Source organism: Candidatus Izimaplasma bacterium HR1 (genome assembly GCA_000755705.1).
GTDB lineage: Bacteria > Bacillota_I > Bacilli_A > Izemoplasmatales > Izemoplasmataceae > Xianfuyuplasma.
The window spans coordinates 519,044-576,714 of sequence record CP009415.1 but is presented as its reverse complement, the minus strand read 5'-3'; the positions used below and the strand labels follow the sequence as shown (position 1 = coordinate 576,714).

54 protein-coding genes and 3 tRNA genes (2 of these 57 running past the window's edge) are annotated in these 57,671 nt (G+C 30.7%); 13 read left to right on the top strand and 44 right to left on the bottom strand.

The features are described 5' to 3' along the window. The 4 genes from KQ51_RS02960 to KQ51_RS02945 form a co-directional block, all read right to left on the bottom strand. Window positions 1–1,890, bottom strand: the 5' portion of a protein-coding gene (locus KQ51_RS02960) for a type I restriction-modification system subunit M (RefSeq protein WP_038468713.1). The gene continues 675 nt to the left of window position 1, outside the view; only the first 1,890 of its 2,565 coding nucleotides appear in the window; the start codon lies at window positions 1,888–1,890; its stop codon lies off the left edge, out of view. A gap of 319 nt (window positions 1,891–2,209) precedes the next feature. Further along, entirely contained in the window at window positions 2,210–2,686 is a 477-nt protein-coding gene (rlmH, locus tag KQ51_RS02955; RefSeq protein ID WP_038468710.1) for a 23S rRNA (pseudouridine(1915)-N(3))-methyltransferase RlmH, read from the bottom strand. Beyond that, window positions 2,683–3,831, bottom strand: a complete 1,149-nt coding sequence (locus tag KQ51_RS02950; RefSeq protein ID WP_038468708.1) for a DNA glycosylase AlkZ-like family protein — start codon at window positions 3,829–3,831, stop codon at window positions 2,683–2,685. The genes rlmH and KQ51_RS02950 overlap by 4 nt, the downstream gene beginning before the upstream one ends. A gap of 134 nt (window positions 3,832–3,965) precedes the next feature. Next, window positions 3,966–5,132: a DUF4349 domain-containing protein gene (locus tag KQ51_RS02945; protein ID WP_038468706.1), complete on the bottom strand. Its 1,167-nt coding sequence runs from the start codon at window positions 5,130–5,132 to the stop codon at window positions 3,966–3,968. Between the two features lie 167 nt (window positions 5,133–5,299). Between KQ51_RS02945 and KQ51_RS02940 the strand changes: the two genes are divergently transcribed. Genes KQ51_RS02940 through KQ51_RS02930 form a run of 3 tightly spaced genes read left to right on the top strand, consistent with a single transcriptional unit; the run spans window position 5,300 to window position 8,154 of the window. Further along, window positions 5,300–5,965 (top strand): response regulator transcription factor, encoded by a 666-nt coding sequence (locus tag KQ51_RS02940; RefSeq protein WP_038468704.1) that lies wholly within the window; start codon window positions 5,300–5,302, stop codon window positions 5,963–5,965. Window positions 5,966–5,993: 28 nt separating this feature from the next. Further along, complete coding sequence (locus KQ51_RS02935) at window positions 5,994–7,406, top strand: sensor histidine kinase (RefSeq protein ID WP_038468702.1); 1,413 nt, start codon at window positions 5,994–5,996, stop codon at window positions 7,404–7,406. 58 nt (window positions 7,407–7,464) lie between these two features. Next, on the top strand, window positions 7,465–8,154 hold the full coding sequence (locus KQ51_RS02930) for a hypothetical protein (RefSeq protein ID WP_038468699.1): 690 nt from the start codon (window positions 7,465–7,467) through the stop codon (window positions 8,152–8,154). A 12-nt stretch (window positions 8,155–8,166) separates the two neighbouring features. On the opposite strand, the gene KQ51_RS02925 is transcribed toward KQ51_RS02930, so the two are convergent. Genes KQ51_RS02925 through KQ51_RS02915 form a run of 3 tightly spaced genes read right to left on the bottom strand, consistent with a single transcriptional unit; the run spans window position 8,167 to window position 10,493 of the window. Then, window positions 8,167–8,700, bottom strand: coding sequence for a GNAT family N-acetyltransferase (locus KQ51_RS02925; protein WP_038468695.1), 534 nt, complete (start codon window positions 8,698–8,700; stop codon window positions 8,167–8,169). 14 nt (window positions 8,701–8,714) lie between these two features. Further along, a complete protein-coding gene (locus KQ51_RS02920) occupies window positions 8,715–9,614 on the bottom strand; it encodes a tyrosine recombinase (protein ID WP_038468692.1) in 900 nt (299 codons plus the stop codon). Between the two features lie 9 nt (window positions 9,615–9,623). Then, on the bottom strand, window positions 9,624–10,493 hold the full coding sequence (locus KQ51_RS02915) for a damage-control phosphatase ARMT1 family protein (protein ID WP_038468690.1): 870 nt from the start codon (window positions 10,491–10,493) through the stop codon (window positions 9,624–9,626). A gap of 138 nt (window positions 10,494–10,631) precedes the next feature. Here KQ51_RS02915 and KQ51_RS02910 point away from each other — a divergent pair, with 138 nt between their 5' ends. After that, window positions 10,632–10,964: a hypothetical protein gene (locus KQ51_RS02910; RefSeq protein WP_038468686.1), complete on the top strand. Its 333-nt coding sequence runs from the start codon at window positions 10,632–10,634 to the stop codon at window positions 10,962–10,964. A 29-nt stretch (window positions 10,965–10,993) separates the two neighbouring features. Here KQ51_RS02910 and KQ51_RS02905 read toward each other — a convergent pair whose 3' ends face one another. The 4 genes from KQ51_RS02905 to KQ51_RS02890 are packed head-to-tail and all read right to left on the bottom strand — an operon-like array spanning window position 10,994 to window position 15,078. Beyond that, window positions 10,994–11,335: a hypothetical protein gene (locus tag KQ51_RS02905; protein ID WP_038468684.1), complete on the bottom strand. Its 342-nt coding sequence runs from the start codon at window positions 11,333–11,335 to the stop codon at window positions 10,994–10,996. A gap of 1 nt (window position 11,336) precedes the next feature. Next, window positions 11,337–12,638, bottom strand: coding sequence for a methylenetetrahydrofolate--tRNA-(uracil(54)-C(5))-methyltransferase (FADH(2)-oxidizing) TrmFO (gene trmFO, locus KQ51_RS02900; protein WP_038468681.1), 1,302 nt, complete (start codon window positions 12,636–12,638; stop codon window positions 11,337–11,339). A gap of 55 nt (window positions 12,639–12,693) precedes the next feature. After that, window positions 12,694–13,734 carry a thioredoxin family protein gene (locus tag KQ51_RS02895; RefSeq protein ID WP_158497943.1) on the bottom strand — a complete coding sequence of 347 codons (1,041 nt, stop codon included), beginning with the start codon at window positions 13,732–13,734 and terminating at the stop codon, window positions 12,694–12,696. Between the two features lie 60 nt (window positions 13,735–13,794). Next, window positions 13,795–15,078 carry an alpha-amylase family glycosyl hydrolase gene (locus KQ51_RS02890; protein ID WP_038468674.1) on the bottom strand — a complete coding sequence of 428 codons (1,284 nt, stop codon included), beginning with the start codon at window positions 15,076–15,078 and terminating at the stop codon, window positions 13,795–13,797. A 95-nt stretch (window positions 15,079–15,173) separates the two neighbouring features. Here KQ51_RS02890 and KQ51_RS02885 point away from each other — a divergent pair, with 95 nt between their 5' ends. Further along, window positions 15,174–16,151 (top strand): LacI family DNA-binding transcriptional regulator, encoded by a 978-nt coding sequence (locus KQ51_RS02885; protein WP_038468671.1) that lies wholly within the window; start codon window positions 15,174–15,176, stop codon window positions 16,149–16,151. A 368-nt stretch (window positions 16,152–16,519) separates the two neighbouring features. Here the strand turns inward: KQ51_RS02885 and KQ51_RS02880 are convergent, their stop codons facing one another. The 10 genes from KQ51_RS02880 to KQ51_RS02835 form a co-directional block, all read right to left on the bottom strand. Continuing rightward, on the bottom strand, window positions 16,520–17,152 hold the full coding sequence (locus tag KQ51_RS02880) for a TetR/AcrR family transcriptional regulator (RefSeq protein ID WP_038468668.1): 633 nt from the start codon (window positions 17,150–17,152) through the stop codon (window positions 16,520–16,522). A gap of 172 nt (window positions 17,153–17,324) precedes the next feature. Next, window positions 17,325–17,864 carry a DUF2812 domain-containing protein gene (locus KQ51_RS09360; protein ID WP_052609109.1) on the bottom strand — a complete coding sequence of 180 codons (540 nt, stop codon included), beginning with the start codon at window positions 17,862–17,864 and terminating at the stop codon, window positions 17,325–17,327. Next, complete coding sequence (locus KQ51_RS02870; RefSeq protein ID WP_038468665.1) at window positions 17,857–18,183, bottom strand: PadR family transcriptional regulator; 327 nt, start codon at window positions 18,181–18,183, stop codon at window positions 17,857–17,859. Before KQ51_RS02870 ends, KQ51_RS09360 begins: the two co-directional genes overlap by 8 nt. Window positions 18,184–18,280: 97 nt before the next feature. Continuing rightward, the gene (rlmD, locus tag KQ51_RS02865; RefSeq protein ID WP_052609106.1) at window positions 18,281–19,645 is read right to left on the bottom strand and encodes a 23S rRNA (uracil(1939)-C(5))-methyltransferase RlmD; all 1,365 of its coding nucleotides are present in this window, start codon (window positions 19,643–19,645) and stop codon (window positions 18,281–18,283) included. Window positions 19,646–19,692: 47 nt separating this feature from the next. Beyond that, entirely contained in the window at window positions 19,693–20,697 is a 1,005-nt protein-coding gene (locus tag KQ51_RS02860) for a hypothetical protein (RefSeq protein WP_038468659.1), read from the bottom strand. Window positions 20,698–20,743: 46 nt separating this feature from the next. Further along, window positions 20,744–22,102, bottom strand: a complete 1,359-nt coding sequence (rlmD, locus tag KQ51_RS02855) for a 23S rRNA (uracil(1939)-C(5))-methyltransferase RlmD (RefSeq protein WP_232958014.1) — start codon at window positions 22,100–22,102, stop codon at window positions 20,744–20,746. Between the two features lie 127 nt (window positions 22,103–22,229). Beyond that, window positions 22,230–22,598, bottom strand: coding sequence for an SHOCT-like domain-containing protein (locus tag KQ51_RS02850; RefSeq protein ID WP_038468653.1), 369 nt, complete (start codon window positions 22,596–22,598; stop codon window positions 22,230–22,232). A 135-nt stretch (window positions 22,599–22,733) separates the two neighbouring features. Then, window positions 22,734–23,090 (bottom strand): DUF2089 domain-containing protein, encoded by a 357-nt coding sequence (locus KQ51_RS02845; RefSeq protein ID WP_038468650.1) that lies wholly within the window; start codon window positions 23,088–23,090, stop codon window positions 22,734–22,736. A 10-nt stretch (window positions 23,091–23,100) separates the two neighbouring features. Next, window positions 23,101–23,469: a hypothetical protein gene (locus KQ51_RS02840; protein ID WP_038468648.1), complete on the bottom strand. Its 369-nt coding sequence runs from the start codon at window positions 23,467–23,469 to the stop codon at window positions 23,101–23,103. A gap of 289 nt (window positions 23,470–23,758) precedes the next feature. Then, window positions 23,759–24,994, bottom strand: coding sequence for a M48 family metallopeptidase (locus KQ51_RS02835; RefSeq protein WP_038468645.1), 1,236 nt, complete (start codon window positions 24,992–24,994; stop codon window positions 23,759–23,761). Window positions 24,995–25,147: 153 nt separating this feature from the next. Between KQ51_RS02835 and KQ51_RS09355 the strand changes: the two genes are divergently transcribed. From KQ51_RS09355 to KQ51_RS02810, 5 genes are read left to right on the top strand one after another with little or no spacing between them, the layout of a single operon-like run. Further along, window positions 25,148–25,759 (top strand): TetR/AcrR family transcriptional regulator, encoded by a 612-nt coding sequence (locus KQ51_RS09355; protein WP_052609103.1) that lies wholly within the window; start codon window positions 25,148–25,150, stop codon window positions 25,757–25,759. A gap of 9 nt (window positions 25,760–25,768) precedes the next feature. Then, window positions 25,769–26,626, top strand: a complete 858-nt coding sequence (locus KQ51_RS02825; protein WP_038468643.1) for an ABC transporter ATP-binding protein — start codon at window positions 25,769–25,771, stop codon at window positions 26,624–26,626. Then, window positions 26,619–27,356: an ABC transporter permease gene (locus KQ51_RS02820; protein WP_038468640.1), complete on the top strand. Its 738-nt coding sequence runs from the start codon at window positions 26,619–26,621 to the stop codon at window positions 27,354–27,356. Before KQ51_RS02825 ends, KQ51_RS02820 begins: the two co-directional genes overlap by 8 nt. Window positions 27,357–27,359: 3 nt before the next feature. Further along, window positions 27,360–28,079, top strand: a complete 720-nt coding sequence (locus KQ51_RS09350) for a hypothetical protein (RefSeq protein WP_052609101.1) — start codon at window positions 27,360–27,362, stop codon at window positions 28,077–28,079. Window positions 28,080–28,091: 12 nt separating this feature from the next. Further along, complete coding sequence (locus KQ51_RS02810) at window positions 28,092–28,283, top strand: hypothetical protein (protein ID WP_038468636.1); 192 nt, start codon at window positions 28,092–28,094, stop codon at window positions 28,281–28,283. 37 nt (window positions 28,284–28,320) lie between these two features. Here KQ51_RS02810 and uvrB read toward each other — a convergent pair whose 3' ends face one another. Next, window positions 28,321–30,282, bottom strand: a complete 1,962-nt coding sequence (gene uvrB / locus KQ51_RS02805) for an excinuclease ABC subunit UvrB (protein ID WP_038468633.1) — start codon at window positions 30,280–30,282, stop codon at window positions 28,321–28,323. A gap of 77 nt (window positions 30,283–30,359) precedes the next feature. On the opposite strand from uvrB, the gene KQ51_RS02800 reads away from it, so the two are divergent. Beyond that, the gene (locus KQ51_RS02800) at window positions 30,360–31,988 is read left to right on the top strand and encodes a B12-binding domain-containing radical SAM protein (protein ID WP_038468631.1); all 1,629 of its coding nucleotides are present in this window, start codon (window positions 30,360–30,362) and stop codon (window positions 31,986–31,988) included. Window positions 31,989–32,000: 12 nt separating this feature from the next. Here the strand turns inward: KQ51_RS02800 and KQ51_RS09345 are convergent, their stop codons facing one another. From KQ51_RS09345 to KQ51_RS02750, 10 genes are all read right to left on the bottom strand, one after another. Next, window positions 32,001–32,594: a TetR/AcrR family transcriptional regulator gene (locus KQ51_RS09345; RefSeq protein ID WP_052609100.1), complete on the bottom strand. Its 594-nt coding sequence runs from the start codon at window positions 32,592–32,594 to the stop codon at window positions 32,001–32,003. Then, window positions 32,595–35,954, bottom strand: coding sequence for an efflux RND transporter permease subunit (locus KQ51_RS02790; RefSeq protein ID WP_038468628.1), 3,360 nt, complete (start codon window positions 35,952–35,954; stop codon window positions 32,595–32,597). Window positions 35,955–36,067: 113 nt separating this feature from the next. Beyond that, window positions 36,068–37,711 (bottom strand): DUF4097 family beta strand repeat-containing protein, encoded by a 1,644-nt coding sequence (locus KQ51_RS09340; RefSeq protein ID WP_052609098.1) that lies wholly within the window; start codon window positions 37,709–37,711, stop codon window positions 36,068–36,070. Next, on the bottom strand, window positions 37,704–38,024 hold the full coding sequence (locus KQ51_RS02780) for a PadR family transcriptional regulator (RefSeq protein ID WP_038468626.1): 321 nt from the start codon (window positions 38,022–38,024) through the stop codon (window positions 37,704–37,706). Before KQ51_RS02780 ends, KQ51_RS09340 begins: the two co-directional genes overlap by 8 nt. Window positions 38,025–38,183: 159 nt before the next feature. Further along, window positions 38,184–39,617: a pyruvate kinase gene (pyk, locus tag KQ51_RS02775; RefSeq protein ID WP_038468624.1), complete on the bottom strand. Its 1,434-nt coding sequence runs from the start codon at window positions 39,615–39,617 to the stop codon at window positions 38,184–38,186. Window positions 39,618–39,628: 11 nt separating this feature from the next. Next, entirely contained in the window at window positions 39,629–40,585 is a 957-nt protein-coding gene (gene pfkA, locus KQ51_RS02770) for a 6-phosphofructokinase (RefSeq protein WP_038468622.1), read from the bottom strand. A 73-nt stretch (window positions 40,586–40,658) separates the two neighbouring features. Continuing rightward, a complete protein-coding gene (locus KQ51_RS02765; RefSeq protein ID WP_038471607.1) occupies window positions 40,659–43,682 on the bottom strand; it encodes a DNA polymerase III subunit alpha in 3,024 nt (1,007 codons plus the stop codon). A 54-nt stretch (window positions 43,683–43,736) separates the two neighbouring features. Next, window positions 43,737–45,011 (bottom strand): hypothetical protein, encoded by a 1,275-nt coding sequence (locus KQ51_RS02760; RefSeq protein ID WP_038468620.1) that lies wholly within the window; start codon window positions 45,009–45,011, stop codon window positions 43,737–43,739. Between the two features lie 57 nt (window positions 45,012–45,068). Continuing rightward, window positions 45,069–46,253: an acetate/propionate family kinase gene (locus KQ51_RS02755; RefSeq protein WP_038468617.1), complete on the bottom strand. Its 1,185-nt coding sequence runs from the start codon at window positions 46,251–46,253 to the stop codon at window positions 45,069–45,071. Then, a complete protein-coding gene (locus KQ51_RS02750) occupies window positions 46,250–47,185 on the bottom strand; it encodes a class I SAM-dependent methyltransferase (protein ID WP_038468614.1) in 936 nt (311 codons plus the stop codon). The genes KQ51_RS02755 and KQ51_RS02750 overlap by 4 nt, the downstream gene beginning before the upstream one ends. A 112-nt stretch (window positions 47,186–47,297) precedes the next feature. Between KQ51_RS02750 and yidD the strand changes: the two genes are divergently transcribed. Next, window positions 47,298–47,546 (top strand): membrane protein insertion efficiency factor YidD, encoded by a 249-nt coding sequence (gene yidD, locus KQ51_RS02745; protein WP_038468612.1) that lies wholly within the window; start codon window positions 47,298–47,300, stop codon window positions 47,544–47,546. A 91-nt stretch (window positions 47,547–47,637) separates the two neighbouring features. Here the strand turns inward: yidD and KQ51_RS02740 are convergent, their stop codons facing one another. The 9 genes from KQ51_RS02740 to KQ51_RS02700 all read right to left on the bottom strand — a co-directional run bounded on the left by KQ51_RS02740 (window position 47,638) and on the right by KQ51_RS02700 (window position 54,729). Beyond that, window positions 47,638–48,939, bottom strand: coding sequence for a cation:proton antiporter (locus KQ51_RS02740; protein WP_038468609.1), 1,302 nt, complete (start codon window positions 48,937–48,939; stop codon window positions 47,638–47,640). Between the two features lie 135 nt (window positions 48,940–49,074). After that, window positions 49,075–50,406, bottom strand: coding sequence for a cation:proton antiporter (locus tag KQ51_RS02735; RefSeq protein ID WP_038468606.1), 1,332 nt, complete (start codon window positions 50,404–50,406; stop codon window positions 49,075–49,077). Next, the gene (locus KQ51_RS02730) at window positions 50,403–51,710 is read right to left on the bottom strand and encodes a GGDEF domain-containing protein (RefSeq protein ID WP_038468603.1); all 1,308 of its coding nucleotides are present in this window, start codon (window positions 51,708–51,710) and stop codon (window positions 50,403–50,405) included. Before KQ51_RS02730 ends, KQ51_RS02735 begins: the two co-directional genes overlap by 4 nt. A gap of 123 nt (window positions 51,711–51,833) precedes the next feature. Continuing rightward, a tRNA-Leu gene (locus tag KQ51_RS02725) sits at window positions 51,834–51,916 on the bottom strand. A 5-nt stretch (window positions 51,917–51,921) separates the two neighbouring features. Beyond that, a tRNA-Gln gene (locus tag KQ51_RS02720) sits at window positions 51,922–51,996 on the bottom strand. A gap of 3 nt (window positions 51,997–51,999) precedes the next feature. Beyond that, a tRNA-His gene (locus KQ51_RS02715) sits at window positions 52,000–52,075 on the bottom strand. 122 nt (window positions 52,076–52,197) lie between these two features. Then, on the bottom strand, window positions 52,198–53,346 hold the full coding sequence (locus KQ51_RS02710; protein WP_038468600.1) for a glycosyltransferase: 1,149 nt from the start codon (window positions 53,344–53,346) through the stop codon (window positions 52,198–52,200). A 15-nt stretch (window positions 53,347–53,361) separates the two neighbouring features. Beyond that, window positions 53,362–54,120, bottom strand: a complete 759-nt coding sequence (locus KQ51_RS02705) for a TMEM164 family acyltransferase (protein WP_038468599.1) — start codon at window positions 54,118–54,120, stop codon at window positions 53,362–53,364. A 63-nt stretch (window positions 54,121–54,183) separates the two neighbouring features. Then, the gene (locus KQ51_RS02700; RefSeq protein WP_052609096.1) at window positions 54,184–54,729 is read right to left on the bottom strand and encodes a uridine kinase family protein; all 546 of its coding nucleotides are present in this window, start codon (window positions 54,727–54,729) and stop codon (window positions 54,184–54,186) included. An 87-nt stretch (window positions 54,730–54,816) separates the two neighbouring features. Here KQ51_RS02700 and KQ51_RS02695 point away from each other — a divergent pair, with 87 nt between their 5' ends. Continuing rightward, the gene (locus KQ51_RS02695) at window positions 54,817–55,959 is read left to right on the top strand and encodes a DUF362 domain-containing protein (protein ID WP_038468592.1); all 1,143 of its coding nucleotides are present in this window, start codon (window positions 54,817–54,819) and stop codon (window positions 55,957–55,959) included. 33 nt (window positions 55,960–55,992) lie between these two features. On the opposite strand, the gene KQ51_RS02690 is transcribed toward KQ51_RS02695, so the two are convergent. From KQ51_RS02690 to KQ51_RS02680, 3 genes are all read right to left on the bottom strand, one after another. Next, entirely contained in the window at window positions 55,993–56,481 is a 489-nt protein-coding gene (locus tag KQ51_RS02690; RefSeq protein ID WP_038468589.1) for a DegV family protein, read from the bottom strand. A gap of 97 nt (window positions 56,482–56,578) precedes the next feature. Next, window positions 56,579–57,424 (bottom strand): DegV family protein, encoded by an 846-nt coding sequence (locus KQ51_RS02685; RefSeq protein ID WP_038468586.1) that lies wholly within the window; start codon window positions 57,422–57,424, stop codon window positions 56,579–56,581. A gap of 105 nt (window positions 57,425–57,529) precedes the next feature. Next, a protein-coding gene (locus KQ51_RS02680; protein ID WP_038468583.1) for a DegV family protein crosses the window boundary here: on the bottom strand, window positions 57,530–57,671 show its end. It continues 707 nt past the right edge of the window; only the last 142 of its 849 coding nucleotides appear in the window; its start codon lies off the right edge, out of view; its stop codon occupies window positions 57,530–57,532.

Sequence of the window (57,671 nt, the reverse complement as noted above, 5' to 3'; positions counted from 1 at the left end):
CATATTAGGATCGACATGTTTAGCTGCTTGAAATCCTTCTGATTGAAGGATTTCAAGATCAATAGATGTTTTAATCCATTCATTATTTAAAGCTTGATAAGCTTTGTATTTGTCAACGAGTTCAAATGACTCTAGTTTAGAGAATATGATTTTACTTATTTCACTTTCTTCCTCTGAAATATTTAATTCCATCATATCTTCAATCAATCTTTGTTTAAGAAATGATTTAAAGTTCTTAAATTCAATTTTATAATTATTCAGATATATCTGGACGTCTTTATTTAGTTGTATTATGTTCTTGGTGTTGTCTGATTTTAATGATACATAAGCCTCATTAATATCTTCAAATAATTCTTCTTTTAAACTAGGGAATTCACCCCAATATTTGTCAAGATCTTTGAGCTCGGTTTTTGGTATTCCTCCAAACATAAGAGAGTATAAATCCCAAGATTCAGTTGGTTCTGATGAATCTACATATCTAGAAATATTCAAGTTATATTCATTCTGTCTAATTTCTTCTAAACCAACAACTCTTGAATATTTATCGATGCTCTCTTTATTAATAACTGTATCAACTATTTTTTTAATGTCAGATGCTTGTAATTCATTTTTACTTCCAACTTTTATAAAACCTTTTGAAGCATCAATGATTTGGACATCATTATTTTCTCTACTTTGTTTCAGAACGATAATTATAGTAGGGATTCCTGTTCCAAAAAAGATATTTGCAGGTAAACCGATAATAGTATCAATATGATTCTTTTCAATTAATTTCTTCCTGATTTCTCCTTCTTCTCCACCTCTAAACAAAACACCATGAGGGAGGACAATAGTCATAATTCCATTAGGTTTTACATGATATAAATCATGAAGTAAAAAGGCATAATCTGCCTTTGATTTAGGAGCTAATCCGAAATCTGCATATCTAGGATCTGAATCCTTATCTGTACTATCCCACTTTTGTGAATAGGGTGGATTTGACACTACTGCATCTACATATAAAGGATCATAAGTTCCAATAGGATCTGTATCATCAAAATAAGGCCAATCACTTTCAAGAGTATCAGCATTTCTAACAGCTATATTATCAGGTAAAACACCTCTCATAATTAAATTCATTCTAGTAAGGTTGTATGTGTTTTCCTTTAATTCCTGAGCATAGTATTTAATATTGTTTTTATCATTCATATGTTTTGATATAGAATGTCCTATATTAATTAATAAAGATCCTGATCCACTTGTTGGATCATAAATTTTAATCTCTTGTTTGTCCTTAAGATGCTCAGCCACAATATCCGACATAAGTAGTGATACTTCATGTGGAGTGTAAAATTCGCCAGCTTTTTTACCAGCATTTACAGCAAAATTGCTTATTAAGTACTCATAAATAAACCCAAGAACATCATAGTCTTGCTTTGCATCCATAGGAATTATTTTTAATAAGTGAATCAACTCTCTAATTGATTTAGTTTGCTCACCAGTAGTTCCACCGAGTTTACTTAACCCCGTTTGAAGTGTATTAAATATTCTATCAAAGACTCTTTTATGTGAGTTGCTAATCAATCTGTCAAAGGCATTTAATGCATCTCTAACATTACTTACATCAAAATCCGAACCCTTCTCTATCCATGTTGAGAATAAGTTCTTATATGAAATAAAGTACCCCACTCCATTTTGAATGAATCGGACAGTTTCAGGGTCTTCTTCGTTTAGTAATTTGATATCCTCATCTGTAAAATCCTTTTCTTTTAAAAACTTAAGTTGCTTATCTGACAAGAATTTGTAAAACATAAAACCAAGGATATAATCTTTATATTCTCCTGCTTCAATTTTTGAACGCATTTTGTTTGCTGATTCCCATATTTTTGATGCTAATTGCTGTTTGTTCATAATTTCACTCCTCGTATAGTTTCCTATTAAAATAAGTACTAATATAATTTTCTATCTATTAGCACTTGATTTTGTTACCCCTCATTCATTACTTGTTACTATATAAATGAATCAAATATTGATGCAATAAAACTGCTTTATACTTGTTAATTAATTCACTCTATAAACATTATAACAAATAGGTTCAATAAAATATATACTTTATCAAAACTAGCAATATTCCAAATTTGATAGGATAAGTATAAAATATCGTTCAAAAGTAAATAAAAAGCAGAGTCTTCAAATGGCTTTGATAGACTCTGTATGTCATTATTTGCAATCACTTATGGTACGGCTCGTTGTTGTTTATTCTAAATGAACGATATACTTGTTCTAATAGAATTAGTTTCATTAGTTGGTGAGGGAAAGTCATTGATGAAAATGATAGTAAGAAGTTAGACTTCTTTTTTATACTATCAGATAAACCTAGTGATCCACCTATAATGAACGTTATATGTGAATCGTGGTAAGTTTTTATGTCTTCTATTTTAGCCGCCAGTTTCTCACTAGATATTTGCTTTCCTTCAATAGCTAAGGAAATAATATACGAATCTTTTAGTTTCGCATTTATTCTTTCTGCTTCTTTGTCTTTAATGATATTCATGTCCTTTACTGATAAGTTTTCTGGTGCATGTTCATCTTTCACTTCAATAAGCTCTAGTTTTGTATATTTTGACAACCTTTTGGTATACTCTTTGATACCTTCTACAAGATACTTCTCTTTAAGTTTACCAACGGTAATTACTGTAATCTTCATATTGACACTTCCTTTGCGCCAAGATATTTAGAGAATCTATTCAGCGCTCTATTTATCTCTCTCTCTAATTTCTTTGTTTGTTTAATTCCTTCTTCATAAGAAATACTAATAATCTCAAGTGGATCATTGTTTCTATGTTTCGTAAATTCTATTCTACCAATAAAGTTAGAACCTTGTAAAATTGGTAATACATAGTACCCATATTTTCGTTTAATTTTTGGGGTATATACTTCCCAAGTATAATCAAAATTAAATAACTTTCTAAGTAGTTCTCGGTCCCAAGTTATTTGATCTAAAGGTGCTAAAAATGAAATATTATTAGTTAGTTCAATTTTACGGTTTTTAGCGCTTAAGGGTATGTAAAATACGTCTTTGATACCCTCAACGTGAACTTTTTCTATAAAATTCTTCTTTTCCAGGACATCAAAATAGTGGTTTCTCAGCTTTCTATTTTTAATATAATATCCATCAAAATGAACTATACTTTTACTCCATGTTAAACCTACCGTATTTATTCTTCTAATCAAATACCATTCAATAAATTCTTCTTCTGTTTGGAAGGGATTATTTTGATCAATCTCTGGAAATATTCGTTGAATTAAATCATACTTCTTCTGGGTATTCTTTCTTTCAGATATACCTAGCAAACCTTTTTGCCATAAATAATCAATAGCGACAGTTGATGGTTTTGTATGACCCCAACGATGTTTTTTTGATTCTCCGAGTTTTATCTTTGAAGAGAAGATAGGACCTTGTTCTTTAACAATGTCATATACTTCATCGATAAATTCAGTTGCGTCTAAGTCATAATACTTTCTCGCACCAATCAAACCATTCTCGGAGCGATGCTTACGAACGATTGAGAAATGTGGAAAATACTTTGTCTCGTAAATACTCATTTGCTTTTCCCAGCCATCTATTAGGAATCGATCTTGATATAAAGCCTTGGAAAGATCTTCTTTTTTAAACCCTTTAATCCTTGATTGTAGAACAAGTTCCGGATTAGTCCCCACAACATTTAAGGGATCCATTTGAATAGTTTTAAGTCTATCAAAAACATCATTAATTGTGTAATGGTTGCTTGTGTTTACCATTTGATAATTAACAAAGAAGTCTCTAGCTTGTTGTTTTGTCCAATTAATCATGTTTACCTCCAAAAATTCCTATATTTTTATTATAACAAACTTAAACAACTATCTGTAAACTTGTTGTAATAACTTTTGTATAGTGGTAGAGGTAATAAAAAAGTACTGACGTTAATCAGTACTTTTTTATTACCCTATTCTTCCTTATCTACTGGAAATTCAGTAGTTTTCCCTTTTCTTTTAACTAAGTATATTCTTATTGGAATGTAGATAACTCCTGCGACAACAGCAAATGGTAATATACCAGTAATCGCTAAACCAATAAATTCAAACATCATAACTAATAAGTTAACTGAATCAATAAATGTATTACTTGTTTTGTTACCGTATGTTTTTTCTGTTTCTACTCTTATAGTATCTACTAAAGATACTCGGTGTTCTGCGGCAAGAGATGTAATTTTGAAGGTATATTCTCTATTTGATTTAAGTTCATTGAATGTCACCATTACACGGCTTTCTGCGAATGTATTCTCCTCGTATTCAGTAATGAACTCTCCATTGAGATATACATCTACATGAATTGTTACATTCTCATCGCTACCATTGTAAAGTTCTAAACTTATTGAGTTTTTAGTAGATTCCATTGATGAAATACCGGGAATTTGAGTTCTTGGTAAAACAATAATCTCTTCTATTGCTTCTTTAATCTTTAAAGTAACAGTAGAATAATCTACTAATGAATCATAATTAGCAAGTTTAGTCCCAATAAGGTTAAGTTCAGCTTCAATTTCAAATCTTTCTTCTTCTAATAGTAATATAGTATCAAGATCCTCAGCAGCAGTGATTAATTCTAAGATTCTATCATGTCTAGTCTCTAGGGCAAGTTTTCTCGCTTCAAAAGTTGAATAACTATTTGTAATATCATCAGATGTTTTAGAATAAGCAACTAATTCTCCTGAAGTTTTTAAATCTTCAATGAATTCATCGAATTCAGAAGATAAGACTCTTATCGTTATTTCGTACGTATTTGTTGTTATATCGGCTTCTTCGATATAAGCGGTGTATGAATCAATTGTTTGTAAAACATCGTTATAAACGCTTGTAGGATTGATTACAGCCATTTCTAAGTTGGCACGGTAAATGATTTTTCTATCTTCTAAAGCAGGAGCTGCATTATCATTAGTTACAGCGTCTCCACCTTGATCATCAATCTCATCAATAACTGGGTTAGGACTTTCTAAATTAGTGTTTTCATCATTAAACCCAGGCTCCTCGTTATATAGATCACCTTCGTAGTTGCTACCACAACCACTTAATGCAATTCCTAATACAACCATAATAACTAATAAATATTTTTTCATATAATTCCCCTCTTTTCTTAACTGATGCTTCCATTATATTTTTTAGTTGTGACAAAGTTTTGACAGTGTTATGACATAGTTTTGACAATTCCGAAAAACTCAAAAATCTTTTTATTAATGGCCTATTTATGATATTCTAGAAGAAAGTATAAGAGGGAAGTGATAATATGAAAATCCTAATTGTTGAAGATGAGAAGCATCTAAATGATTTACTCTATGATTACCTTTTAGATAAGTATAATCATTCTGAAATTGATCAAGTCTTTGATGGGTTTGAAGCAATTAGAGTTATTGATGAGAAAACATATGATTTAGTTTTACTAGATGTTATGCTTCCTAATATTGATGGTTTTGATATTTGCAAACACCTTAGAAAGAACTCAAGTACGCCTGTCATTATGCTTAGTGCATTGAATGATGAGGAAAATCAAATAAAAGGTTATGATTTAGGAATTGATGAATTTATTCCTAAACCATATAGCCCTAAACTAGTTATTAAAAAGGTTGAAGCTGTTTTAGCTAGATATGGTATAGATAATGATAAATTACTTGAATATGGATTAATTAAGTATAATATTGAGGAACATAAGATTCTTGTTGAAGATGAAGAAGTATCATTAAATAAGAAAGAATGGGATTTATTCATCATATTCATTAATAATAAAAACCGTGTATTTACAAGAGAAACACTATTAGATAAAGTATGGGGTTATGATTTTACAGGTTATGATAGAACTGTAGATACCCATATAAAAAGGTTAAGACAGAAGTTAAATGGTGCTTCTGGTTATATCAAAACAATATTTAAAGAAGGTTACAAGTTCGAAAAATAAGAAAACCAAATAAGTAAGGAGGGCTATTATGAGAATTAGTATATTTGTTAAAACATTCTTAATGTTACTAATATCATTCACATTAGTCTTCCTTTTTTCTATGTTTATAACAAATAGAAGATTTGGACCCATGTATATAGAAGAAAACATAAATGCAGTGAAAAATACAATCTTAGAAGAAGCTGAAGGCATTCATAATGGTACTTTACTTGCTGATACTGAACTTCAAGACTTATCTAGTGAGACATCATTTATTAGATATCAAGCTGGTTTAATTACTGAGGAAATAGGTCCAAACTTCCTAGATGAAGATGATATCTTGAATTTCGTAATTGAGGTTTATGACAACCCAGAAGTTCTAAAAGAAGGTAATCTTACATACTATGAAGTCAAAAATGAAGATATCTACCAAATTAATTATATTTATGAATTTGAATTTGGTGATTATCTGATAATTTCTACTAAAATTCAATCACTACAAAATGTCGAACTAGTACTCAATAATATAAACACTTCACAGTCAATAGCCATGTTGATAACAATAGTAATACTCTCATTATTGATTTCTACAAGTATTTCTAGACCTTTAAAGAAGATTAATACTTATGCAAAAGATATTTCAAATCTTGATTTTGAAACAGAGCTAGATATTAAAAGAAATGATGAGTTTAGAGATTTAACTAGTAGTTTAAATGAGATGACATTTAACCTAAAACAATCCTATACACAACTAAATGAAGCTAATAGTAAACTAAGTAAAGATATTGATTTTGAAAAGAAACAAGAAGCGAAAAAGAAACAATTAATATACACAATCAATCATGAATTAAAAACACCACTTTCAGTTATGAAAGGGATGATTGAAGGAATGATTGACGGTATTGGTAGATATAAAGATAAAGATAAGTATTTAAGTGAATTACTGGGACAAATAAGCAAAGTAGAGAGTATTGCTAAAGATCTTACTTATTCGCTTAGATTAGAAGACAAAGCCAAGCCTAATGATTTTGTAAACACAGAATACATTACTAATAATTTTGATTCATTAGAAGAATATGCAATCCAAAAACAAATCAAAATTAATAAAGATATCATTATTAAAAACCTACTGATAAATGAAGAACTCCTACTAATACTAATAACTAATTTAGTAAAAAACGCCATTACTTATTCAGAAGGCAAATCAATCTCAATAAACACTGAGATTAAAGATGATAACTACACACTTATAGTAAGAAATAAAGGACATATTGAAAACAAGGATTTAGATAAGATATTTGATTCCTTCTATCGTAGTGATTATTTAAATATTGATCAAGATGGTAGCGGGCTAGGTTTAAGCATTGTTAGGCAAATATGTGAATTATATTCATATGAATATAAGATATTTAATGATAACAATGATGTAGTAGCTAAGGTAAAAATTAAGATTAAAAATTAAACATTTGTCATTATTTTGTCAAAACTAGACAGTATGATGAAAGTAAAGGAGGTGTATTATGAAAAAACTATACTTAGTAATTCTAATTGTTTTAGGAATATTCTTAAGTTCATGTTCAGGAGAATCCGAAGGACCAGTTGGTATAAATTTTGAATCATATATCAATTATGACTTTGAAAAAGCAACTTTTAATAATACGCCTGAATATGATATCATTCATGGATTACATAACTACCAATTAGAGTTTGAATTGCTATATTCTAATGCAAAATCACATGATCTATTGGAAAAAGATCTCTCAGAAACAGAGATTAATGCATTTAATGCTCTATTTACCAAATTAGAGGGTCTAAATACACATGATGAAGCATTGTTTATCCTTAGTTCTAGCGACTTTAAGACATTACTTGAAGGGAAAGGTGTAGAAGTAACAGCATTTGATATCTTCACGTTTAACGCTATCAAAAACGTATTTGATACTCTTAACGGGCAAGTTCGTGGTGTTACAAAAGTAACATATTTAGAGAAATTGTTGGATCTGGAAATCGACAGTGAGGATATCGAAGGATTGTCATTATTACAAGAATTAATATCAGAAATTCAACACTATCAAGGTTACACAGAATTTAGAAATTTAACTTTTGACGAATTCCTCGAATATGTGGATCAGCAATTAAACTATGTTCCAAGTGAAGTAAATATAATTAAGCTTGAGGAAGCGTATATAATCATTGATTTAATAGAATAAAAAAAGGAGAAATTAAATTTCTCCTTTTTGTTTATCATAATCTTCTTTTAACATTGAATAAAATAACTCATCCCACCAAATGTCGTCTTTGTAATATATACAATCCTTAAAATGCCCTTCCAGTCTCATCCCCAACTTCTCACAGACTCTTATTGATGCCTTGTTTTCTGGTTGACAAGTTGCAATTAATCGATGAATTTTTTCTACTTCAAAAGCATACTCAATAATAGCTTTTGATGCTTCTGTACAATAACCATTTCCAGAAGCTGTTCTAAAGAATATCCATCCGATCTCCTTCGTATCTTTCATAAACCAAGGATTGTAGGATATTTTACCAACAATGCGGTTTGACGACTTTAAGAAAATTGTGAAATGATGAGTTTCTTTTTGGTTTCTATTTACAAATTCACTCACTTTTTCCTCAGAGTAAGTTCCTTCGACAAAAAATTTCATTGTTTCCTCATCACTTAGCATTTCATGAATTCTTCTATTATCTTCTTTTACCGTAGGCCTAATAATCAGCCTTTTTGTCTCCAACTGTAGCATATAAACTTCCCCTTTTACTTCTTTTTAGCACGCGGATGAGCTTGCATATAAGATTCCTTAAGTTTTTCCTTTGATACTTTGGTATAGATTTGTGTGCTTGATAAATGACTGTGTCCTAATAACTCTTGGATACTTCTTAAATCAGCACCATTGTTTAACAAATGAGTTGCGAATGTATGTCTTAATGTATGAGGACTAATCTTTAGTGATTCTCCTGACTCTAACATTACCTTATTTATTACCATTCTTATACCTCTAGGAGTAATGTTATCCCCATGATGATTTAAGAATAAGTATTTGTTTTCTTTAGTTTTTAATAGATCTTTTCGCGTAGTTATCACATAATCACTTATTTCATTAATAAGCCGATTATGTAAAGGTACATAACGATCTTTTGAGCCTTTCCCGTGGATTAAGCAAAGATTTTGAAAATAATCAATATCGTTTAGCTTAACATTGCAGAGCTCTGAAACTCGAACTCCAGTCCCATATAAGAATTCTAGAATTAAATAGTTCCTTGTCCCTAGGACACTACTTGTGTCAATTGATTTAAAGATGCTTTCAATCTCTTCTGGATATATGAACTTAGGTAATCTTTTCTCTTGTTTGGGTAATTCTATATCTAAAAAGGGATTTTCCTCTAAGACATCCTCTCTAACTAGGAAATTATATAAACTTCTTACACTAGAGATTTTTCTCGCAATTGATTTAGGTGAATAGTTTTCATGGAGTGTCGCAGTATAAAAGCGAGCAATTCGTGGTGAAACAGTTAAAATATCACCGAATTGCTCTTTATCAAGAAAGTTTATAAGATTGTGTATATCATCAAAGTAAGAAATACTTGTGTAATCACTATATCTTTTTTCACTTTCAATGTAGTTCTTAAATCGTTCTAACACTTCCACATTTCTCATACTATCACCTTAATTATTTTCAATTACTACGTAGTCCATAGTCTTACAACCAATAGTTTTAGCGACATAATCGCATTTCGCCATTAGCATTAAATATAAATTATCTCTTTTTGTATCTGATAGACTTTCAAAGTTGCCTTGTCCTTTAGCAATAACTATATCCGACTCATAGAACAGTTTCTTAAAGTCATCATTAGTTTCTTCAATGATAGTTCCTGGAACTTGCATTCCACTACTTACAACAGTAGCAAATTCTTCGATGTTTACTTCATTAGCATCTTCAATCGTAACATCATTTAGAATCGGTTTTCCTCTTACTCCAAAATGGACATCAATTTGTGGATTTTTCTTCTTAATTTGCTCTATAAATAGTTTATCTAATACTATCTCTCCACAATTATCACCGATATATAATAGTGTCTTTGCAGACAGTAAATTCTTTATTAGTTTTCTCGAATCATCTTTATTAAAAATTATCTCATCATAGTTCTTAAGGCGCTCTAAAACATCATATTTAGTAAATTTATGTCTTGCTCCAAAATCTATTATATTGCCTACTACTGCCGTTTTAAGGGAAGATTCTAATGGATTTAGTGATTTCTCTACTAATTCCTTTGTATCATCGTATAAAGACAGTAATAATTGATTAAATTTTGATTTAGTTTCCCTGTAAGGATTAAGATTATTATATGTTTCAGTAACTATTTTCCAGGTTTCACCCATAATATATGGATTCGAATACTCATAAGAAATATTGCTTAGCATTTTAAATAGTTTTTTCGATGCTTCTTCTTGTTTTTCTAAAGGCGCATCTAATAGTTTTGACAATTTTACTAATTGTTTGATATTACATTCCATGCAGTCTAAACTCGTTTTCATAGGATACCTCTTATTCCTGTTTCCTTACTTATTATAACACCTACAATAGGATTAGTGAAAAAAGTTATGTACAAATCACTATTTATTGTCTATATGATAATCCGATTAATGGTTTTATCATATAAGTAGGTGATATATATGAGACGAACTAGGAAAAAGGAATTTGATTTAGTAATAATTGATAAGAACGTTACAATTACATTCAATAATGAAGGAGAGCCTAAACTACGTACTCTTTATCATGAACTGAAGAAATGCCAAATAGAAGATAGTGATTACTCTTATACTTTACGAGGAAACTTTATTGAGTTTCCAGACAAGAAAGAATATATTAACATGACAATCGATTTATTATTAGAAAAATGTTTTACTCCGCAGACTCTCTGTGTGTTTTGCGAAGAGGAAACAAAAGAAGAGATATTTGTTAATAACAAGTATTTTAGAGCACATGATGATTGTTATAAAAAATAAAGAACGATTGGTTTCAATCGTTCTTTTTATTATACTTCTAACAAAAAACAAAATACACTATATGCTCTGTTTAAACTAGCTAACATTGGTGCTTTACGTTTAATATTTTTATGTCTCATGACAACACTATAGATGTGATCTCGCCCAAAACCTTTATTACCTTTTTTAAAAACAAAGAATAAACGGTTATCTTTATGAGTTTGATTATTTTGGACAACATTAAGTCCTTGCATCACCTCTTGAACGTTTGATACAAAGAGGAAATAAACTTCTGGAGACGAACTTTCCTCTAAAGGCGGATTAAATCCCTCTGGAAGATTGAAACCGTTATATGTGGAAAATTTGGTTAGTTTTAGTTTGTGATAATCCATATTAATCCTCCAATCTATTTATAATATCCTCCATAATTTTTAAGGAACGTTCTTTATATAGAAGTTTACGTTCTTTTTTCTTATGTTTGAAATCTAGTTTTTGAAGTATTCCGTAATTTGCGTTCATCGGTTGAAAATCAGATATACTAGCGTGTGAAATGTAATATGATTCACTACCAATTATTGTATTTTCCGAGAAGATAATCTCTTCTTTTTCAGCTAATTGTCTAGCTAAAGATATACTTGCAACAAGGCCACTCCCAGCACTTTCAACATACCCTTCTACACCAGTTATTTGACCTGCGAAATAAATATTCTTATTATCCCTTAACTGGTAATTTCTAGTCAGTAATTTAGGACTATTAATAAAGGTATTTCTATGCATAACTCCGTATCTAACTATGCTTGCATTTTCAAGACCAGGAATCATTCTTATTATTCTTTTTTGCTCCCCAAATGTTAAATGTGTTTGGAATCCTACAATGTTAAATAGTGTACCTTCTTTATTGTCCTGTCTTAACTGAACGACAGCGTATGGTCTTTCACCATCAGGTGTTTCCAAACCAACAGGTTTCATTGGACCAAATAATAGTGTTTGACGACCTCTTCTTGCTATTTCTTCAAAAGGCATACAACCTTCAAAGACTTTTAGTTCAAACTCTTTCATTTCTACTGCTTTTGCTTTGATTAATTCTTTATACCATAAATTATACTCTTCCATTGTCATTGGACAATTTATGTAAGAAGCTTCACCTTTGTCATACCTACTCTTCATATACGCTTTTTCCATATTGATAGAATCAAATTCAACAATTGGTGCGGCAGCATCAAAGAAGTACAAATAATCTTCGTGAATTAATTCTTTAATTTTTTCACTTAAAATATCACTAGTTAATGGCCCTGATGCGATAATAACAGGGACATTTGGAATTTCTAAAATCTCTTCTTCAATAACTTCAATATTGGGATTACTCCTTATCTCTTTAGTTACCATTTCACTAAAAATATCTCGATCAACAGCTAGTGCTCCACCAGCTGGAACTTGTGATGCATCAGCACATCTAATTATCAAAGAATCTAACATTCTCATTTCTTGTTTTAGAAGACCTACAGCATTCTCTAAACTATTAGCTCTGAGGCTATTAGAACATACTAACTCAGCAAATAAACCAGTTTTGTGTGCTGGTGTTAGTTTCTTTGGTCTCATTTCATATAATTTTACTTTATATCCTCTTTTAGCTAACTGATAACTGGCTTCACTACCTGCTAAACCAGCTCCAATAACTATAACTTCTTTTTTCATAAAATCACCTTCTTTAATTATAACATAAAAACAAAATCACTGATGTGATTTTGTTTTACTCATAAATACTTAAATCTATTTCTCCGTTAATATAATTTTCAATAAAATTTGGTATATCAAGACTGCCAACATATTCGGCAACAACTTCATTGTCATTTACAATAAATAATGAGGGAGTTCCTCTAAAACTAGATATTTTAGAAACACCATCAGCTGTTGATGTGTCTATCAAGTAAAAATCAATATTTACTAGTCCATCAAGGAAAAGCAACAACTCTTGCTTAATAGCTTCACAGTGCGAACAATAAGGACTATAGAAGTACTCAAAATGAAGGTTATCACTAATTGTGAGTGTGTCAAAATAATCAATAGAAAATTCATCAAATTCATCATAATCAAGTAGCAATTCTTTAGCAATTATATCACCATCACCAACTTCGTCAATATAGTTCAATACATCTTTTTTTCCACTATAAAACTCGTTGGCAAACTTCCCATTAGACATTAAAACCAAAATCGGAGTACCGGAATTAAGAATAATAAGTTCTGTTGGTTTCTGATCTGCATTAGGTACAGTTGAACCTTCCATAAAATAGATATCCTCAGCACTTTTAGTAAATGCCCAAGGTAACATATATGGCTTACTAGCAATACAATGTGGACAACTATCTAAATAGTAATACAAAATATATGATTCATTTTCAATAGCTAAAATTTCTTCGTAACTTGAAATATGTTGTGCTTCAAATAAATCGTAATCGAACTCAATATTACTATACTCTACTATAAATTCACTTATAGCAGTAATCCCTTTATATTCTTCATAAACTCTATTGCTAGATATAATATATATAACTGGCTCAGAGTAAAGTCCAAAATTAGATACTTCCAATTCAAGTGTAGAGGTATCTAATAAGTAAAAATCTAATAATTCAAAGTCCTTAAAGAACTTTAGTATTTCCTTTTGTATTTCTTTTGATGCTTCATCACTAGAATCGTAATAATATAAAACATAACGGTTATTACTTATTGTTTCAGATTGATAATAAGAGTTAAGAGACTGTTCTTCAAAATCACTATAACTTACTCCTAACAATGAGCAACTTGATAGGGTAAAAGTAAATAAAAATAGAACTAAAAATAGTATTCTCTTCATTTATTTATAGAAGATAAGAGGCTCTTTTTTAAGCTTAATCTTTCCTTCTTTTACAGTGAAATCCTTATTATCAATTAGGTTTGTATATTGCCCGTTAGGTATATCTAAATCGAATTCCTCTTCTAATAATCCAACATTAAATATACCAATAATTTCGTTCTCTCCGAGGACGAAAGAGCCTACAAATAGGTCCTTCTCGGTCTTTTGAATATTATAAATACCAAATGCAAATATGTTGTTTTTAGCAATAAGCGATAATTTCTTAATTAAGACTGAAATATCATTACCATCCCAGTTAACTTTATCAATATCAAACAGTGATGGTTTATTATTATCACAGTTTTCTTGTCCTGCATAAATCATTGTCGAACCTTTTTGGAAAAACATTAATGCAGTCCAGTTATTTATCTTATTTATATTGTTATCTACCATGGGTGCAAATCTACCAAAATCATGATTTTCTAGATTTCGTAATTTTATGTAGTTCTCTGGATAGGTAAACTCTTGTCTTTCTAATTCTTCAATATATCTACTAAAAGGTACTTCACCCTTTAAGTATCCTTCAAAATATGGATGGACATCATAGTCGTAAGACATATCAAACACTTCATAAATCTGTGATTCACTTAAACCTCCAAATCCTTGATTACGGATATATTGAAGGAACCCGCCATGTACAGATTCACTTAGGAAGATTGATTCTGGATTTTCATCTAGAACGGCTTCATGAGCTTCTTCTAAGAACTCTAAAGGTAATAGTGATGCAACATCAAATCTAAAACCATCTACACCTTGTTTTGTCCAATAAATTAGTGTACTTATTAGTTCAGTCCATAACTTTTTGTCAACAGTATAGTCTAAATCAGTAATGTCCCACCAATCACCTACTCTATTAGCAAATTTACCATCTTTTTTATAAAAATATTCCGGATGTTTCTCTAATAAAACACTATCATAAGAAGTATGATTAAATACTACATCTATCATTAACTTCATACCACGCTTATGAACTTCATTCACCAATTCTTCAAAGTCTTCAAAAGTCCCGTATTCGTGATTAATACTGCGAAAGTCTTTTATTGAATAAGGGCAACCTAAATCGCCTTTTCTTTGCTTAATTCCAATCTCATGAATTGGTAGTAAATAAACAACATCTACGCCCAGTTCCTTTATCCTATCTAAATCAGTAATAAACTCTTTAAAAGTACCACTTTGAGTATGGTTTCTTATATATACCTGATAGAAAAATAATTTACGTAATTCTTTATTAGTATAAATACTCATTAATACCACTCCAATCAAGGACATTATAACACTTATATTTCATTTACAAAAGTGCTTTAATAATATATACTTAGTTAAGTAGGATGTGATATAATATGCCAACAATTAAAGATGTTGCTAAAAAGGCAAATGTTAGCGTAGCTACGGTATCAAGAGTTATTAATAATACCGGTTATGTAAATCATGAAACAAGGAAAATCGTTGAAGTTGCAATAGCAGAGTTAGGATATGTTCCTAATGAATTAGCTCGTTCATTATTCCGTAAAAGATCTAACATTATCGGATTAATCGTTCCCCATATTTCAACATACTTTTTCGCTGAATTAATTGAATCAATTGAAGACGCTGTAACGAAAAGTGGTTTTAAACTTATGATCTTCAATTCAAAAGATGATATAGAATTAGAAAAGAAATACTTAAATGTCTTAAATCAATACAATGTTGATGGTTTAATCCTTGTAGCTAACACAAAAAGCACGAAATCATATTTAAAACTTGGAATGCCAATTATAACTATTGATCACATCATTGATAAGAGTGTTGCTTCCATTACAAGTGATAATGTTCTTGGTGGTGAATTAGCAGCTAAACTATTAGTTAAATCAAATGCCAAAAAAGTAATTCACTTTAGAGGTCCAAGTGATCTAATAACAGTAGTAGATAGAGCTAGAGGCTTCTATCAAGTAATTGATGAACATAATATAACATGTTTCAGCTTTGATTTAGACTTTAAAACACCGGATATCAAAGATATTGAAATGTTCATTAAGAAACATCCTGATGTTGATGGAATATTCTGTAGTTCAGATATTATAGCATTCTATGTAATTAGCGCATTAACACGCTTAGGATATAGAATACCTGATGATGTTCAAGTAATAGGTTTTGATAATATTGAATTGTCTGGAGTTTTAATACCAAAACTAACTACAATAGCTCAACCAATTCAAGAAATAGGAATTGAAGCTATAAGAAAATTAAATGTCTTGATTAAAAAACAAGAACTAGATGAATTACATAGTTTATTACCAGTAACTTTGGTAAAAAGAGAAACAACAAAAAAAGACCTCTAGGGGTCTTTTATTTTTTTACATTTTTTTACATGCCCAAAACTTTTTTTCATAAAATTAGATTTCAATTATAATTCCCAAATAGTTGTATAAATGGGAATTAAAATAACTAAACGAAACACTACATTATTGTACACTCGATAAAATACAATAAATCCTTATATTATATAGTTCCTTTGTATCAAATTTCTAAAAACTAAGCATATTTTGCAGAAATCGTCGAATTTTCTCTTGAATTTGTAAATATAGCTATAGGACTTTGTATAGCCATTGTAGAGTACTTTCGTTATAAATAATGGTCGATTCTAAATAAGTGAGATAAAATCGGATGAGTAGTTGTTAGTTCTTAGTTTCGATTAGAATACATAAAATCAAGATGCAAAGAGGATTTTATACAGTTTCAAAATTCTTCCTCTCCTTTGTCGCAGTACGGAATTGGAAGATGTAAAAGTTTCCTTCGACATCAAGTAATCTTTGATTTGAGATAGAAAAGCGTCAATTGCAATAAATGAGTCTACTATTCCCAAAGTTTCTTTGGAATTCTTTTTGTAATTATCAAAAATCAAGTTTTTCATAAATATCTCAAGATTATCTACTTTTTTCTTTAAGTCATTCTCAAGATATGAATGGTCTCGATAAATCCTAGCTAGTATGTCCTCATATGAATTTAGCACTTCTAAGAAGTTCTTGATAAGAAGTTCTTGACTACAATCAGCAGTACACTGCTGTTTTAAGTCATTTTCAAGAGACTCTATATTACTCTCTAGTATGGTCATTAAAAGCCCATATTTTGTATTAAAATGTAAGAAAATGCTACCTTGAGATACGTCACATTCCTTTGATATTTCTTTCGATGATATCTTAACAAAGCCCTTTCTCTTAATCAGGTACTCTGTTGCCTCAATTATTTTTTGTCTTGTCTTAGCTTTTTCCACAATTCTAATACCGATACTGACCACCCACTCACTGAATATATACTCATTATATTCGATATTTTTCCACATGTCAACCGTTTATAATGATTTTCAAATAACGTATGACTAATTATCCACCTAATATACTAGTCAATTCAATTTAGCCTGTGGATAACTATTGTGGAAAACCATTTTGGACCTCTTATTATACACATATTAGGTCTACATCCACATAAAAAAAACAAGCAAGAACTGCTTGTTTCTACTCTTTTATGTCTTTGGTAAGTGAACGATATATTAATAATACGTTTATTAAAGCATATGTGTGTGCCATTAGAACAATTATAACAATTATTCGAAAAAAGAAATAAAACCTTGGAAAAAGAAATTCACTTGAATCCATATTTGGAAACATAATTATGATCTGATAATATAGCGGAAAACCAATTATTAGAAGAAAAGCCAATATTTTCTTTATCATTTGCTGTTTTGATCTGGTATCGTTGTAAATTAAATCCTTCTTATTTCCTTCTCGAATTTTTGAGAAGTAGTACCAAGCTCCAAATTTACCAACGAAATTCCAATCAACAAACAATTCTAGGTAATCAGGTTCCGTCTTTTTATTAAGAATTTGGAAGTCAAACTCATAAACTAAATCAGAAGGCTCACTCTTTCTAAATATATATTTAAACAATCCTAGACTTTCAAGTATATACCCATCTCTTGCCATTGATTCTAACCAGGCTTTTTCTTTATCTGAATTCCATACAAAGAATACTTTCTTAACAATCAATCTATCCATTAGTTATTCTCCTAACATTACGGACCATTTCTCGTAGTCTTTTGGTCTCATAGCCTAGTAAAATAGCGCCTTTTTCGGTTATTTGATACTCTTTCTTCCTCTTGTTTTTGATATCCTCATCATACAAATAGATGAGTTCGTACTTAAGTAGATTTTGAATCACTCCATATAATGTTCCTGCTGCGAGTGTCAAACGATCATTTGTAATAACTTCCACTTCCTTAATAATTCCATAACCATGAAGTGGATTACTTAGTACAAGAAGAATGTAAAATGTAGATTCAGTTAGTGGTGATAAAGCTAGTAACTTTTTATTCATAAATTCACCTCATTTATATCGTCTAACGATATATCGTATATCTTTATACTATCACTCACTCGTGACTATGTCAAATAAAAAAAGAGCCGAGGCTCTTTTATTTTTTTGTTAATACAACTACAGTCTCAATATGTGATGTATGAGGAAACATATCAAATGGCGTAATTGAGCCAACATTGTACTTACTACTTAACTGTTTGATATTCTTAGCCAGAGTACTTGGATTACATGATACATAAATAATCTTACTAACTGGCTTACGGTTTAACAGGTCTAAAGTCTTATCATCAATACCTGATCTAGGTGGATCAAAAACGATAACATCTGGGGTAATTTTATTGTCATAAATTCGAGGTAAAATATTCGCAACTTCACCTTTGAAGAATGAAGTATTTTCAAATTTGTTTGCTTTCTTATTATGTAATGCACTATAGATTGATTCTTCACTTACATCAATACCATAAACTTTTTCAACAAACGGCGCTAAATACATAGATATTGCTCCTGCACCACAATAAGCATCAATAATTATACGATCTTTTTCAAAATCTAAATGAGATTTAATGTGCTTATAGAGTTTGATAGCTTGAGAAGGATTTAACTGATAGAATGCTTTTGGTTTCAAATCGTAACGAATGTCCCCTATTCCCTCAGTAATTGAGTTTTTACCTACTAATATCTCTACTTCTTCACCGAATACTTCAACATTTTTAGCATCTTTATTTTTTGAAATACCAACACTTACGACATTTGGAATTTTTATAATTTCTCTAGCAACATCTTGAAGTGCTCTATTATAAATTGTAATGACTAAAGTTACTTGAATTTCACCATTTTGATGGCTTTCTCTTATAACTATATTACGTAAAAGTCCTCGCATAGTTGACGAATCAAATGCAAATATCTCGTACTTATCTAATATTTCAATTATAGGTTGAGTAATTAAATTTATGTTTTCTGCATGAATAGGACAATGAGTAATTGGTACTAACTCATTTGAGTTAAGTTTATATAGTCCCGTTGTTAAGCCATATTTTGAATTTCTGACGGGCATTTGAGATTTATGTCTATAATATTTGGGATTTTTCATTCCAATCATATCATTTATCTTATATTTAGTACGGTCTAGTCCAGCAAATCTTTCTAGAGTTTGAATTAGCATTTCTTCTTTTAATGAAAGTTGTTCATCATATGCAATATGTTGAATTTGACAACCTCCGCATTCACCAAAATGCTCACAGAAAGGTTTAACTCTCTTCTTAGCTTTTATTTTGATTCTAACAACTTCCCCTTTAGCATAGTTGTTTGTAACATCTGTGATACGAACAATCGCTTCTTCAGGTGGTAGTAAACCAGGAACAAAAACGGCTAATCGTTTATAATAACCGATACCTTCTCCGTTAATCCCTAATCTTTTAATTGTTAGTAATATTTCTTGATCTTTTTTTAATATTTGTTGCATGGATTTCACCATCTTTCTTTATCCAGTTTATAACTATACACTTTTTACTATGGAAATGCAATACCAAATGCTGTTCCTAATGAAATAACAGCAGTATTTGCTTGGTCTTTAAACATTAATGCCATTGCTGAAGTATCATGAAATAGTTTGACTGTGATCTCTTTATTAAGTTCTTTGGTTAGCTCTTTGTTAAGGTAATCCTCATAGTTCTCGGCTATATATGACAATTTACCATATCCACCTCTTTGAGAATAAATCTTACCATCAAAAACGTAATTAGCAATACTCATATATATATTTTCACCGGTAAATGCTACTTGTTTATAAGTTTTAACTATAGCCTCAACAATATAATTGTGTAATTTATGAGCAATAGCTTCTACTTCTTTAACATTCTTTGTTTTATAGAATAAAAAATCAGATGATATAGACGGTAATATTGTATCAATAACGACTTTACCTTCTTTTTTGTAATGTCTTCCGCGTTTAATATTTGTTTGTCCAAAGTCAAACAATAAATAATCACCATTCTCTACTATCGAAGCAAGTCCATGCGTACCTAAATTAGACGACCCCTCAATGAAGGTAATGTGTTTATTCTTTATCTCTTGTTCATTAAAATATTTTTCAACTTCGTTGTAGAATATTTGCGTTAAGATTGGAGATGTAAGTCCTCCTACTAGGTATATATTATCAATAGTTTTCCAAAAATTCCAATGCTCTTCAGTCCAATTCAGACGATTTGAAACTGAAAGCTCCGAAGGCTTAAATAGTGTTCCTAAGAACTTAGCTAAGCGTCTTCCAAACATTTCAGCAATCTGTGTTGCCTTTCTCCTAATACTATCTAAATCACTATTCAGTAGATCATTAAACATATGTGATAGTTTTTGGCTATCTTCTATATATGATAAGCCTAATTCATCTTTATTCTCAATTATCTCAGCAACTATTAAAGAGGGTCTAAAGAGTTGATCTGCTAAAACATTATCAACATAAACACTATTTAGTGAAGCGATTGGTAATATCTGGCCTGATTGCTTAAAAGGATTCATCTAATCACCTCGTTAAAATTATAACATAAGTTAAAAAAAGCAAGAATTATAATTCTTGCTTTTTAAGTCTTAATTTAGTAACTGTTTCTATATGTGATGTTTGTGGGAACATATCAAAAGGAGTAACTTCTAATACTTGATACCCATTAGCTTGTAAGTAATTTAAGTCTCTAGCTAATGTAGAAACGTTACAAGATATATAAACAATTTTTGGTATTTTCATTTCAATAACTGTTTTTAAGAACTTCTTATCGCAGCCCTTACGTGGCGGATCTACAAATAATACATCAACATTGTAGTTCTTCCATTGTAAGATAACATCTTCAGCTTTACCGGCAACAAACTTGAAGTTTGAAATACCATTATTCTTAGCATTTTCTGTTGCATCAGATATCGCTTGCTTAACAATATCAACACCTAGTAATGTTTTAGCATATTTAGCAGCTGTTAACCCGATAGTCCCGATACCACAATAAGCATCGATAATTACTTCATCAGTTGTTAAATCTGCATATTCAATAGCTTTGGAGTATAGTGCTTCAGTTTGGATTGGATTTACTTGATAGAATGAACGATGAGATATTTTAAAGAATACACCGTTAATTTCGTCTCTAATAAAGTCTTCTCCGTATATTACCTTAGACTTTTTACCCATTATTATATTAGTATTATCAGGATTAAAGTTATGTACAACACTTACTACCTTTTTATATCTAGATACTAATTTTTTAACAATGATGTCTTTCTTAGGTAATTTTGGAGTTAGGGTAACGATTGTAACGGATATATCATCAAATTTATATGAGTTTCTAACAACTAAACATCTAACAACTCCTGTTCCAATAGTTTCATTATAAGCAGGAATATTTAACTCTTCAAAGACGTTCTTCATAAACTTAACAATATCAGTAGTTATTTTTGGTATGATATAACATTTTTTCATATCAATGATATCATGAGTTCTACTTTTGTATAGACCTGAGATCATTTTACCATTTTCTTCACCGAAAGGAATTACCGCTTTATTACGATAATAATAAGGATTTAACATTCCTAAAGTTTCGTTTACTTTTGTATCTATTTTCCCAAGTTTTCTTAAAGTCTCTTTAGTACGATGTTTCTTAAAATCTAATTGCATTTGATAATTCATATGCATTAAATTACATCCACCGCATTCTGAAAAATGATCACAAATAGGCTCTTTTCTAAAAGGTGATTTATGGATCATCTCCACTAACCTACCAAAACCAAAACTAGCATTCACTTTCACTATTTTTATTTCAGCTTTTTCACCCTTTAAAGCATTTGCGACAAATATTGGGAACCCATCAATCTTACATACACCCATTCCATCATGAGTCATATCTACAAACTCAACCGAATAATATTCATTTTTTTCAATCATCATTACACCTCTTGTTCGAACATTGTTCATCTATGGAGTAGTTCTTTCATGAATATTATACCATATATTTAGGTAAAAAGGGGGAATCCACAAAAAAAAGGGTCCATGACCCTTTTTACGAAAGAGATTATTCAATTACGATCTCAACAATATCTCCATCTGCTGATTCTACGTCTACAATTTTACCTAACATTCCAGTATCAATCATATTCAAAATCTGTTCAAAATCTAAATCTAATCCTTCAATTTGATCCATCTTCATAAATCCTTTACCGCTTGATAACGCCACTTTAGCGAATTCAATAGGTATTTGAACATTTACTTTATCTCCGTCTGCTGATAATACTTTTATTTTAAACATTTTGAAAGCTTCTTTTTTTGGTCTAATAATTGCTTTAGTTTCATTTTGGTCTAGGGCTTTTAATAATTCTGCACCTTCTGCTGCAGTGATAGTTTTATTCTCAATCATTTCTAATATTCTTAATTTATCATTCATAAAATCATCTCTCCTTATTTGTATGATCTAATTTGTTTTTTGTTTGATTGTAGTAATAATTTTGTTTCTTGTTTTCTATATCTAATTAATTCCTCAATAGTATAATTATCGTACATTTTCATAATAGCCTCCTTATTATTTTAATAACTTAGCAGCTTCTGATGCTTTTATTTCGCCTTTTTCCAATTTTTCTAAAACGTCTGCTCTCTTAACTTTATCTTCATCGCTAATTTGGTATCCTAGACTAACAATTACTTCGTCTAAGTTCTTTTTAACTGTTGGGTATGAGATACCAAGTTCTTTTTCGATTTGCTTAATGCTTCCTTTGTTTTTGATAAACACTTCTATAAAGTATAAATGTTCTTTAGATAGATAGTTGAATTTACTTAATTTAAAATCTCCTGATATTTCAGTTGAGCAGTTTTTACAGCTCAATTTAGTAACCTTTAAATCGCTTTTACATATAGGGCATTCCCCAATTACGTTATTCATAGACATCCTCCTAGATAATTCTTATATCAACTGTTGCATCAGTTGATTCAACTTGTATTTGTGTATTTTTCGAGTATTTAAGTAATTTACTGATCTCGTTAATATCGAAATCATCTTTATCGTCATCTTTGATAAATCTTTTTCCAATTCTTAATCCCATTCTGACAAAGATCATCGGGATTGGTATTGCAAATAATATCTTAAGGAATGTATTAACTCCTTTTCCTTCATCAGGAACATGAATTTTCATTTTGATAAATGAAGCTCTTTTCCCTGGTTTAGTATTTCTTACCTTCTGTTCAGGATATAAGATATTCAATGCTTCCTGTGATGTAAGTTCTCCATTTTGGATTTGTTGAAGGACTTTTTTATTACTCATCTATGTTCACATCCTTTATTAATTTTTTTAAGTTCGTGATTAACTTTCTTAATTACACCCTTATGATAATACATAAAAAAGTATATGTCAACACTTTTAATTAATTTTATTAAGTTAGATATTAATTTTATTAAGTTAATGCTTAACTATATTGATTATTATCAATGTCTAGTTCATTTATAGATGTACTTATTCCTTATATATATAAAAAGAAATGGCATTTTAGCACCATTTCTTATATGACAATGTTAATTTTGTAGTTAATTATATTAATAAACTTCATCAAATATTAAGGTAATTTATTAATTGCTCTAATTCTATCCACTACAGGTGGATGTGAAAAAGTTAATTTTACATATAGTGGATGAGGTGTTAAATTAGAGAAATTCTCTTTACTTAACACTTTTAATGCACTAATCATATAATCTTTTGAATATTTAGTAGAAGCAAAAGCATCTGCTTGATACTCATGTTTTCTAGATAACGTTGAGGTTATTAAGTGAATGATTATTGACAATGGGGCAAATAATATAAAGAACATGATTAACGAGAATCCTAAGTTAGCTCCAGCAAAGTTAAACGCTTCGCCAAATGCTTCAGATTTTGCTAACCAACCAAATAGACTTACATATATAAACATTTCAATAGCTGATTGAGCTAGATTGAAAATTACATGTTTATACTTATTGTGTCCTATTTCATGTGCTAATACAGCAATAATCTCTTCATTACTCATTTTTTCAATCAATGTATCAAATAAAACTATTCTTTTTGCCTTCCCAAACCCACTAAAGAACGCATTTAGTTTTGATGATCTCTTTGAAGCGTCCATAATACTTATTTTTGAAACCTCATAACCAACACTTTTAGCAAACTCATTAATGCCATCTTTTAATTCACCATCTTCTAAAGGTGTTAACTTGTTAAAGATTGGCACTATAACTGTTGTGTATAACAGATTTACTATTAAGATAATCACCATAATAGCTAACCATGTATATAGAAAGAATAGATTTCCCGCTTTTTCTTCTATTACAACAACTAGATACAGTAATCCTCCACCAAATATAAATGTTAGTAATAGATTTTTAATTTTATCGGTAACAAATGTTTTCTTAGTCGTTTTATTAAATCCATACTTTTCTTCAATTTTGAAAGTACTATAATAAGATGGATATATCCCTATAATAAATGTAATAATCTGATATATCCCCATAAATGCTAATACCTGTAATCTAGCATTAATAAATAATTCTCTAGCTGCATCATCGATAATAACAAATACACCTAATACTAAGAATAACAATAATATTACGGTATCAATTACACTGACAATCTCACTAAATCTAAATCTCTCCATTGTGTAATTAAGCCATCTCTTATATTCCTTCTCATCATAAATCCCTTGAACTTCTTCTGGTATTTCGGCATTTCTATTAGAGTAATTTAGCCAAGATAACCATGTACTATATCCATACCCAATTACTATTAATGCATATACCAATATTAAGATAAACGTTTCCATTTCATCACTCCTTCTCGACCATTTTAACACAATACAATTAAAATATCACGATAATTCAACCATTATGACAAGGTTGTCACTATTCTCTTGACAAGCACCAATATGTTTGATAAACTATAAGTGACAAGGTTGTCATATGGAGGTGATATATGAATGCCAAAAGAAACCTTTTTCAATTTAGATGAAAACAAGAAGACAAGAATTATCGAAGCTTCTTTAGATGAATTTTCTCTAAACTCTTTTAATGAAGCCAAATTATCAAGAATCATCAAATCATCAAAAATACCCAGAGGTAGTTTCTATCAGTATTTCGAGGATAAGATGGATTTATACAAGTACGTCTTTGATATTTTATCAAAAAGAAAGTTATCCTTTATGGAAGACTTACTACCAAACCCTGAAAAGATGCCATTTTTAGAACTTTTTGAAGAGTTATATACAAGAGGTGTGAAATTCGCTGAATCAGATATTAGATTTGTAAGGATATCAAAATACTTGATGTTATCAGGACAAGATATCATTGATCAAATATTTGGGGACAACTTAGGGGTCGCAAAAGAGTTTTACATGAAATATATCGAAACTGATAAATCACTAGGTCGAATTAGACAAGACATTGATACGGAATTTTTAGCAGAATTTGTTGTGCAAGCAACGACTAATATTGCTTTTAATGAAGTTGCAGAAAACGATGATTTTGATGTTAAAAGAATGTTTAAACGAATAAGTAATATTATATCAATACTTAGGAAAGGTATAGAATAGGTGAACATAATGTTTAAAGTAGAAAATATGAAATACAGATATCCTAAAAATGACAAGGACACCATAAGAGGTATTAGCTTTGATATCGCTAAAGGTGAGATTTTTGGTTTTTTAGGACCAAGTGGTGCAGGTAAAAGTACTACACAGAAAATCATGATCAAAGTCTTAGAAGACTATGATGGTGGAATTTACTATAATGGAAAAAGCATCCTGGAATTCAACGACGAATTCTATGAAAGCATTGGAGTTAGCTTTGAAATGCCAATTCATTTCTCTAAAATGACAGCAATGGAAAATATCGAGTTTTTCTTAAAATTATATAAGAAAAACGCTAATATTGAAGAATTAATGAAAAGAGTTGGGTTATGGGAAGACCGTGATAAGATGGTTGGAGAATACTCAAAAGGAATGAAGATTCGATTAAACTTTGTTAGAGCAATGTTAAATGATCCTGATATGTTATTCCTTGATGAACCTACTAATGGTCTTGATCCTAAAAATGCAATGATTTTAAAAGATATGGTAAGAGAGTTCCGCAATAATGGTGGAACCGTATTTATCACTTCACATATCATGGCTGATATCGATCAATTATGTGATCGCGTTGCCTTTATTGTTGAAGGTAAAATCATTGAAATGGATTCACCAAGAAACTTAAAAATCAAATATGGTAAACGTTCAATGAAATTAGAGTATAACGATAACGGCAAAACAGTATTGAAAGAATTTCCAATGGATGACATTGGTAAAAATGAAGAGTTCTTAAACCTTTTACAAACTAAAGAATTAGAAACATTACACAGTGGTGAAACTACACTGGAAGATATCTTTATTACTGTAACAGGAGTTCAATTAGCTGATGAGTAAAGTTTGGTTATTAGTAAAAGGTGAGCTTCAAAGATTACACAAATATAATCTAACAACTATAAGTCTTGCAGTAGCGATATTATGGTGTATAATGCTATATTTCGTTGGTGATGACTTATTGGGAATACTGCTTCCTTTAGTACTCCTAATGGATGCAACAATGATGGCTTTGATGTATGTTGGTTCAATTATGACATTCGAAAAATCAGAATCAACAATATCAACTTTATTAGTTACACCAGTATCAAATGATCAATTGTTATTAGCAAAAGTACTTTCAAACACTGTTCACAATATGTTTTCAAGTGCATTAATCATTATTGCGTTTACAATTTTTGCAAGTATTGAAATCAATTACTTACTAGTTACATTAGCAGTCTTCTTATCAACTGCAACACATACAGTCTTAGGGATTTGCATGTCATATACTGCAAAAGACTTCACAAGACTTTTAATGCGCGTTATGAGTTTCGCATTTATCTTAATGGCACCAGCTTTATTACTTGAATTTGGTGTTGTAGAAGGTACTCTTTGGGAAATCATTAATTTAGTTAACCCAATCAATGCTGCATTAGAATTATTCAAAGTTGCTTTCCCTACAGAACTTACAGAATTTGGATGGGAATTCTATTTCTCATTAGGATACTTATTAACTGGTGGACCATTACTATATTTCCTATGGGCCAAACCAAAATTCCAAGATTATGCCGTTAGGCAAAGTGGGGTGTAAAATATGTTTATACACGTATTCAAAAGTGAAATAAAAAACATCGTTAGAGACCCAATGTATTTATTCTTTAGTGTTTATCCATTTATTTTCGGTGCTGCTGGATATTTCATCGTTGATTCTATCAGCGACCCTGTATGGGGTGGAATGGTAGCAATGATCCTAATCATCATGACAAGTTATGTCTATGGTGCAGTTACTGGATTTACATTATTAGATGATAAAGACGATAAAGTTTTAATAAGTTTAAAGATTACACCAATTTCAACAAAAATGTATGTTTTTGTAAAACTATTAATCGGTTATGTATTTGGATTCATCGCAACACTAATCGTAGTATTCGCGACCGGTTTCTTAGCAGATACAGCCATTTGGATGATTATCCTAATCTCAGCTGTAGCTAGTTTACAAGCGCCATTCTTAGCTTTAGTAGTTAACAGTTTTGCTTCTAATAAAGTTGAAGGTTTCGTTGTAATGAAAGGAACTGGTATGACACTTATCTTACCAGCAGTAGCATTTTGGCTTACTGATTGGAAAGAGTTCTTCTTGATAATCGCACCAGGATTCTGGCCTGCTCGTATGATTCAAATGGAAATTATGCCAACAGAGATATTCCATATAGAATATAACTTACCGATTCTTTTATACTTCTTCTTAGGAGTAGCATACAACTTATTATTATCAACACTACTATTCAAAATATATACAAAAAAATCTAATATATAAAGGAGAAAGAATATGCCTTGGTACGCAATTGCATTAATTATTTATGGTATCCTTTGTTTATTCATTGGTTTACTAAAGCCACCAATGATATGGAACATGAGTAAATTCAAAGTAATGGAAAAAATGTTTGGTAAAGTAGGACTTAGAGTTTTCGTCCTTGTATGGGGAGCAATCGCTCTTGTAGCTGGTTTATTACTTAGATAACAAAAAAGCACAATTCATTCTGAATTGTGCTTTTTGTTTACAAACTACTTCGTAATTCTATAATAATATCTCTTGTTTCAGCTGCTTTCTCAAAATCAAGACGCTTAGCTGCATTACGCATTTCTTTTTCGAGATCTCCGATGATCTTAAGTTTCTCTTTTTTAGATAAATCACCAATTGATTTAGTTTCTTCACTAATATCCAGTTTAACACTAATAGAATCTCTAATAGCTTTCTTAATAGTGAGAGGAGTAATATTGTTTTCCTGATTATACTCTTCTTGAATAGCTCTTCTTCTAGATGTTTCTTCAATAGCGTAATTCATTGAATCAGTCATTTTATCAGCATACATTATTACTTTACCATCACTATTTCTAGCAGCACGACCAATCGTTTGAACTAAACTACGATTACTTCTTAAGAATCCTTGTTTATCAGCGTCTAAGATACAAATTAAAGCAACTTCAGGAATATCTAATCCTTCACGTAAAAGATTAATCCCCACAATTACATCATAAGTTCCTAGACGTAGTTCTCTAATAATTTCAATACGTTCCAATGTTTTAATTTTACTATGTAGATAAGTTACTTTGATACCTAATTCTTTTAAGTAATTAGTTAAATCTTCACTCATCTTAATTGTTAAAGTCGTAATAAGAGTTCTTTGATTTACTTCATTACGTTTCAATATCTCAGCAACTATATCATCGATTTGTCCTTGTTTACCTCTAACCTCTATAACAGGATCTAGTAATCCTGTAGGGCGAATAATTTGTTCTACTAAGTAAGGAGTTTTTTCTCTTTCATAATCTCCAGGTGTCGCGCTTAAATAAACCACTTGTTTGATCTTTTTATTAAATTCCTCAAAGTTTAAAGGGCGGTTATCAAGTGCACTTGGTAATCTAAATCCGTAATCTACTAAAGTTGATTTACGTGATCTATCCCCATTATACATCCCTCTAACTTGGGGTAATGTAACATGTGATTCATCAACTACTAATAAGAAATCATCACCAAAGAAATCCATTAAAGTATAAGGTGTTTCACCTTCTTCTCTGAGCGAGAGATGTCTTGAATAGTTCTCAACACCGCTACAACTACCAATTTCTTTTAACATCTCAATATCATAATTAGTCCGTTGAGAGATTCTTTCTGCTTCTAAATACTTATCTTCCTTCTTATAAAAAGAGATTCTCTCTTCTAATTCTTCTTCGATTCTTTTAATACCTTCTTCGATTTTATCTTTATTAGTTATGAACTGGGTTGCTGGGAATAAAGAAATAACTTTATACTCATTTAACACTTCTCCAGTTAATATATCAAATTCTCTAATTCGCTCGATATCGTCATCAAATAGTTCAACTCTTATTCCAACTGTTTTACTATATGTAGGTAGAATCTCAATGACATCACCTTTAACTCTAAACGTACCCCTATTAAAATCAAAATCATTTCTAGTAAACAACATCTCGACTAATCTAGTTAATAAACGATCTCGTCCAAATTCCTCGCCTACTCGTAACGTAAGCATCGAGTTTTTATAGTCTTCAGGATTCCCTATTCCATAGATACAAGAAACAGAGGCAATAACAATAACGTCTTTTCTCTCAAGTAAAGAAGCTGTCGCACTATGTCTCATCTCATCAATTTCATCATTTATAGATGAATCTTTTTCAATATATAAATCCCTTGAAGGGACATAGGCTTCTGGTTGAAAATAGTCATAATAAGAAATAAAGTATTCAACCCTGTTTTCAGGGAAATACTGTTTAAACTCACTATATAATTGTCCAGCTAAGGTTTTATTATGAGCTAATATCAAAGTTGGTTTATTGATATTTTTAATAACATTACTAATTGTAAAAGTCTTCCCAGTCCCTGTTGCTCCAAGTAAGACCTGTTCTTTCACACCGTTATTAATATTATTAGTTATATATTCAACAGCTTTTATCTGATCACCCATCGGTTCATAGTTAGCCTTTAATGCAAATTTGTCCATAATAATCACCTCATAGAAATTATACCATATATACTAAAAATAATTGATATATGATACAATGTTTTCAGGTGATAATAATGAAAGTATTACTTATTAGTATTAACGCAAAATACATCCACACTAATAACGCTGTTAGGCTTTTAAAAGTAAACAGTTCTTTTGATACTGAGATAATGGAATATACAATCAAAGACGATATCAAAAACATCGCAGAAGAGATAAACAACAAGAATCCTGACGTTGTTGCTTGTAGTATGTATATTTGGAATGTGAACAACTTCAAAGAATTATTCAAAGAACTAGAGCTAAAAAATGCAAAACTAGTTTTAGGTGGTCCTGAAGTTAGTTATGATCCTACATACTTCTTAACTAATACCAAAGCTGATTTTGTTATTAAAGGCGAAGGGGAAATAGCTTTTGAAGAACTATTAAAAGCAATAACTTCTAATAAGGATTATAAAAACATTTCTAGTTTATCTTATAAAGATAATGGCAATATAATAAATAACCCAATAAAAGAGATAACCGATTTATCAGTTATTAAACTACCTTATTACATCAAAGAAGATATTGAACATATACCTAATAAGATATCGTATATAGAATCCTCGAGAGGATGTCCTTATAAATGTAGTTACTGTTTAAGTTCTCTAGAGAAAACAGTTCGATTCTTTAATACTGATGAAGTAAAAAAAGCGATTCTCTACTTAATGGAAAAAGGTTCAAAGACAATTAAATTTCTTGATAGAACATTTAATGCCAATAAGAACACACTTGATTTACTAGATTATATTATTGAAAACAATAACCATAAAACAGTCTTCCAGTTTGAAATTACGGGTGATGTTTTAGATCCTAAAATTATCGAGCACTTAAATAAAAAAGCTCCTAAAGGTCTATTTAGATTTGAAATCGGTATTCAATCTATCAATGAACAAACTAATCTCCTTGTAGATAGATTCCAAAATACCGAAAAACTATTCAATAATATAAAACTTATCCAAAAAGGTAATATCATTGATTTACATTTAGATTTAATTGCTGGGTTACCTTTAGAAGACCTTAAATCATTTATAAATACCTTTGACAATGTTTTTAATCTCAAAACTAAGGAATTACAACTTGGATTCCTAAAAATGCTTAGAGGGACAAAAATAAGGTTTGAAAGTGATAAGTATGGATATGAGTTTAATAAAAATGCCCCATACGAAATTATTAGTAATAATGCATTAACTAATAATGAAATTAAAGAGATTCACTTAGTAGAACATATGTTAGAACTCTATCACAATAAAGGATACTTTAGACAAAACATGTTGGATATCATTATATCCAAAGAATCACCCTATCAGTTCTTTCTAGATATTGGAAATCACTTTATAATAAATAACTATAAAATGAAAGGTTATCAGATAGAGGATATCTATAAATATGTCTTTGATTTATTAAATGGTGAAGAAATCTACCTATTAAAACAAGATTATCTAGTTAGATCAAAAATCAAACCAAAGATATTCTTTGAGAATATCATTTCTAAGGAAGAAAGAAATCTTATATTAACAAAACTATCTCAACAACAAAATATCCCTTTAAACAAACTATATAAACATTCAGTCCTAATCAAAAAAGACTTTGAATATTTTGTAGCTCTTTATCAAAACCATATATCGCAGACATACAAAGTGTACATAAATAAAACGCCCTAAATAGGGCGTTTTTTAATTAGTAATCTTTATAATCGCAGTATAAACTTTATCGATATAATCTTTAATATTCAACTCTTTGTCAATTTCCATATTTGCATTTGCAATACGAATTATACTCCCAACAACTAGTGATGTTAATAACATTTGGTTTTCTCCTACTAGTTCTGGTTTTAATTTACCCTCTACAATTCCTTTTGAAAAGACTGATGTAAATCTTTCTTGATAAAACACATTAACACTTTTGATTTTTTCTGTCATTTTCTTTCGATGTTCGTCAGGCATAATTCTTTTGAAATTAGGAGTGATTAAGTTAAATAAGAACCGACTGTTCAAAGCTATATCAAAGAGATTCGATAACTCTTTTTTTATCTGAGTTTCAAAATCACTATCTACTAATTCATGGTTATGAATCGTTTCTATTGATTTATCAACTACACGGATTACTGCTTCTTGTAGTAACTGATCTTTAGTATCAAAGTACTCATAAATTGTGCTTTTTCCGATATCTACTTTTGCAGCTAATTGGCTGATGGTAAAATCAGCACCGATTCCTTGAGTTCTAAATATTTCAACTAATGCATCTAATATTTGATCTTTTCTTGCCAATTAGATCACCTTCTTTTTGTTGAAGAATAAGTTAGCTAAAAGCAATACAAGTAATACCACACCGATAAGAATAATGTACCAGTAACCTAAATATATATAAGCCCCAACAGTACCAGCAAGAACTGCAACTATTCCTAAACCACTTAAAATGTTTTTAGTGTATTCAGTAAACAAGAAGTACATGATAGGTACAACAACCAATGTTAAGACTGTTGCATATAATAATCCACCAATTGTAGTTACTGCCATTGGTTGCATCATTTCTGCACCATCACCAACACCTAATGCCATAGTGATTAAAGCTAAGATAGTCGTTAAAGCTGTCATTACGATTGGTCTTAATCTTGTTTTACCAGCTTCTAACAATGCTTCTTTAACACCTAAGCCTTTTGCTCGTAATTGATTTGTATAATCAACAAGGACTATACCGTTATTTACGACGACCCCAACTAATATAATAAATCCAATCATTGCGACAACACTTACAGGCATTCCTGTAAAGAATAATATTGCAAATCCACCAGTAAATGCTAATGGAATTGTAAACATAATGATTAATGGATAACTATATGATTGGAATTGCGAAGCCATAATCATATAGATTAAAGCAACAGCTAAAACCATTGCTAAAACTAAAGTACTTAATGCTTCCATTATCTCTTCATTTTCCCCTTGGACTTCAAACACATATCCTTCAGGTGCTTCATAATCACTCATTGCCTCATCTAAATCTTGAGCAACGAATGTAGTATTGAAATCAGGATCAAATGTTGCTGAGATAGTTAATGATCTAATTCCATTTATATGATTTATTGTACTAAAACCTTCGATTACTTCAACATCTGCAACATCGCTAACTTTAATAAATGAACCATCAAATCCCATTCCAAGAATTGTATCTTTAATCTCTTGAACAGAAAGCGTTGTGTCACTATAGTTAGATGAACTATCGTAAACATATACATCATACATAGTTCCACCTTGTGTAATGGTAGTAACTACTTCTTCAGATGATAATAATTCCATAATTTGCACTGCTACTACCGCTGTCATATAACCATATTGAACAGCTTTATCTTTATCAACAGTAATTTTGATTTCATCAGCTGGAATACCAACACCATTATCGACTTCAAGGACACCTTCAACATCACTTAATAGTCCTGCTATTTCATTTGCTTCTGTTTTTAATACTTCTAAATCATAACCGCGAAGTTCAACTTGATAACCACTACCTGTTAACATCGATGTTTGTTGCTGTGAACCACTAATATCAAACTCAATCATATCATAATCATCCATCAGTAACTCATTTAGTAATACTTCCATTTCGTTAGTAGATTTCACTCTATCATCACTTAGTACTACAGAAGCACTTGCGCTTCCTGCAGAACTAAATCCGAGGAAACCTCCTTGGGCACTTCCTAATGTCATTCCGACTATATCAACATCATCAAATTCTAAGATGTCATCAGCAAGGTCATCTAATACAGCAAAGAACTCATCTGTATCTAACGGATTTTCAGTTGGATTAGAGATTGAGATATTTAACTGTCCTTCATCAGAAGTTGGGAAATACTCAAATCCATTATTTATTGCTAAGAAGATAAATCCACCAAACAATATTACTACTAATACCATAACTACATATTTAAATCTAAAGGCAAAATTGAATAATTTTTCATAATTGCGTTTTGCCCAGCCACTATCTGATTCCTCTTTAGAAACAGTTTTTTCATCTTCTTTTAAAATCTTCGATGAAATCGCCGGAACCAGAGTTAAAGCAATTAGTAATGATGCGATTAAGCTATATGCAATCGTTAAAGCCATTTCCATAAAGATTTCTTTAATAAATCCTTCAATGAACACTACTGGTACAAATACACTAATAGTAGTAATTGTTGAAGCAAAGATTGCTCCTGCAACTTGTTTAGTACCTTCAATTGCAGCATCTCTATTTGAATAACCAAGTTTTTTCATTCTAAAGATATTTTCCATAACTACAATAGAGTTATCTACTAACATCCCAATACCAAGTGCTAACCCACCTAGGGAAACAATATTTAAAGTAATCCCACTAAAGTAAATTAATACTATTGCAAACATTAGACTGATAGGAATACTTATCCCAACAATGAATGTTGCACGGGCACTTCTTAAGAATATAATTAGGACAATTACTGCTAGTATAGCACCATAAACCAAGTTGTTTACAACACTACCCGTAGCGAATCCAATATATTCTCCCTGATCTAACAATACTGTAAAATCTGTATCTGTATCAGTTTCACTTAGACCTTCTAATACAGCAATGATTTCTTTTGTTACATCAGTAGTAGCATATTCACTACTTTTTTGAATTGAAATACTGATTGCATTATCACCATTTACTTTACTGTATTCTTTTTCATTAGCATTAACGAAATCAATGTCAGTAATTTCATTCATCCCGATTTCTAAAGGATTGATTACATACATCATTTCAATAGGATGAATTTCTGGATTATAAGCTGGATTTAACATTCCGGGGAAAGTAAATACTGTCAAATGCTCAATTTCATCTGTTGTCCCAAATTCATCACCAACACGAACTAAGTATATTCCGTCACTATATTCAGTATCAGCAATATTAGCGTATCCAACTGGATACTCAAAGTTTTGGGCTTGTAAGATTTGTCCTATAAGCTCTTTATCTAACAATGGTAATTGCGGTGCATCTACACCTAACATTGCAATAAATTGGGCATTAATAGCATCAATCTCATTATTTTTCTCAGCTAAGATTGCTTCATCTATAACTACTTGTATTTCTGATTCATAAGCACCACTAATACTAACACTAGCAACACCAGGTACCTTTTCAATATTAGGTACTATCTCGTCATAAACATATTCTGTTAATTCTCTTTGATTTAAATCACCTTTAGATACACTAAGTTGCATAATAGGCATCATATCAGGGTTTAATTTGATAATCATGGAACTTCCTACCATATCAGGCATACTAGCAGTCGACATATCTATTGTCTCACGCATTTCTATAATGGCACTGTCCATATTTGTATCACCGTTAAACTCTAAAATTATCAAAGAAAAGTTCTCTTGTGACATTGATGTTATCTCTTTTACATTTGTTGTTGTAGCTAATGCATCCTCTAAAGGATTAGTAACTACATCCTCTACTTCTGTAGGGCTTGCTCCTGGATAGGTAGTAACAACTACACTATAAGGGAGATTCATATTTGGGAATAAATCTGTCGTTAGATTGGTATAAGAAACCACTCCAAACACAATTACAATTATTACTGCCATAAAAACAGTAACAGCTCTATCCACACTAAACTTGGCTAAATTTTTCATTTTTGTCCTCCTATATATATGTTCATAAAAAACCCGACCGAATGTTCGGTCGGGTATAATATTACCACTATTTTTTTACTTAATCAAGTTCTTAACAGAAATATATGAAATTACTATTCTGTTACGTTAGTATCAACATCTTGATAACTAGAAGTCGTTAAGCTCAAACTATCTGGATGGAAATTAGCGTCTTCATTAACAAAGTCGATATCTCCATTTGATGTTTTCATTGTGATGTTATTAGCATACACATTAGTTGCATCGATTGCATTATTACTTGAATTTACAGTAATACTTGAAGCAGGTGATTCAGTTGTATTTAAATCCCCGAGTGTAACTTTACCATTTGTTGTATCAAGTGTATAAACATCAAATCCTGTTGTTCTAACTCTTATAGTATTATTGCTTGTGTCAATGATTAGATTTGAGTTACTAGTTGAAGTTACATCTATGACATCTACTCTACCGTTTGTTGTATAAATGTCAAGATTACCTGCAACAGTTATTTCTGACACTTCTACCATATTGTTTGATGAATCAATTTCTAAATATCCTTCAAATACCGAGTTTGAAACACTTACTTTTCCATTAGATGTTTTTAACGTTGCATCACCGCTAACATTTACATTGATCATATCAATTCTTGCATTAGATGTATCTAAAGTAACGTCTCTGAAATCGATGTTTCTGACATATACATTTCCATTTGAAGTCTCTACAATAATATCATCTAAATTTAAACCAGTTGGTAGTTCAATCCTTAGTAAATTGTGAGTACCACTCAATAAACTAAACATTTCACTAGGATCCCAAAAGATTTCAAATGTTGTTTCGATATCATTTGTTAGGACTAATTTATTTGTCTCATAATTAAAATCATATGTAAAATTATCATCTTTAATATGTGTGTGTTTAATAACCACATCATCATTTGAACCTTGGACTATTTCAACAGAGATATCTTCTAAATCAGTTTCAATAATCCACTGATCTCCATTTAATAACTCAGTCTCAAAGTCTTCTGTAATTGTTACACTAATAGATTCACCTTGTGAGTATTCAGTTTGCACCCAATCATAATGATTTAAGATCCAGTAACCAGAATACACAATTCCAACTAGAGCACCAACTAAGGCTAAATTCTTAATTCTTTTAGCTCCACGATGTTTCTTAAACCATGAATCTAAACTTAAATGACTTAGTTTCTTAATCGCTTTTTCTCTATTATTAACTTTGAATACATTTAGATGCCATTTGATTAAAGTTCTTGTGAACCATAATGATGCTTCTAAAACAACAAGTCCAAATAGGAATAACAGGATTAATGCTGCTGTAATAAACCCAAACACGTATTGATCGACAGCTGAACTGTCTCCTAATATTAAACCAATTGTAGTAAACCATGTGAAACTAGAACCAATAATTGCTACAGCTGCTCCATATAATGCAGGAATAACACTTGAAGCAATTAACACATCAAATGCAATTAAGAAAATTGCTTTCCCAGTACTAACATTTGAGTATCTCTCTTCTTTTTTCTTAACATATGTTGGACTAACTCCATATTCATCAAGTACATTTCTAGCAATCACTTCTGGTCTTTCTAACTCAGCAATTACTTCTTCTTCAGTTTTGTTTTCGTATATCGTTCCATTGTAAAATCTCTCTTCATAGAAATGAATTATTTCTCTACGCTCTTCTTTATCAAGCATATTTAATTCTCTATCTAATCTTCTCAAAAAATCAAGTTTATTCATATCGATCACTCCTTATCATTAAATTAACGACTCGCTGAAATTTTGTCCAGTCCACTCTTAAGACTTCAATTCTTCTTTTACCTTGCCTTGTAATTTTAAAATACTTTCTTGGTGGTCCTTCTGATGATTCTCGTAAATATGTTTCACAGAGACCTTCTTTTGTTAGTTTCCTTAATATTGGATATATCGTACTTTCACTAATAGCCATATTACTACTAATCTCTTGATATATATCATATCCGTAAGTATCTCGTTGTGCAATTTTGTTTAGTACAACCATCTCAAGGACACCTTTTTTTAGTTGCGTACTCATATGAGCACCTCCTTTTACACATTGTATGGTACTACACAATGTATAGTAGCATACTAAATATAGTACGTCAAGTCTTTATTTGTGTATTTTTTGTGAATTTCATTTTATTATGAAAATATGATTTTTAATCAAAAAAAAAGACTAGAATAATCTAGTCTTTTAAGTAATATCAACAATACGCATACCGTTAGTTGGCTCCCCAATTGGGAATCCACCGGTGATAATAACTCGATCACCTTTTTTGATACCATAATCTCTTTTAGCTATTTTGATTGCTTCTGCTACTACTGTCTCTACATCTTTAACCAAATGTACTTCAATTGGTTCTACACCACTATGAAGCTGTAATCCTTTGGCATACTTGTCTGATGATGTTAATGCCAAGATTCTTGCATTAGGTCTAAATTGTGATAAATACTTTGCAGTTCGTCCTGAAACAGTTGGCACAATAATTAAATTTACTTTACTTTGAATTACAGTATAAGCAACACTTATTGCAATTGATGTAGCAATACGTCTTGATGAATCGTTTTGCTTATTTGCACGTTTAACGATATCTTTACGATCAATTTGTGCTTCAATCCTATTTGCTATGCGGTTCATTGTTTCAACAGATTCAACAGGATAATTACCAACTGCACTTTCACCACTTAACATGATAGCATCTGTACCATCGTATATAGCGTTAGCTACATCGCTAACTTCAGCACGAGTTGGGCGAGGATGTTCAATCATAGATTCTAACATTTGTGTTGCTGTAACACTAATTTTACCTTTAGCTAAGCATTTATTAATAATACTTTTTTGAATTACTGGTACATCTTCAGCAGGTACTTCGACACCTAAATCACCACGAGCAATCATAATCCCATCACTTATTTCAATGATTTCATCGATATTTTCTACACCTTCAATATTCTCAATTTTAGAAATAATTTGAATTTCTTTATTTCCATTATATTTGATAATATTACGAATTTCTTGGACATCACTAGCACGCCTTACAAAAGAAGCAGCGATAAAATCAACGTTGTTTTCACAACCCCACACGATATCTGCGTAGTCTTTTGGTGATATAAAGTCTAAGTTTAATTTAACACCAGGAACATTAATTCCTTTTCTGTTTTTTAGAATGTGCCCGTTTTCAGCAATAGTGTGAATTAATTTATTCGCTAAATCGATTTTTTCAACTTTTAAAGCTAGGTACCCATCATCAACGAGAATTGTTTGTCCCACTTTCATATCTTTATAAAGGTTTGGATAAGAAATACTAAAATGAGTACTATCTCCTTCAACTTCATCCATATGAATAATAACTTTAGCACCTTCAGCTACAGTAGCCTTTCCATCTTTAAAAAGATGAGTTCTAATTTCTGGCCCTTTAGTATCTAGTAAAGCAGCAATATGTGTTCCTAATTCTTCATTGATTTTGTCCAATGTCATCAATTTTTCATAATGATCTTGATGTGTACCATGAGAAAAGTTCATTCTCATAACATCCATTCCAGCTTCTACTAAAGCTTTCATTATTTCAAAACTATCTGATGCTGGTCCAATAGTACATATAATTTTTGTTTGATTGAACGGTATCATATAACCATCTCCTATTTTAATCTACCAACTAAACCATATCTTTTATTTGGTATCTCTCTTTTTTTATTTAAAGCAAAATTAATGTCGTAATCTACATATTCCATACCTTTAAGTCCGACGGCTCTTCCGCTTTTTCCTTTAACTAATAAATCAACAGCGTATTCTCCCATTTCTGTAGCTAATACTCTATCGAAAGCTGCAGGATCTCCACCTCTTTGAACATGTCCTAAGACAGTAGCTCTTGTTTCAAATCCTGTTTTCTCTTCAATCTCTTTGGAAAGATCTAAAACATTTAGCATATTTTCAGTAACAATAACAATCGCGTGTCTCTTACCACTCTTGTTTGAATTAGTGATAGCTTCAATAAGCTGTTCCTTATCAAATCCTGTTTCTGGAGTAATAATAAATTCACTACCTCCAGCAATTCCTGCGTATAATGCTAAGTCTCCGCAATGTCTTCCCATTACTTCAACTACACTACACCTTTTATGAGACATTGAAGTGTCTCGTAATTTGTCTATACTATCGACAACAGTTTGCATTGCTGTAAAAAAGCCAATTGTATAATCAGTACTTGAAATATCATTATCTATTGTTCCTGGTAATCCAATTGTAGGAATACCCATTTCACTTAAAGCTTGGGCTCCTCTATATGTACCATCTCCACCAATTACAACAATAGCATCTATACCTAAATCTCTAATTTGCTTTACGGCAATTTCTCTAACTTCTTTTTTGGCAAACTCAGGGTATCTAGCGCTACCTAAAACAGTACCACCACGACTTATAATTCTTGTAACATCATAGCGATTAAGTTTTCTAATTTTTCCTTCACATAGTCCTTTATATCCATGAAAAATCCCATATACTTCTAACCCATAATGTAAACCACTTCTTACAACTGCTCTAATAGCGGCATTCATCCCAGGAGCATCTCCTCCTGAAGTCATCACTGCAATTCTTTTCATATAAAATCACCACCACAAAGATTATAGCACAAAGAAAATATTTAAAAAACCAATATATGTTATGTATACGCTATCATTTATCAAGTTTTAACAAATTGTTAACAATTAATTGTATTTCATTATTTCTATTATCTATCTTCCCTTTGAGAAGATAGACTTCGCCTTTAATAAGCTTATCTTTAAACTTTTGATAGGTACTAGTAAACAACACACCATTAAGTTTTTTTGCTTCATCATCCACTGTAATAAAAGCCATTTCCTTATTATTCTTAGTTTTTATCTGTCTCACTTTAGATAAAACAGCAACCATTCTTATTTCTCTATTTATATACTCTTCATTTATATCCGAAGGTACTAGTAATTTATGTTTCTTAATATATTCTTCAAAATTAGTTAATGGATTAACAAATAAATTGAAACCTAAAATACTTTTTTCTTTTTCTTTTAAAACCTCATAAGAGTATTCCTCTAAGTTTTCGATAACAAACTCATCTTGTTTGATAAAATCACCATATAAACTAAAATTGATAACTTCATCCAATTGATCAATCATTGTATGTTTAGAATAACCAAATTCATCTAAAGCACCAGCATAGATTAATGATTCTATAACTCTCTTATTCAGTGTTTTATGGCACCTTCTTACGAAATCAAAGTAATTTTCAAAAGCCCCATCTTTTCTGACTTCTACCAAATCTCTAACTGTGTTTCTACCTAAGTTTTTAATCCCTAACAATGGGAATCTTAGATTATTATTCTCAGGGTTAAAGATATGATTAGATTTATTAATTGATGGTGGTAATATTTTAACACCAATTTTGTTAGCTTCAAAGATATATTCTTTCATCATTGCTTCTGAACCAATAACGCTTGTAGTCAAAATGCTAATAAAATACTTAGGATAATTTGCTTTAAGATAAGCCATCCAGTATGAAACCATAGCGTATGCAACGCTATGAGCTTTATTAAAACCGTAGTTTGCAAACTTAACTATATAATCATATATTTCATTACTTGTTTTTTCATCTCGATTTAACTCTTTTGCCTTTTTAACAAAATTAGCACGTTCTTCATGTAGTATCTTTTCTGACTTTTTACTAACTGCTCTTCTTAAAACATCAGCTTCTCCAAGTGAATATCCAGCAAACAGACTTGCAATTTGAATAATTTGCTCTTGGTAAATAATAATCCCATTTGTTGATTTTAGAACATCTTCTAATATTTTGTGGGGATAAGTAATCTTTTCTAAGTTATTTCTTCTTCTAATATAAGAAGGAATATTCTCCATTGGTCCTGGTCTAAATAAAGCCAGGATAGTTACTATATCTTCAAATGAATCAATTTGCATTTGGCCAATTAGACTTCTCATTCCGCGAGATTCTAATTGGAAGATACCCGTTGTTTCAGTCCTTTTTAACAAATCAAAAGTCTTTTGATCGTTTAGTGGAACTTTGTAGATATCTATATTCTTTTTCTCTTTATAACTAATTAACTGGCATATCTTATCAATACTTGATAAGTTTCTAAGTCCTAAGAAATCAATTTTAAGAAGACCTAAATCTTCTAGATCTTTCGCTTCATATTGAGTTTGAATCATGTCTAACAGTCCAACTTGAATTGGCGTATGATTAGTCATATCATCTCCAGTAACTATTATTCCTGCTGCATGAGTTGACACATGTCTTAATAGTCCTTCTAGCTTAGAAGCCAAATATAGAAGGTTTTTAGCGTCTTTATTTTGACTGATTATATTTTTAACTGTTTCAGAATTTTCTACCATATCAGTAATAGAATTATATTTGTCAGATTCTTTAGTTAGTTGGGTTAAAAGAACTCCTTCAAAATCAATAACTCTTGCAGTATCTCTTATGGCTGATTTTGATTTAAAAGTACCGAAGGTACATATAGAAGCTACTTTCTCAACACCGTAAAAATCTCTTACATATTTGATAACATCATCTCTTTTATCATCTGGTAAATCCATATCGATATCTGGCAAAGTTATACGCTCTGGGTTCAAGAATCTTTCGAATACAAGTTCATGGGCAATCGAATCTACCGAGGTTATTCCTAAACAATAAGACACTAAACTAGCAGCAGCACTACCACGTCCTGGTCCTACTAAGTATTTGTTTTGTTTGGCATATTTAACAAAATCCCAAACGATTAAAAAGTAATCATTATATCCCATTTCATCAATAACTCTAAGTTCATAGTTTAGTCTATCAATATATTTATTCTTATCTATTTTTAATCCTCTAACTCGTTTATCCAAACCTTTAAAAACAAGAGCATGTAAATACTCTTTAGCTTTAATATTATCTTTTAATTTATATTTAGGTAGATGAGTCGTTGAAAAATCAATTGTTATTTTGCATGAATCTGCAATTTTTGTTGTATTGTTTAAAGCTTGTTTATACTGTGAGTAATCTTTCTCAACTTCTTCTGGTCTTTTTAATAACTCATCATTCAGTTCACCTAAAAGATTACTTTCATCAATATTGAAAACTTTACTCAATAATTTATGTATTTCTCTATCCTCATCATCAAGAAGACTAACTTTAGGTAACACAACGAAATTAAACATCTTACTTAAATCAGTATTAAATGATTCATTACTACTAATTGATAAGTAATACTCATCGAAACAGTTATTTAGTAACTCTTTAAATTCTCTTATTGTGTTAGCTTGCTTATTACTATATGCATTATATAGTTCACTTTCATCACTAATTATTATGGTAATTAAACCTTTTATATTGGCTTTAATCTCCGATAAACTGATTATCTTATTCAAACTATATATTGATGATATTTTCAATAGATTTTGATACCCTTCATTGCTTTTAGCTAGAAAAACCACTTTATTCTTTGCAGTAGAATTTAAACCTTCTACTATTGCACTTAAACCGATAACTGGATTAATGTTGTTCGCTTTACACGCTTTATAGAACTTGATAGTACCATGCATTTTAGGATCAGTTATAGCTAAAGAAGTGTATCCATAGGATACAGCTCTTTTTACTAATTCATTTATCCGAATATTGGATCCGTTCAACGCATAGTTTGTTTCTACGTATAAGTGTGTAAATGCCATCGAATCACCACCATAAAAATTATAACACAATAAAAGAAAGAAAAAGTAAGCACATTACTTTTTCTTTAAAATTATTCCTCCTACTATTACAACAACACCTAGGAAGACAATATCATACTTTTGAACATAATCAATCACTGTAGGTTCATCTACTGGTTTATCAACTGAGAAATAGTATGTTTCTAAGTAATCTCCTTCTCCTCTAATCTTTAGTAAATATTCTCCTTCATCTGAAATAGTGTAAGGTGATTGGATGTAAGTATTATTCAAGTAACCTTCCCCTTCAAATTCTATCTCAACATCATCGTCATATGTTTGATTATTTATAATCCCTGTTACGCTAGAATTTATAGAGAAATTGATTACTTTCTCATATTCATTAACGCCGGTTATAGTTAATGAATAATTCCCAGGTTCAGTTATTTCTGTACCTGAAACATATAAATCATTATTCAAGTAATATTTTCCATTAGAAATAACGGGGGTAACACTTTCAGTATAAACTTGATTATCCTCAACTCCTGTGATGACTGGCTCCACTACAAATACATAAGTAAAGTCATTGTACAGTAATTCATAATTGCCAGGATACTCAATCTTCACCCCATGATAAACGACCTGTTCATTTAGAAGGGCTTCATTAAGGAATAAGATCGTAACAGTATCTGTGTATATTTCATTTGCTGGGATATCCAAAGTATCATCATATAGGAATTCTAAATCAGAAGTTAAAGCGCCATCAAAGTTTTCTGCGTAGTCATAATCAAACAAATATAACATATCCGTGTTAGCAGTTCTTACAATTGGCTCATCAATGGTTTGTATATTAAGTTCATTATATTCGAAATCAAAAGTAACAAATATATTATTATAAAATACGATATTTCCCATATCATTTTCTACATTTTGTTCAATGCGAATTAATAGGACATTATCTATTTCAACGACTTGTCGTACTTCTTCTAACTCCCCATAATCTTCTAGTAAAACAAATTCCTCATTACCTTCTTTATCTAATATAAGTATAAATGAATCATAATAATTATCACCTTCATAGTTATGGGTATAACCGTAAAATACATGTTTTTCATTAATCTCTACAACATTGGTAACTCTTATTTTTTGATTTAAATATACTGCGTCAGTTTCAAAAGAATTTTCGCCAAGTTTGGTAATATGGTACCCTGTTCCTCGTTCACTATGAGAGATAGTAGACAATCTAAATTCATACTCTTCAAACTCATAGTTCAAGCTAGTGCTAGCACCATTTACACTAGTATTTGTAGTTAAAAATAGTAAAAATAGTAATAAAAAAACAGTTTTCTTCATAATATCACTCCTTCATAAAGTATATTACTTATAAAAACTGTTTTTTTCTTTTTTATATTATTTAGATAATCGTAATGTATCTCTTGCGATCATTACTTCTTCATTTGTAGGGATTAACAATATTTTAATTTTTGATGAGTCTTTAGAAATGATTTTCTCTTCTCCTCGAGTTAAGTTTTTCTCATAGTCTAACTCAACACCTAAAGCTTTTAATCTATCAACAATTAGTTTTCGAGTTTCTGAAGCATTTTCTCCGATTCCAGCAGTGAAACAAATAGCGTCACAACCCTCTAATGAGATATAATAAGCACCAATGTAATCTGCGATCATTTTAGCTTGTTTTTCAACTGCAAGAATTGATTTTTTATCTCCTCTTTCAACAGCTTCCCATAAATCTCTAGAATCACTAGATAATCCACTTAACCCTAAGTATCCAGATTTTTGATTTAATTCATGAATTACTTCATCTAAAGTTTTATTTTCTTTTTGAGAAATGAATTGTACGATAGCTGGATCGATATCACCACTACGAGTACCCATAGCGATACCTGCTAATGGAGTGAACCCCATTGATGTATCCATACTCTTACCATATTTAACAGCACATAAACTAGCACCATTACCTATATGACAAACAATGATTTTTGCTTCTTCAGGTTTTTTACCTAACATGTCTGCAGCACGTAAGCTTACATATTTATGACTTGTTCCGTGGAATCCATATTTTCTTACACCATATTTTGTATACCAATCATAAGGAACACTATACATATATTCAACAGGATCCATTGTTTGATGGAATGCTGTATCAAACACTGCAACAGTAGTAACGTTTGGTAAAGCTTCTTGGAATGCCTTGATTCCAGTTAAGTTAGCTGGATTATGTAGCGGTGCTAAGTCGCTAACATCTTCAATAGCCTTTATTACTTCAGCATTAATAACTACAGAGTCTTTAAATAATTCTCCACCATGTACAACACGATGTCCAACACCTTCAATTTCATTTAATGTTTTTAAAATATTTAATCCAACTAATTTTTCTAGTAGCATTTCTACAGCTACACTGTGAGTTGGAATTGAAGTAATCTCTTTGTTTCTTTCCCCGTTATACTTGATTGTAAAAATCGAATCATTTAACCCGATTCTTTCAACAACACCACTTGCTAATAAAGTTTCTTTTGGCATATCCAATAATTGAAACTTAAGTGATGAACTCCCTGCGTTTACAGCAATAATTTTCATACTATATCATCCTCTCTACTTACAAACCAATTATCTATTTTATTTATTGTTTCATTAAAATCATTTATATTATTAAAACTAGGCAAATCAACAAGTAAAAAATCTTTAGGTTTCTTAACATCTATACCTTTTTTACGTATAATTAGAATACTTTTAGGATTACTCTTAAATAAAGTTTCACTCAATTTTATTAACCCAAATATATATCCCTTTTTATCTATTTCCTTTTTAAAGATATCATTACCTTCTTTTTCAAAGAAATCATTCTCAATTACACTTACAAAATATCCACCATCACGAAGTGCATCCATATGATGATTGATTACTTGAAATGGAAAATAAGGTAGTTCTTCACTTATTGGCATATCGGTTAAGACTAAATCAAATCCTTTGTCTAAATATGTAAAGGTATTTTGATAAAACATCTCGTTTTCATAATCCATCAAATCTCCTAGGTTTCTGGCAAGATTACATTTAAGCAAATCATTATCAACACCATAAACTTTTGCATCTATTTCAATATGATTCAAAACAGTATAAACTAAATTTCCTGAACCTACTAAAGGATCTAGGATAGAAGTGATTTTATCTTTATACAATTTCTTAAGTATATATCCCACAAAAATACCTATAGTATCTGGAGTAATTAAACTATTAGAACTATATGTATGTTTATATCCTTTAAGCATACCTAATTGGATGGCTTTTCTTACTTCCTCACGAGAAAACTGAGTATCGACAATAGTGTTTTTTAACTCTGATATCTTTTTAATATCTTCTTCACTATATTCTTCTTCAAGCTCTCCATCGAGCAAATAATTAAAAGCTTCATTCATCCCTTCAATATATGGTTTCTCATAGTTATGATACAAAATATCTGAGACCATATCGAAATAATCATAAAACTTTTCTACTTTAATTTTACTTACCATTTTATCACCACAAAATCAATTATAAATCAACTACTTACCTTTGTCTAATACTAATCACAATTCTTGTCTAAAACTACTTATTTTGTTAAGATATCTTTAGGAGGTGTTATCCATGAATAAGATAATGATCAAATTAATCGATTCCTACAAAAAAAATACCAGTAATGCTAATCCCACATGCAGATACCATCCGTCATGTAGTAGTTACTCTAAACAGGCTTATCAGAAACATAATTTCTTCTATGCTTCTATCTTAAGCTTTTGGCGCATCTTACGATGTAATCCATTATCCAAAGGTGGATTCGACCCCGTACCAAAAACTAGAAAAGAAAGAGAACAAGAGAAAGATGAATTATCTTGATACTAAGTTACCCGCTAGTAATGATAAAGTTGAAGGACATGCTCAACAACTCTTATCTGAAATATAAAAAATCAGTTTTCACTGATTTTTTTTATTTGTCTAATATAATTTCATTAGCTTCATGTAATGCAAGTTTAACTCCAATTGGACCAAACATTTCATAAACCAATGTTGCTATTAATACAATTATTAGGATATAAGTACCAGGTTCACCAAAGTCGTTCTTAGCTTGGTAAGCCATCCCTAAAGCTACACCAGCTTGAGGTAATAAACAAATACCTAAATACTTTTTAACACTACGATGTGAATTCATTAGTTTCCCACCTAGATGAGCTCCATAAACTTTACCAATACTTCTTAATACGATATAAGCTGCTGTAATCCCAAATAACATACCGTAAGGTACATCTGTGTTGTGAGCGAATGCTACAACAAGTTCGCTACCAGCTAAAGTAAAGAAAGCAATTAAGATAGGGGCACTAAAAGATTCAACACTTAAGTTAACATCATGTGCTCTTACTCTACTTAATGAGTTAGTTAATACAACACCCATGATCATAGGAGTTAAAATTGGAGATAAATGAATTGGAAAATCGCCGATTGCTAAATGCATTTTTGCAAAAGCAACAGTAATAAACACAGCAAAAACACTAATACTTAAGAAAACTTCTTCTTTTTGAGAATCTCTACTTCTAATTTTCTTGATTAGTTTTGCAGCAATAAAACCTACTAAAGCTCCTATAACTGCTGAGAATAATAATTCTAACATAGGTCCTTCAAGCATTTTAACAACAGATAAATCTGCACCAGTGTTTAATGAATTAGCTACTGATAATAAAACACCGAATAAGATAATTCCCACTGCATCATCCATACCTACTAGAGGTAATAATATGTCAGTTAAAGGTCCTTTTGCTTTATATTTTCTTGTTAATAACATAATTGGTGCTGGAGCAGTCGCAGTTGCTATTGCACCTAAAACTAATGCGATAGGTAACGAAACTAATCCTGGCCAAATTAGATTTAGTGATAACAATCCTAAGATCGTTACACCTGCTGCTAATATAGCTTGGATAATTGTAATTACTACAACTTCTTTACCACTCTTTTTTAGTTTGTCAAACTCTAATTCTGTTCCTATACCAAATGCGATGAAACCTAAGGCTACACTTGATACAACTTCTAAACTCTCTACTGTTTCACCAAACCCAAAGGCCACAAGGACACCACCAATGATTACACCCATAATAATATAACCAGTAATGTGTGGTAGTTTGATTTTTTCAAACCATCTACCTGTATAAAGTCCTAGTAGTAAAACTAGTGCTAAAACTAATAATGCTTCATAAGTTAATCCTGATGAAGCTCCACTACTCAATAAATTTAATAACAACTTAGGTCACTTCTTTCATATTTATATATATACATATTCACGCAAGTAGAATTGTACTCCTATGAAATACTAAATGCAAGATAATTTATAAAAAAAAGACTCCTTATTTAGAAGTCTTTTGTTTATAAATTACATTTATTCCCAATCTCCAACGGCTGCATCAATTTCTCCAGCCTTACCTAGAGCGCTTTTAACAACAACCAATCCAAATACTTCGTAGATAACTGTTGCGGCCAAAACAATCGTCATTATCGCTGCACCTACTTCAGCGTGTGCTAATAAATCAGCTTCTTCAAATCTTAACTGAGTAGTTAAAGCCATATCGATAGCTACACCTGCTTGAGGGATTAACGTAAATCCTAAATACTTAACTACAGTTGGCGGTGCTTTTAAAGCCTTAGCACTCACATATGAACCAGTAACTTTACCGATAACACGTACAAATAGATAAATACCACCCATAAGTCCAATTTTAGCTAATAATGATAACTGTAGTTCTGCCCCTGCTATAGTGAAAAATGCTAGTAATATCGGGGCACTAAACAGATCGGTAGTTTGTGTTAATCTATGTTCATATCTTTCATCAATTGAATTTGTTAGGAAAACTCCAATTGTCATTGGTAATAATATTGCAGAAGCGTGTACTGCTTGTCCAATAGCTATACCAAGAAATACAAATCCTATAATAACCATCATTAGGAAACTATCACTTTCACGGTTATAAGCTTTGGCGATTTTAGTAACTATGAATCCAATTAAGGCTCCAAAACCTAAAGACATTGAAATCTCTAAGAAAGGATCTAACAACATATGTCCAATACTTACAGGTCCACTAATAAATGATGTACCTAAACTTAGCATTACTGCAAACAACATAATACCAATAGCATCATCTAATGCTACTAAAGGTAATAACACATCTGTAACAGGACCTTTAGTACGATAACTTTTTACTACTGCTACGATAGGTCCAGGAGCAGTTGCAGTTGCAATTGCACCTAAAATTAATGCATAAGTCCAAATATAATCTCCACCTGTAGCTGTTCTATAAGCATAGATTGCTAATGTAACCAATATAGCCGTTGTAAATGCTTGTACAACAGTTATAATCGTCACCTGTTTACCTGTTTTTTTAAGTTTACTAAACCTTAACTCAAGACCAATTGTATAACCAATAAAACCAATTGCGACTTGTCTAATAATGGTAAAAGATTCTACCATCTCATGAGATAACACTCGAAGAACACTTGGTCCAACGATGATCCCAATAAGTATATATCCTGTAACACGTGGGAACTTAATTAAACTTATTAATTTCCCTCCAACTAAACCAAATATGATTAATGCAGCGACACCAAATAATGGATTTTCATATAAGTGAATCGTTGCATTTTCTACCCAAGCAATTATACTCTCAAAGAATGTTAAATCTCCTTCAACCGAAGAAGAAAGTAGCAGTGAAATCACAATCGTAATTTCCTTTTCTTATTGTTCTGCATGTATTCTAAGAATTCTTCTTTGACGATTGCTCTTGAGAAATAATCACCTGTTGCCATGTTAACACCTAGTTCCTTAACTAGTTTTAAGTCTTTTTTATTTCTAATGCCTGTTGAAACGACAGATAATTGAAACTTCTTACTTATGTCTACAAAAAATTCATAGACACTCTTCATATTAGTGTACTCTTCGCTGTTATTAACTTCTAATAATAACTTTTCGGATAACTTAAGAACGTCTACTTTGAGATCAGCAAGATATGTTAATGACGATGATGCATTCGAATAATCATCAAGGATAATAACAAATCCTAACTCATATAAGTTATGTACTTTTTGGTAAACATGTTTATCTCTAATATACGATTCTTTTATTTCGATAATCACGTCTTTTGCTGATATATCAAACTTTGTTAAGATTTGAATTATTGTATCAATTTCTACAGTAATTAAAGTGTATTCAGAAAGGTTAACCCCTGCTTTAAATCTCTTAGATAATTTGATTGTTTTATCATCAGATAACTGACGATAAAACTCCATCGCTTGTTCAAATACCCACATCTCTAATTCATATATAATTCCAGTCCACTGAGCTATTTCTAGAAACTCATAAGGTTTCAGAGTTCTTCCATTTAAATCCCATCTTGAAACTGCTTCAAAACCAATTATTTCATTAGTAAAAGTATCAACAAAAGGACGATACTTTGGATAGAATTGCTTCTTGCGCATAGCATAATAAATATTGTTTTCTATCTCCTGAATAACTTCATATCTTTTCTTATGTTTTTGGTGAGCATAAATAAGTGTATTTCTACCAAGGTTTTTAGATAAATCAACAGTAATTCTAAGTAGATTTACAATTTGCTTTAAATTATCTCCTTTGAAATCATCATAATCTGCGACACAAACACTCGCATTGATTACATACTGAATGTGATGATGTTTAAAAGGTTGTTTCAGGATACGTTGTAATTCAGAGTGTTCACAAAATACACTTCTGTCAGTTACTAATAAGAACTGATCATTTCCAACACGGTAAACATCAGATTTACCACAATAATTACGTAAAGTATCAGCCACACCTTTCAGCATATCATCAACTGTATCTACCCCAAATATTATATTCATTTTATTAAAATCATCAATATCTACATAAATAAAGTGGAGGCCATCTAAATCTCTTTTACCAAAATCATGGAATAACCCTTTTAAATCTCTTAATCCAGTTAAATTATCAATAAACTGCTTCTCTGTATTTTTAAGCATCGTTTCCATTTAATCACCTCTCCTATTAACATTATATCAAAAAAAAGCGTTTTCACAATAACATAAAGCATGAGTGCCAACCAAAAGGCTCGAATCAAAAAAAAGACAACCTAAGTTGTCCTTGATTTCAAATGGTGCGGGTGACAGGAATTGAACCTGCACTCCTAAGAACTAGAGCCTAAATCTAGCGCGTCTGCCAGTTCCGCCACACCCGCACATATGGCTGGGCTAGATGGATTCGAACCATCGATCCCGGAGTCAAAGTCCGGTGCCTTAACCACTTGGCCATAGCCCAAAATGGGGCGACTGATGGGGATCGAACCCACGAGTGCCGGCGCCACAAGCCGGTGTGTTAACCACTTCACCACAATCGCCATAACCTACTCTTTTCAAAAAAGAGACTATATACATTCTATTCAAATCAATAGTGATTGTCAAGTAATTTCACATTTTTCTTTACCACAATCACCAATAATTATTTACATTTTTGATTCATTTAACCTTTAAAAACTTTTTTATATATTTCTTCAACGCTTATTGCGTAATTTTTAGCAGAAAACTTTTGAACTGTAGCACACGATTTTTCAATAAAATATGCTTGTAGTTTTTTATCTTTAATAATTTTATCTGCTAACACACTAAACTCATTATCATCCGTAAATGAATACCCATTCTCTCCGTTCAATATAATTCCTTCTAAGTTAGAGTCATATTTTACTAAAAGTGGAACACAACTTGCTAATGCTTCATAATATGTTAATCCTTGTGTTTCAGACATACTGAAATTTACAAACAAATCAGCTAATTGGTAGTAAATACCTATTTCTAAGGGATCAATCATTCCAGTAAATATTACTTTATCTTCAATACCTAACTTAATTGAAACACTTCTGAAAAACTCTAAATCTGGTCCTCCGCCTACTATTACTAGTTTAGCTTTTGGATTTTTGACTTTAGCAAATTCTATAATTAACTCTTCAATAGACTTTTCTCGTGATATTCTTCCTAAAAACAACATAACATATTCATCATGTCTTATCCCAAGTTTTTCTTTAAGTTGAATAATCTCATTTTGTGGAAAACTATTCTTATCAAATCTCTCTAAATAAATTCCTGAAGGAATAATGTAAGATTTCTTTTTATATCCATAATCATCAAATGTTCTTTTTACTTTGATAGTAGGGAATATTACAACGTCAGCACTATCAGCAAATCTACGACTATATATTTTTGATATAAAACGTAAAGGTCTTCTAAAAAGTTTTGAAATAAAATGAATGTATTCTACATACATTGTATGATAAGTATGAACAACAGGCAAATTATATCTTCTAGCTACTTTACGTCCTAATCTACCCATAGTAAATTCAGTATGACAATGAACAATATCTAAATTCAATGTACCAATATCTTTAACTTTATTTTTCGTTACACGACCAACACGAAACTCTCCCATTTCTTTCATAGGTAGTTTGCGTCCACCAGTTCTAACGACATTTCTCTCTTCTTCTGCATTATCGTGATTGTTAGATATAATAAAAACTTCATGCCCTAACTTCTCTAATTCATCCCTTAGTGTTCTTACTGAAATAGTAACACCACTAATTATTGGGAAATATGCATCAGTAAATAAACCAATTCTCATAATACTCACCAAATCCTAAACGTTATATTCTTTGTTCTTAAATAATTTATAATAAACACTAAAGAAACCAAGTGCTGCTAATGAGTGCATAAATACAAATAGTATACTCGGTATATTACCAAGTACCACTTTTACAATACTCTGATCTTTAACATAAAAGTAATCTACTAATACTTCTTCTCCATTAGAACTAGTAAGTACATTAGTCATAACATTGTTGATTGGAATAAACAATGTTAATATAGCAAACATCAAACCAGCAATAATAAAAGCATCTTTTTTACTTGGACGATACCCTTGATAAACAATTATGAAAAACGGAGCAATTGCTAACAGAAAATGATCAATAAAGAAAGTTTCTGTTAAATTAAATATGTTAATTATTTCTCCATTTGGATAAATTACGCCAGCTAAACCAGTTGCACCCCAGTAGAATAAAAATGACTCTACCCTTTTATCTTTAGTAACTAAGTAGTATAGAAGTACTAAAACACTTAATCTACACATGTAAAACGGTAAGTGTGACGCGTAACTAAAAGATGTTATCTTGAAGTTAAAAAACCATAAACTCCATGTTGTATCTTGCTCAAAAAAGATACCAGCATACCTAGCAACTTGTGTCCAGATAAGCAATACCATTGCAATATTCATAATTGTCTTTTTATGTTTTGTAATGAACTCTTTTCTATAAAAAATAGCCCCTATACTAAAGACAAATGCCAATACAACAAACAAATATGTTATATATGGATTTATAAAGTCAAATAATAACATACCGTCACCTCTCCAAGTTGCCTAATTATTATAACATAATGAAATATAAAAAAGTATGAATATTTAGTGATTTTTTATGTAAAGGTCTACATTCTTTTTTATATTAAGTTCATCAAAATACTTATCCTCTAAAGGTATCCATTCCTTTTTAAATCTCTCTAACATAAAGTCTCCACTACGCTCTTGGATACGATTGTACTGATGTTCTCTATCTATATCAAAATATACTTTAAAATCATAATATTTTTGAAATCTTGGATGCAGAGAATATACTCCTTCTACTATAATGATAGATTTCTTTTTTGCAGGTTGTCTCTTTTCTAACTCATTACTCATACAGTTAAAGAAATTTGATATTATCACCTCATCTTTAAGATGTTTAAAAACTTCCTCTTCCATTCTTTCATAATCAAGATTTCCTCCTGGTTGATTTAACCTATTCCTAGTTTTTCTCTCCATAGGAAGAAAATAATCATCTGTGTGAAATACAAGAACATCGAAATGTTCTTCTAGATATTTTGCTGTTGTACTTTTCCCAGACCCACTAGGACCATCTAAGGCAATAACTTTGTTCTTATTATTATTAATATACTCAATTAGTTTTTTCATATAATCACCTATATTGATTTTAACACAAAAAAATAATATTTTGATAATAAAGAACTTTTGATATAATGAAATCTAAAGGGTGATAATATGAGCAAAGTAGTAATATTAAGATGCAAAGAATATGATTTAGATAAAATATATCCAAAAATAAAATGGGCAATTAATGAATTAGGAGGAATAGAAAGCATTATTCCTAAAAGTAAGAAAGTGCTACTTAAACCCAATCTTGTGGTAGGTACAGATAAGAAAAATGCTGCTACAACCCACCCTGTCGTTTTTGAGGCTGTATTAAAACTCATGAAAGAAAATGACTATGACGTATTCTATGGTGATTCACCTGGAATCGGTAATCCAACAAAAGTAGCTGCCAAATGCGGAATCAAAGAAGTAGCTGACAAATACAATACACCAATCGGAGATTTTGCATCTGGAAAAACTGTTGAATTAGAAGGACATGCTACAAACTCTCTCGAAATTGCAAATGCTGTATTTGAAGCAGATGCAATTATTAATCTTCCCAAAATGAAATCACATGCTCTTCAGCGAATAACTGGAGCTGTAAAAAATCCATTTGGGACTGTAGTAGGTTTCAACAAAGCTAAAATGCATGCTAGATTCCAAAATGCATATAACTTTGCAGAAATGCTTATCGATTTAGATTTATATCTTAAAATCGATTTACATATCTTAGATGGTATAATCGCAATGGAAGGAAATGGACCTAGAAACGGAACACCTACCCCAATGAATACTATTATAATATCAAAAGATCCAGTTGCTTTGGATGCGGTTTTCTGTAAAATGATTGATTTAGATCCAACAAGGTTACCTACCATGACATATGGACAAGAATATGGTCTTGGTAGTTATGAAGATATCGAAATAATTGGCGAAGAAATAAATTCCTTTATCAACAAAGAATTTGATATTCCTCGAGATAAAGTAAAACACACTGAAAAAACTCCATTCGGGTTACTAAATAAGCATGTACTTAGAAAGCCTTATATTAAGGAAATAGATTGCAAAAAGTGTGGTATATGTGTCGATGTTTGCCCATTAGATGATAAAGCATTAACTTTCAATAATGATGATAAATCGGTACCACCTGTTTATGATTACTCAAAATGTATTAGATGTTATTGTTGCCAAGAAATGTGTCCCTATAGTGCCATTCAAACAAAAACTCCATTTATTGGTAAAGTAATATATGGTCTTAAATTACTAAAATAAATAAAAAAAAGGTAGAAATTAGTCTACTTTTTTTTATATTTTCAATAGTTTCAAGTTACCTAATACTTTTCTAATTCCTTCAAACAATTGATCAAAACTAAAATCAATTGTGAATAAATAATCTTTGATTTCTTTATCATTTAATAGGTTATCAAATATTTCCTTACTATCCAATTCATAGTCTGAAGCATCAATTACCAATACATACTCACTACAAAATCTACTAGCGTATTCGGCATTCATATAAGAGGAACTAATGTTTCTTTTTTGAGGAATGCATACAATATAATCGTACCCATCTCTTTTTAAACTCTTATACAAATCCCTATAGATACCAGGTGTAGGCTCTATATACTGCTTAATTTCTTGCTTCTGAATTTTTTCAAGTAATCTTATATTTTCAATATTTCCTAATTCTCCTGTTTGATCATAACCTTTAAACGGTATAGAATAAACGTTTTCTAAAGCAATGGTTGATGGAGATAAGTCTATAGATCCATCAACTATGTATGCTATTTTCATAAAAAATACCTCCCACGAACTTATATGAAAGTTCACTCATATATAATAACATAATAAAATTTTTTGTCAAAAAAAAGGTGAGAAACTAAGTTTCCACCTATTTTATCCATGCAACTCCAACTGTATTAGGTCCTGTATGAACACCAATTACTGGAGATAACTCATCAATTTCAATTATTTTATCTGGATGAATTACTTCGATAGCCTCTTTTACTCTTATTGCATTCTCAATCCCATTTGCATGGGCAATCATGATTCGAGAGGAATCGTTTAACTCTCTATCACCTAGAATAGAAACTACTTCTAAATATGCTCTATTCAAAGTTCTAACTTTTTTTCTTAAGTTTATATATCCTTCTTCAAAAGTTAAAATTGGTTTGATTTTTAGTAATGCCCCAACAATAGCTCCCATATTATTTACACGCCCAGTACGTCCTAAATGGCGTAGATTATCAACAACTAAGTAGATTTCACTGTTCTTTCTCATTTTTTTAAGTTTCTTAATAATGCTATCTACATGCGTTCCTTCTTTAGCCATTTTTAAAGCTTCTTCCACATACATTTTTTGTATTACTGCTGTATGTAAACTATCAAAAACTTCAATTTTCTTATCTTTTAATTGGTTAGCCGCAAGTAGCCCTGTATTATAAGTACCACTAATATTAGAGCTAATTGTGATATATAATATTTCATCATATTCTTTTACCAACTCATTAAACAATTCTAAAACAGCACCAACACTTGGTTGGCTAGTAGTAGGTAGAATTCGTATATTTGATATCTTAGTAAAGAATTCCTCACTAGTTAAATCGATACCATCACGGTATACTTCTTCTTCCCCAAATAGAATCTGTAAAGGAACAGTGTATAAATCTTTTTCGTTTTCAATAAACTTATTTCCCATTACAGCAGTGCTATCTGTAACGATTGCTATTTTTCTCATATAATCACCTATATTTCTATTCTTGATTATATAGGAAATTTTTACCCATTACAATACATAACGTGATAGAGTAATTTAAAAAAAAGACACTTTTAAAGTGTCTTTTTATTCTACAAAATAGCTAATTCCATATCCTTTTTTTCCAACATGAATACTAAATACTGGTCCGAGATATTCAGAAAAAATAATTTTACACCCAGGATATTCTTCTTCAAACAGTTCTCTTACTTGTTTTGCAGTTTCAAGT

Bases quoted from the DNA above. Each gene is read 5' to 3' on its own strand.
- rlmH (WP_038468710.1), bottom strand. From the start codon at position 2,686: ATGAAGATTACAGTAATTACCGTTGGTAAACTTAAAGAGAAGTATCTT.
- KQ51_RS02950 (WP_038468708.1), bottom strand. From the start codon at position 3,831: ATGATTAATTGGACAAAACAACAAGCTAGAGACTTCTTTGTTAATTAT.
- KQ51_RS02945 (WP_038468706.1), bottom strand. From the start codon at position 5,132: ATGAAAAAATATTTATTAGTTATTATGGTTGTATTAGGAATTGCATTA.
- KQ51_RS02940 (WP_038468704.1), top strand. From the start codon at position 5,300: ATGAAAATCCTAATTGTTGAAGATGAGAAGCATCTAAATGATTTACTC.
- KQ51_RS02935 (WP_038468702.1), top strand. From the start codon at position 5,994: ATGAGAATTAGTATATTTGTTAAAACATTCTTAATGTTACTAATATCA.
- KQ51_RS02930 (WP_038468699.1), top strand. From the start codon at position 7,465: ATGAAAAAACTATACTTAGTAATTCTAATTGTTTTAGGAATATTCTTA.
- KQ51_RS02925 (WP_038468695.1), bottom strand. From the start codon at position 8,700: ATGCTACAGTTGGAGACAAAAAGGCTGATTATTAGGCCTACGGTAAAA.
- KQ51_RS02920 (WP_038468692.1), bottom strand. From the start codon at position 9,614: ATGAGAAATGTGGAAGTGTTAGAACGATTTAAGAACTACATTGAAAGT.
- KQ51_RS02915 (WP_038468690.1), bottom strand. From the start codon at position 10,493: ATGAAAACGAGTTTAGACTGCATGGAATGTAATATCAAACAATTAGTA.
- KQ51_RS02910 (WP_038468686.1), top strand. From the start codon at position 10,632: ATGAGACGAACTAGGAAAAAGGAATTTGATTTAGTAATAATTGATAAG.
- KQ51_RS02905 (WP_038468684.1), bottom strand. From the start codon at position 11,335: ATGGATTATCACAAACTAAAACTAACCAAATTTTCCACATATAACGGT.
- trmFO (WP_038468681.1), bottom strand. From the start codon at position 12,638: ATGAAAAAAGAAGTTATAGTTATTGGAGCTGGTTTAGCAGGTAGTGAA.
- KQ51_RS02890 (WP_038468674.1), bottom strand. From the start codon at position 15,078: ATGAGTATTTATACTAATAAAGAATTACGTAAATTATTTTTCTATCAG.
- KQ51_RS02885 (WP_038468671.1), top strand. From the start codon at position 15,174: ATGCCAACAATTAAAGATGTTGCTAAAAAGGCAAATGTTAGCGTAGCT.
- KQ51_RS02880 (WP_038468668.1), bottom strand. From the start codon at position 17,152: ATGTGGAAAAATATCGAATATAATGAGTATATATTCAGTGAGTGGGTG.
- KQ51_RS09360 (WP_052609109.1), bottom strand. From the start codon at position 17,864: ATGGATAGATTGATTGTTAAGAAAGTATTCTTTGTATGGAATTCAGAT.
- KQ51_RS02870 (WP_038468665.1), bottom strand. From the start codon at position 18,183: ATGAATAAAAAGTTACTAGCTTTATCACCACTAACTGAATCTACATTT.
- rlmD (WP_052609106.1), bottom strand. From the start codon at position 19,645: ATGCAACAAATATTAAAAAAAGATCAAGAAATATTACTAACAATTAAA.
- KQ51_RS02860 (WP_038468659.1), bottom strand. From the start codon at position 20,697: ATGAATCCTTTTAAGCAATCAGGCCAGATATTACCAATCGCTTCACTA.
- rlmD (WP_232958014.1), bottom strand. From the start codon at position 22,102: ATGATTGAAAAAAATGAATATTATTCGGTTGAGTTTGTAGATATGACT.
- KQ51_RS02850 (WP_038468653.1), bottom strand. From the start codon at position 22,598: ATGAATGATAAATTAAGAATATTAGAAATGATTGAGAATAAAACTATC.
- KQ51_RS02845 (WP_038468650.1), bottom strand. From the start codon at position 23,090: ATGAATAACGTAATTGGGGAATGCCCTATATGTAAAAGCGATTTAAAG.
- KQ51_RS02840 (WP_038468648.1), bottom strand. From the start codon at position 23,469: ATGAGTAATAAAAAAGTCCTTCAACAAATCCAAAATGGAGAACTTACA.
- KQ51_RS02835 (WP_038468645.1), bottom strand. From the start codon at position 24,994: ATGGAAACGTTTATCTTAATATTGGTATATGCATTAATAGTAATTGGG.
- KQ51_RS09355 (WP_052609103.1), top strand. From the start codon at position 25,148: ATGCCAAAAGAAACCTTTTTCAATTTAGATGAAAACAAGAAGACAAGA.
- KQ51_RS02825 (WP_038468643.1), top strand. From the start codon at position 25,769: ATGTTTAAAGTAGAAAATATGAAATACAGATATCCTAAAAATGACAAG.
- KQ51_RS02820 (WP_038468640.1), top strand. From the start codon at position 26,619: ATGAGTAAAGTTTGGTTATTAGTAAAAGGTGAGCTTCAAAGATTACAC.
- KQ51_RS09350 (WP_052609101.1), top strand. From the start codon at position 27,360: ATGTTTATACACGTATTCAAAAGTGAAATAAAAAACATCGTTAGAGAC.
- KQ51_RS02810 (WP_038468636.1), top strand. From the start codon at position 28,092: ATGCCTTGGTACGCAATTGCATTAATTATTTATGGTATCCTTTGTTTA.
- uvrB (WP_038468633.1), bottom strand. From the start codon at position 30,282: ATGGACAAATTTGCATTAAAGGCTAACTATGAACCGATGGGTGATCAG.
- KQ51_RS02800 (WP_038468631.1), top strand. From the start codon at position 30,360: ATGAAAGTATTACTTATTAGTATTAACGCAAAATACATCCACACTAAT.
- KQ51_RS02790 (WP_038468628.1), bottom strand. From the start codon at position 35,954: ATGAAAAATTTAGCCAAGTTTAGTGTGGATAGAGCTGTTACTGTTTTT.
- KQ51_RS09340 (WP_052609098.1), bottom strand. From the start codon at position 37,711: ATGAATAAACTTGATTTTTTGAGAAGATTAGATAGAGAATTAAATATG.
- KQ51_RS02780 (WP_038468626.1), bottom strand. From the start codon at position 38,024: ATGAGTACGCAACTAAAAAAAGGTGTCCTTGAGATGGTTGTACTAAAC.
- pyk (WP_038468624.1), bottom strand. From the start codon at position 39,617: ATGATACCGTTCAATCAAACAAAAATTATATGTACTATTGGACCAGCA.
- pfkA (WP_038468622.1), bottom strand. From the start codon at position 40,585: ATGAAAAGAATTGCAGTGATGACTTCAGGAGGAGATGCTCCTGGGATG.
- KQ51_RS02765 (WP_038471607.1), bottom strand. From the start codon at position 43,682: ATGGCATTTACACACTTATACGTAGAAACAAACTATGCGTTGAACGGA.
- KQ51_RS02760 (WP_038468620.1), bottom strand. From the start codon at position 45,011: ATGAAGAAAACTGTTTTTTTATTACTATTTTTACTATTTTTAACTACA.
- KQ51_RS02755 (WP_038468617.1), bottom strand. From the start codon at position 46,253: ATGAAAATTATTGCTGTAAACGCAGGGAGTTCATCACTTAAGTTTCAA.
- KQ51_RS02750 (WP_038468614.1), bottom strand. From the start codon at position 47,185: ATGGTAAGTAAAATTAAAGTAGAAAAGTTTTATGATTATTTCGATATG.
- yidD (WP_038468612.1), top strand. From the start codon at position 47,298: ATGAATAAGATAATGATCAAATTAATCGATTCCTACAAAAAAAATACC.
- KQ51_RS02730 (WP_038468603.1), bottom strand. From the start codon at position 51,710: ATGGAAACGATGCTTAAAAATACAGAGAAGCAGTTTATTGATAATTTA.
- KQ51_RS02710 (WP_038468600.1), bottom strand. From the start codon at position 53,346: ATGAGAATTGGTTTATTTACTGATGCATATTTCCCAATAATTAGTGGT.
- KQ51_RS02705 (WP_038468599.1), bottom strand. From the start codon at position 54,120: ATGTTATTATTTGACTTTATAAATCCATATATAACATATTTGTTTGTT.
- KQ51_RS02700 (WP_052609096.1), bottom strand. From the start codon at position 54,729: ATGAAAAAACTAATTGAGTATATTAATAATAATAAGAACAAAGTTATT.
- KQ51_RS02695 (WP_038468592.1), top strand. From the start codon at position 54,817: ATGAGCAAAGTAGTAATATTAAGATGCAAAGAATATGATTTAGATAAA.
- KQ51_RS02690 (WP_038468589.1), bottom strand. From the start codon at position 56,481: ATGAAAATAGCATACATAGTTGATGGATCTATAGACTTATCTCCATCA.
- KQ51_RS02685 (WP_038468586.1), bottom strand. From the start codon at position 57,424: ATGAGAAAAATAGCAATCGTTACAGATAGCACTGCTGTAATGGGAAAT.